This is a genomic window from Dyadobacter bucti, assembly GCF_005869225.1.
In the GTDB taxonomy this organism is placed as follows: domain Bacteria; phylum Bacteroidota; class Bacteroidia; order Cytophagales; family Spirosomataceae; genus Dyadobacter; species Dyadobacter bucti.
On record NZ_SWFP01000013.1, the window covers coordinates 115344 to 156731 of the forward strand.

Below are 41388 nucleotides of genomic sequence, written 5' to 3' on the forward strand. Positions count from 1 at the left end.
ACCAGTTTGTCACCGATCATCGCCACGGGATTGGCGCCCATTTCCATCGTCCGTAAATAGGCGTAGTCACCCACGGCATCATTACCGAGGCGCCCCGACGAAGCGCGGATTTTAAGGTCATTGACGAAGTTTACGTTTTGCTTGAAGAAGTCTTCATCCGAAATCCGCCAGCCCAGTGCTACCGCAGGGAAAAGCCCCCATCTGTTTTTGGAGGGCAGGCGGGTAGATCCGTCGTATCTTCCCGTAAATTCCATCAGGTATTTTCCTTTGTAATCATACGTCAGCCTGGAAACGTAACCCGCGCGGTGAAACATGGAATGTCCGCCTTTCACGAGATCGTTGATTACTTCTTCTCCATAATTCAGGTCCATGATATCGGTGATCGGGAAACCGCGGCGGCCGCCGGAAAGGGAGCTGCCCGTGTTGCGGATGTACTCATAGAGGAACATGCCGCCTACCTTATGCGGACCAAATGTGCGGCTGTAGTTAATTGACGGCTGAATGGTCGTCTGCCAGGAATCTGCAAACCACTGGTTAATGGTTGCATTGCCGGTCAGCGCATGTCTTGCGTATGTTTCGGTAAAGTTGCGAGTGGCGTTATTGTAAACGGATAGCATGTAAGGCAAAAGGCCGGATTTCCGCATGCTGTAACCTTTGTCCATGGCTCCGTTCACTTTCAGGAACAGGCCCTCCACGCCAGGCACGTCGTAGCTCAGCGATGCATTTCCCTGGAGGCTGGTGGCCTTGGTATCCTGCTTTCCTGACAGGTCCCTTGCTGCCAGCGGGTTCTGGTTTCCGTTGCTGGCATTGAAGCTCCCTATCGGCATGCCGGCTGCGTTTGTAGCGGGCAGAAACGGATAGGACATCATGGCCTGGCTGAAAATGGACGCATACGAATTGCCGAGCCCGGCCCCAAGCCCCGGCTGATTGGTGGTCTCATCGCGAACGGCTATGCCAAAAGAAGCCTTGAAACGGTCGGAAACCTGCGCGTCTATATTGGTTCGGAAATTATACCGGTTGTTGCTCGTCCGGGCAATGATACCTTGCTGATTATACGATCCCAGCGACACAAAATATTTGAATTTATCGGAGCCTCCGTTCAGGGAAAGGTTATTGGTATAAACCGGCGCAGAACTCTTGAAAAGCATATCGAACCAGTCGGTATTGCTGAAAACACCTTCCGGGTCGCCGTTGGTGATGCGGTTCATTTCTTCGGGGGTAAAACGTCTTGCAGCTTCGGCAATACCATCCATTTCCTGCGCTTTATTATACCATTTTGCGTAACCCGGGCCGTCCAGAAATTCAGGAAAACGGGTGTTTGAGCTCAATGCAAGCGAGGAGTTGAAGGTAATGGTCGGTTTCTGAACGGTACCGCGTTTGGTGGTTACCAAAATAACCCCGTTGGAAGCCCGTGCACCATATACCGCCGCAGACGCAGCGTCTTTTAACACTGTGATGGATTCAATTTCATCGGGATTGATAGAAGGAAAACCGCGTTCTATCCCGTCCACGATGATGAGAGGGGCAGTTCCGCTGAGGGTATTCATCCCCCGGACAAGCAGCGATGCACCGTCAGAGCCGGGTTGTCCGCTCGACTGCCTGGTAATTAATCCCGGTAACCGCCCTTGCAGCATCGAAGATAAATTGGCCGTCGGCGCGGTTTTCAGCTCTGCGGCGCTAACCTGTACAACGGACGAAACAAGGGTTTGCTTCGTTGTAGCCCCGTACCCGAGCACGATCACATCACTCAGGGACTTGTTTTCCAGCTGGAGTATTATGTTGATCTGGTTGCTTTTCCTGACGGTCACTTCCTGGGTGATGTACCCGATGTAGGATATCACCAGTACATTTCCTTCGTCAGCCTGCAGGGAAAAGCTACCTTTTGCATCGCTCGTGGTACCGAGGCCCTGGCTGTTTTTGATCAATATGGACGCGCCGACCAGCGGGTTGCCTTCCGCGTCTGAAATTTTGCCCGAAATCGGCAATACCATGCTTGCAGCATTGGCTTCCGGTTTCAGCGCAGGCTTTACCTCCGGTTTTTTGCGGATCAGGATGGTCGATTTATCCACGGTATAATAAAGCGGCTGACCTTCCAGGCACGCATCCAGTATGCTGGTCAAAGGTGCGTTCACTGCGTTGATCGTCACATTTTTTGCATTCTTAAGATCATCGGAGACATAAAGGATATCCACACCTACCTGCTTTTTCAGGAGCCTGAATACCTCTTTAACCGAAGCATTTTTGACCTTAATGCTGGCATTTTGTCCGTAGACCGCTGCCGCTGTCACTTCCAGGACCCCGCAAAGGATCATGACGACGCATAGTTTCATAATGAAAATTAATTTCACCCAGGCCGAAAGCGTTTTTCGGCGTCCGGGTAATAGCCTTTCTTTGTACATTTGTTACAATAGGTTATCCTTGACTTGAAATTGTTCACTGCATTTTCGAATGGTGGCCTAGCACAGCTTTCCCAAGCTGTCTCACCGGAAGTGTTCCTAGCACTTTCGGTTTTTTTTCGGCCCTGTGGGAGGGAGCGTTATTTCATGATGGTTATTTTTTTGCCTTGTTGTTTAAAGTGAATATTACTTAACTGTTCCAAATAGCTCAGTAATCCATCCAGTCCCTTGGACTTGGAAAATGTGCCTCCAAACCGCTGTTGAGGCATTGTTCCCTGATATTCCACTTCCACATCGTACCAGCGCGCCACCATTTTCATAACCGACTGGAGATCCTGGTCCTCAAACACAAAATAACCGTCTTTCCACGCCAGAGCACTCTCAACGTCCACTGCATATACGTCGATTGTTTCCGCCGCGCCGCTGACAGCCTGCTGACCGGGTTTCAGGGTTTTCGATTGATCATTGCGCGACACGATCACCGATCCCTCGGCCAGGGTGGTGGTCACCTGACGGTCGTCGCTGTATGCCGTCACGTTGAAATGCGTCCCGGTAACTTTTACTTCTGTTCCGTTCGAGCGCACTTTGAAAGGTCTTTGCTTGTCGGGACTTACCTCGAAATAAGCCTCGCCGCTTAGCTCGATGAGTCTTTCTGCACCGGAATTTCCGGCAGGGTAGGTCATGGTCGTAGCGGAGTTCAGCCAGGCTCTGGTACCATCGGGCAGTGTGACCTGGAAAGTGCCCCCGCGGGGTACGGAAAGTGTGTTTCTTGCAGCAGGATTTCCAGTTATGTCGTCTGTTTTACCAGTATTTTCATACTGAAGAGCTCCATCCTGCCTTTTCACAACACGTACCGGACCGTCGCTGGCCAGCAGTCCGTCGGTGGCACCGTCGACAAGTACTTCCGAGCCGTCGCTGAGCGTAAGCATCGCCTGATTGCTTCCCGGTGCGACCGCAACCTGCTGATATTCTTTGGGTGTATGTTGATTTTTATCTGAAAAATAGAAGTACCAGCCTGCAAACAGCATGATCATGACCGAAGCTGCCACACCGATATAAGGCCATAACCGGACAGGCCGGTGTTCCGGGGTCCTCATTCCGGCGTGTATGTTTTGCAGCATATTGGCCCGGAGATTTTCCTTCTGTGCGCCGCTTTCCCAATTCCAATCCGTGCCGGCGGAGGTGATATCAAACCATAGTTCAACCGATTCTTTCTCCTCTTCGGTACAGTTACCTTCACGGTAGCGCTTCAAAAGGTCTTTTAATGCTGCTTCATCCATTTGTTTTTTCACTTTTTCCGCTTTCCGGGACGCGTGTTTGATGTCTCTTTGAGGTAAGAGTCAAAAACAATGGGCAGGTAGTATCCCACCTGAAAAAAAATTCAGTTTTTTCTGAGAATTACATTTTGGAAACCGTAAAAAGCAGGATAGTAGCCCACATGTGCTGCTCGTCAAGTTTTGATCGCAGGAATTTCAGGGAGTTATGAATTTGTTTTTTGACCGTTTTGTCGGAGATATTCAGTCTTGCTGCAATTTCGGCGTAGGAAAGGTGTTCCTTGCGGCTCAGGAGAAATACCTCGCGCATGCGTTCGGGCAGGCGCTGGATGTGGGCTTCGAGGAATGCCTCCATTTCGGAAGCGATCAGATCCACTTCCGGGGATTGATCATAATCCCGGAAGAATTCGAGAAAGGAGCTTTTATGTCTTTCCAGCGACATACTGAGGCTGATGCACCGGAGGGATTTATAGCGGGCTATGGAAAAGATGTAAGCCTTCAATGACTGAATGTTCAACAATTCTCCCCGTTTTTGCCATAAAGCGATGAATGTTTCCTGTACAACGTCGCTCGCCTCGTCCTGATCTTTTAATACTTTTACTACATATAAAAAGAGTGATTCCCAATATCTGTCGTACAGCTCCGTCAGGGCCAGCTCGTTTCCTTCATTGATCATGCTGAGCAGGAGGGAATCAGGGGTGCCAGTAAGCTGCTTTTTGTTATTCAGGGAATTTATCACGACAAAACAAATAGTGGAGCGGTTCACGCAGACTTTATCCGTCTCCCAAAAAACAGAATAAACGATTGCCCTGCAAGTTATTGCAAAAATTTTCAATAAGAAGATTAACGTATTGTTAATCTTTTTCCATTTTCACCTACTACCAGCTCATTCTTTTCTGCACTTGTAAAGGTAGGGTACGGTGTGCGGATGCAGACCAGCCCTCTATTTTGGTGTGAGTTCAATATTTCAATTTCTAAACCTTTTTGTATTTCAAATGACCGTTCTTCCCGGAAGCCGACGCTACTTGTACGTACCGGCAATGATCCTGATGCTTACTGTAAGCAATCTTTTCCCCAACAAATCCCTGGCGCAGAAAAGCGAAAAACTTTCCGAAAACGAGCGGGGGCTCAGTATTTCAAAACAAGCACTGTTAGACAAAATCAAAGGCGGATGGGCAGGGCAGACCATAGGGGTTACATTCGGCTGGCCGACGGAATTTGTGTATATGGGTACTTTTATCCAGGATTACCAGAAGATCAAATGGCATGACGACTATGTCAGCGAGGCCATGCGGGTTTTTCCCGGCCTGTTCGATGATATTTACATGGACCTTACCTTTGTCAATACCTTCGAACGTCTCGGGCTGAATGCCCCAGCGGATTCCTTTGCCAATGATTATGCGCATCGGGGGTACGAATTATGGCATGCCAATCAGGCTGGTCGCTATAACGTACTTCAGGGCATGCGTGCGCCGGAGTCGGGGCACTGGCTCAATAATCCGCATGCAGATGATATCGATTTTCAGATCGAGGCCGATTTTGCAGGGTTAATGAGCCCGGCCATGCCGAATGCAGCGTCTGACATTTGCGACCGCATCGGGCATATTATGAATTATGGCGATGGCTGGTACGGAGGTGTTTTTGTGGCCAATATGTATGCGCAGGCCTTTAAAAACGATGATGTGAAAGTGGTGGTAACGGAAGCATTGAAGGCAATCCCGCCTCAGAGCAAATTTTACCAGTGTATTGCTGATGTCGTAAAATGGCATCGGAAGTACCCGGACGACTGGAAAAAGACCTGGTTTGAAATCCAGGTAAAATGGGCAGAAGAAGTGGGCTGTCCCGACGGGGTATTTCATCCGCTGGACATTGATGCCAAATTGAATGCGGCGTATGTAGTGCTCGGGCTGTTGTACGGCAATGGCGATTTTACCAAAACAATGGAGCTCAGCACCCGGGCCGGGCAGGATTCGGATTGCAACCCTTCTACCGCCGGCGGGGTACTTGGCACCATGATCGGTTACAGCAAAATTCCTGACTACTGGCTTAATCCGATCAAAAAGGCGGAAAATAATCATTTCAGCTTCACGGATCTTTCACTGAACAAGGTATATGAACTGAGCTTTAAGCATGCTTTGCAGAATATAAAGGCCAACGGCGGCCTGGTGGACGGCGAGCAGGTAAGCATTCCGAAGCAGGCAGTGCAGGCTGTTCGTTTTGAAGAAAGCTTTGCCGGGCATTATCCCAAATCGAAAGTGCCTGTCAATCAGGTCAGCGGGGAGAAAATTGTGCTGCATGTCGACGGGATCGGGTTCGTAATCCGCGGGCACGTCAGGAGAAAGGGGCCGCGTATACCTGATACCGTGATACGTGCAGCACTCTATGTGGACGATGTGAAGGTGGAAGAAGCAAATTTCCCCACACTCGCCACGCAGCGGCGTACAGAATTATTCTGGAGGTATAACCTCACAAAAGGCCGACATAAGGTGGAAGTAAGGGTGATTGATCCGCATCCTGACTATGAAATAGTGGTAACGGAAAGTCTGGAATATGGCGTGAAGCCGCAGTAGAACATGGTATAAAACAAAACGCATATTGATAGAAAACATGGAAAGAAGGGATTTTGTAAAAACATCGGCGTTGATCGCTACGGGTATGTTGGCCTCGGGCTGGGCGGTGGCAAGAGATCATCAGGCGGAAGAAGGAAAGCGGGTAGGTATTATCGGTTTGGATACCAGTCACAGTGAAGTTTTCACGCGGCTGATCAATGGAAACCGTGCCGCCAGCAAGGGTTTCAAAGTGGTGGCTGCTTATACAGAAGGCAGCAGGGATATTCCTTCCGCTCTGGAAATGAAGCCCGGCATCATCAAAGCTGTAAAAGAAATGGACGTGGAGATCGTCGGATCCATAACCGAATTACTGCAGAAGGTTGACGTAGTGCTGCTGGAAAGCAACGACGGGCGGATTCACCTGGAACAGGCCGTTCCGGTGCTCAAAGCCGGGAAGAGGATTTTTATAGATAAACCGCTGGCAGCAAATCTGGGAGAGGCCCGGGAAATTTTTAAAATGGCTGCGGAGTTCAATACTCCTGTATTCTCGTCATCGGCCCTGCGGTTTGAAAAAAACGTTCAGCGGGTTGTTCAGGGAGCAATAGGGGAGGTAACCGGCGCAGATGTGTATGCTCCTGCGGAAATTGAACCGCACCATCTGGACCTGGCCTGGTATGCGATACATGGGGTTGAAATGCTTTTCACTGTGATGGGGCCGGGATGTAAATCGGTTTCGAGAGTGCACTGCGATGGCACGGACCTGGTCACAGGGGTTTGGGAAAATGGTTCTATCGGCACGGTGAGGGCGATCAGAAAGGGGACCGCCGGTATCGCAGGTACTGCATTTGGCACCAGGGGTATTGCCCAGCTTGGGCCGTTTGAGACGTATGAGCCGCTGGTTGAACAGATCGTTTCCTTTTTTGAAAGCGGAAAGCCTCCTGTAACCGCAGACGAAACGCTGGAAATATTCAGGTTCATGGATGCTGCCGACCGGAGCAGAAAGAAGAATGGCAAGGCAATACATCTCAGCTGACCGGCAGCTGCCGTGATGCATTTTCGGTTTCCGGGCTTTACTGGCACGGAATTGATGGGTTGTCAGGTAAAAAAACTTGGAAAATGCTTACTGAAAAATTCAAATTATCGGGTAAAACCGCTCTGGTAACCGGTTCAAGCCAGGGAATCGGAAAAGGGATCGCATTGGCGCTTGCAGCCAGCGGCGCCGATGTGATCCTGCACTGCCGGAAAAACAGCGACGAGGCCGAGCAGGTGGCAGAAGAAATACGAAGTCTCGGTGTGGATTCTTTTGTCATCGAATCGGACTTGTCTTCAGTGGATTCCGCCGCCGGGATCTACCGACAAGTCCATGAAAAAGGAAAGCGGCTGGACATACTGGTGATCAATGCATCCGTGCAGATTCCGAGATTATGGAGAGAAGTTACCAGCCAGGACTTTGATATTCAGGTGAATACCAATTTCAGATCCACGTTGCAGCTGATGCAGGTTTTTGCTCCTGACATGATCGCCGGCGGGTGGGGGAGGATCATTACGATAGGCAGCGTGCAGCAAACCAAACCGCATCCTGCCATGATCATTTATGCCGCCACGAAATCGGCTGTGCTGAACATGGTCCGTAATGTAGCGATGCAGCTCGCAGACAAAGGGATTACTGTTAATAATATCGCCCCGGGCGTGATCGGAACGGCACGTATTGAGCAGGATTTGCCGGAATCGGATGAACGCATTACAAAACGGCTGGAAACACCCTCCGGCAATATCGGATCTCCCGACGACTGCGCCGCCATGGCCGTGCTCCTCTGCTCAGACGCAGGGCGGTTCATCACCGGACAGAATATCAACATTGACGGGGGAATGAGTTTGTGATGCGCTCCTGATACACGCGCCTCAATTAGCGTGCATCCGCAGTATGTGCTGATCGGTGCGGATAAAAAAATCCTGAGGAAAATAAAAAAACGAGCAATGAAATTCTGAGGATTATAATTTGACGATATTGTTAAAAAATAGCATTATGGCATGATATTGTTATTGTTTTCTTGATCGAAGCGATAGAATTACATAGCGGTTCTCATATCATAGCGGTTAACTTTTATTCAATATCTTATGGCGACAAGAGTACAATGTCCGAAATGCAGATCAGTTGAAATTGAGGCAAGAGGGAGGGGATTTAACCCTGGCAAGGCAGCCGAGGGGGCCATTGTTAAGGATGAAATTGGTCTGCCGCCGCTATTTTATGGTACAAGGGATATTGATGTATATTGCCTGAATTGTGGCCACAAATGGAATCCGATCGTTCTGGAAGAGGAAAGGGGCAGGGCTAAGGCTAACACTTTGAGCACAAGCAGCCACAAATGGAAGTCTGAGTTTTATAAGGCTTACAATTCAGGGAATATGGAGTCTGCGCTGGCTCTCCTGGAAATTTACCGGAGTTCGATGCTCAAACAGAAAGGCCTTGACGGCACCTATTTTCATCTGAAATCAGAAGACGGGTGGAGAAAAATAATAATCGTCAGTATCAGCATTCTGGCAGTGATTATTTTCTTTGTCGTAGGCTCACTGCTGCTTTAAAACTTCCCTGGAAGTGGTTTCTGGCAAACGTTTTACAGTATAATCTGAAAGCCAACTGAATATGTTACTGCTTTAATCAGGCGTTGTGCCAGCATTATAGACTTTTTGTCTACAATACTTGACAAAAAGAAATGTTTACATATCTTTGTATTGATAAAACAATGAGAGATATGGAACAATCTAAAAAAACCGCGAACCTGCAATCTGTTGTCTTTGCTCTGATCTACGGAGCTACCTATCTGCCTGCGACATTGTTGTTGAAACATCGCACATTCAGCCTGCCTGTTTCTGTAATAATCGCCATGGTACCGATTATTACCTTCGCCATCTTCATTTTTAAATTAATCAAAGCCTTTTCGGTGATGGACGAAGTGCAGCAACGGGTGCAACTGGAAGCCGTTGTGATCGGCTTTTCATTGACAGCGATGTTGATCATGTTTTTGTTTTTGCTGAGCCTGTGTAATATATCGAACCCTGCCTGGTTTGGCTATGCGCATCTGGTAGGGTATTGCTGGCTCTTTTATTTTATTGGTTGGTTTGTTTCGAGAAAAAAATATGGGGCATGAAAAACACTATAAAGGTTGAACGCGCAAAAAAAAACTGGACGCAGGCAGACCTTGCAAAAAACATTGGGATATCAAGACAGGGGTTAAATTCTATTGAAACGGGGAAATTTATCCCATCCACATTACTTGCTTTACGGATGGCGAAAGTTTTCAATACAACAGTCGAGGTTTTATTTCAACTGGATGATGAAGAGGAGTTATCAAATGATTAGCAGGAGGTTTAATGTTCTTTATGCAACTCCTTGAAAACAAGCCCTTTCGAATAAGCTCGTTGCATGCGCTACTATTTTTTCATAACAAGATGAGGCTGTAAAAGCGGCGGAGGAAGGCAGGAACCAGAGCAACGATCCTCAGCGGAAAACCGGATTTGAATCTCTGACCTCGGACCTGAAAGCCGGTAAAAAGGTTTTTTGATTAAAAATGGGTCATTATTCCGAACGAAGTGCCTTCACAGGATTTGCCAGGGCGGCTTTCACCGCCTGGTAGCTTACAGTCAGAAAAGTGAGCGTGAGGGCTGCCAATCCTGATGCGCCGAATATCCACCAGGGGATTGTGGTATGATATGGATATTTGGCGAGCATTTGACTTAGAAAATAGTAGCTTACCGGGATTGCAATGAAAATAGCGAGCAATGTCAGGTATACAAACTCCTTTGCGATGAGTTGCCAGACGCTCGCTATGGAGGCACCTAATACTTTGCGTATACCAATTTCACCCCGTCTTTGTTCGGCAGTAAAAGCGGCAAGGCCGAATAGTCCGAGGCATGATATAAATATAGCGACTGCGGCGAAAAGAAAGGTCAGGCTGCCGATTCTGTTTTCAGTGTTAAATTTTGCTCCATACTGTTCTTCGGCAAATATAAAATCAAACAAAGTCCCCGGTAAATGTTTGTCAAACAAGGTACTAACCGTTGTCAGTGCATCACGCATCTTAGCATTTTTATCTAGCTTGATATACAGATAATTAGGAGCATAGGTCATAAAATAAATGCTCTGTTTCACCGGTTCGTAAGGCGACTGCATGATCATATCCTGTACTACGCCTACGATGTGGTATTCCGAGTCATTAAAAGTGCCGTCCTTCCACCTGACTTTTTTACCGACCGGATTAACAAGGCCCATATACTTTGCAGCTGATTGGTTGATGATGATCGCGGAAGAATCAGCAATGGATTCTTCTGAAAAATCCCTTCCCTGGGTGATCTTCCAGCCAATGGTTTTTCCATAGCTGTGTGATGCAGCAATCACGGCAAACTCGTCCTGATCGTCCGCAGATTTACCTTCCCAGTCGAAACCCCTAGCATTGGAGAGCAGGTCGGTTACTGGACCGGAGGACTGCGCAACGGATGTCACTACGCCGGACTGAAGCAATTCATTCTTCAAAGCGTCCAGACCTTTACTCCCCGGCGGGATTTTTACATTCAGCAGGTCGGTCTTATTGTAGCCGGCGTTTCTGTTTTTCCCAAACTGAATTTGCCGGAATACGCCCACAGTGCCAATGATGAGAGAAACTGAGATCGCGAATTGTAAAACGACCAGTGTTTTTCGGGGAGCGGATGAAAGCCTGCCGGCATGCCCGGACCCTGATTTTAAAATATGGACCGGCTTAAAAGAGGATAAATATAATGCGGGATAGCCGCCTGCGATGATGCTGACCAGTACACAGAATAAGATCCCAACCGGTATAAAATAAGGATTGGATGCAAAACCATTCATAAGGAAGAGCTCAATTTTCTTCTCAGTGATGGCGTTGAACAGAGGCAATGCGAGGTCAACAAGCAACAATGCGGCCAAAAATGAAAATGCTACAACAAGAAAGGATTCGGAAATGAATTGAAATACAAGCTGGGCACGCATCGATCCGACCGCCTTTCGAACGCCAACCTCCCGCGCACGCTGCCCGGAGCGGGCTGTGGTCAGATTTACGAAATTGATGCAGGCCAGCATCAGAATGAAGATTGCGATCGCTGTGAATAATTTCAGATAGTAAATTTGCCCTCCCGTATTAATCCCGTTTTCCCAGGATGCATACAAATGCCACTTGCTCATAGGATGCAGATAAATTACCGGTGATAGACCTGCGGGCTTGCTGCCAGCTTTCAAATGCTTGCTCAAAACATCCTTTATTTTTCGCGAAGCCGCTTCAACAGACCTGTTTTTCCTGGTTTGGACAAGTATTTCAAAGGTCGTTACATTCCAGTTGTCTCTCATTTCATTGACCCACTGTCTTCTTTTAGCAGAGGTAAAAAGTTTCCAGGGTGCTACAAACGAAAGATCATGATAGTCAGAGTTTCCCGGGAAATCCCTGTACACGCCGGCCACGAGTCCATCCAGTTCATTATCGATCTTCAGAATACGTCCAATCGGTTTGTTATTGCCAAAAATAGAGACCGCAGCAGATTCGGATAAGAGTATGTGTGATGGGTCTGTTAATGCGGTGATGCTCCCGCTGACCATCTGAAGTGCCAGGATTTTGGCGCCGTCGGGTTCCATGAAGCGGCCCTTTTTCCTGAATTTGTTTTCTCCTGAAACCAGGTTGTAATCCTCTGTATCCCAGGATATCGCTACATTCTCAAAATCGGCCGGGAAGTTTTCCCGCAGCTCAGCGGCCAAAGGGAAAGGCATATTCGGAGAAGTTACTGTATTTCCATTTTGAACGGTATGGGACATAACACGTCCCACATGCTGGTAATTTTCGCTGCTTTTATTGTAGTTCCATTCGTCCGAGACCCACATAAAGATCAGCATTGCCATCGCCATTCCCAGGGCCAGCCCGGATACGTTGATCAGCGAGTAACCCTTATTTTTCTGAAAACCTCTGAAAGCGATTTTAAAATAGTTTCTGATCATACCAGGTCCGGGAGGAATTGTTTAGATACGTTACTGCGAATGGATATCACGGTTATTTGCCAGAAAAATATGGTGCCATGCAGAGAATGGACAGAAAGGCTGATTTTTCCTGCAACTGATGTTCACTTTCGAACGCGCAGTTCATATTTTCGGACAAGCGATTTTCCATATTCAGATAACGCGAGAAAACTAATTGATTAGTTTTCGCTTGCTTTTTTGCTTTCATAATAAAAAGAAATGTTATGAGAGCGTTTTATGGTTGTGTAATCTTTCTTATCGCTTGTACAGGTTGTGCCAGGCAGCCTTCTTTACCGGAGAAAAGTACTTTTAACGTGACAAGTGTGCTGAACGACTCTGTCTGGTATGGTACCGGCAAGGTGTTACGTATCAAAGAACCGGATCAGAAAATTGAAGATGTGCGTGCGTTCAATCTTCTCGTCTTTACGGATATCGATTATCCCGCTATGGGGAGCGGTCCCAATCCGAACACCAGTAATGGCTGCCTGGATCCTGAATGCACCAGGACACAAAGCTTGGTGATTTACAACATTCCATTGAAGAAGGGCCGTACTGCTATTTCCAAACTTGACAAACGCAGAAAATTAAAACATGAGTACGCCTGCCTGTCCTACATTGGCAATTCAGGCGGACTTTACAACCGTTACGTTTATCGTGGATTAAAACCGGGCTGGGTCAGGATCACGAAATTTGACAAAGCCTCAGGTATCGTGGAAGGTCGTTTCGCCATTACTTTCAGTCAGGATACGGAGCATTCGCTGCTGCCGCTGAGAAACAGCATGCCGACTGCGGCGAGATTTACCAACGGGCTTTTCCGGGTCAAAATCACGGATGTTATTTTAAAATAGCATCTGGATATCATTAATCCGGTTTCACTTCTCAAAAAGCAAAAAGGAACCCGATACTCATGGCCTGGGCAAACTGGATGCTGTTGCTCTGGTCTTTGTCGTAAACCACAATGGCACCCAGATTCACATTGACGTATTTGTTGAATTTCGCAGTCAGTTGCGCGTCCAGACGGTTATCTATCTCCATAGGATGCTCAAAACTGGAGAACATCAGATATCTGAATTTAAGGTTGAACCCCTTTGCCACATCCTTATCAAAGTTGGCGACGAGCTGGATCAACGCGGCTTCTGTCCGTACCCGTTTTCCAATGGGAACACCGTAGTTCTTCTGATCGGGCGTATTCACATACAGGTCCCTGTCTAAGACAATAGTCTGGCGGAGCGCTCCCGGGGCAACGTCGACGAAGAAATACGGGGCCGGCCGGTATTCGATACCAATCGCCTCGGTCACGTAGGCAGGGGAGAAGAGCCCTGAAACTTTCTTTTTGACTTCAATTGTATCCGAGCTCGAAGAGTACTCGTAACCTGCGCCGAACTGCGAAAGGAAGTTGAGATTGGCAAAAAAGCTCCATTTCGGAGAAAGCTCACGGTTATACTTGGTATCGAAGAAAATGCGGTCGGCGTTCTTGCGGCTCTGCTGGCCTTTGTTGCGAACGATACCATATTGTGACTGAAAATCGTTGCGCCAGGAATCCTTGCCTTTCTTATTTTCGCTTAAGGCGTTAAAGAATACACCCAGCGCCACGGAATTGACCCCGCCGCCGGTCCAGTTCGAGCTGAAAGAGCCCTGGTTAAGATTCGCCCCGAATTCGATTTTACGCCATGATGTATCCTTCGATGTTTTCAGGCGCGCCGCATAGAGAGGGTTGGTGAGATCAACTTTGTTTTGGGCTGAGGCTGTTGAGATTAGGTATAAAATAAAAAAAATTCCAAACGGAATTCTCTTCCAGGTACGCATGCTATTCGGAAATGATTGTTAAAAACTGGACGAATATATTCCCGCCACGACGTCTAATCCAACTTTTCGCGCACTTTTCTAACCAAAGTTTTTCCTGAGACATTAAATGGAATTGCCCGGCTGCGTCAAATCTCATAATCGTTCAGTTTTGGGGGGAATTGTTCGGTAGTGAACAGGTCAGATCCGCAGAGCCGGGTTTTAAACTCCGTAATTAAGATTATAATCAACTGTAAATCAAATAATTGAACATACTCGCACATAAAGTCCTCTCCGTGTCCGGGTGAATCTGGCATATCCTTTTCTATTTATTGATCAGTAATGCATTTGCCTAACTCAACTTTTAAATACTATTAGCCATGAAAATTTCAAGTATCCCAGCATTTCTCTGCGCATTGGCGCTTGCCTTGTCCCTTACCTCATTTACATCGGATAAAAGAACCAAAAGCAAAGCAGATAAAGTGAAGTCGGCCACGGATAACGACCGGGGTAAGTCCAGATCCGGACAAACAAAAGATGTCATGAAACTGGATGGAAGTACGATTTCAGCCGCTGAAATTGACAGAACCGTAGCAATGGTGATGGACAAAGCCGGTGTGCAGGGTTTGGACCTGGCCATATTGAACAATAACAAAACCGTATTCATTAAATCTTACGGCTTTAAAAACAAACCGCAAAACACAATGCTGGACACCGCTACCATAGTATACGGAGCATCGTTCAGTAAAGCTGTGTTTGGATATCTGGTGATGAAGCTGGTGGAGGAAAAAGTGATCGACCTGGATACGCCTTTGCATAAGTACCTGAAAAAGCCGATCTCCGAATACAAATATTTTTCTGACCTGAAAAACGACGAAAGATGGAAAATGATCACCGGTCGCATGTGTTTAAGTCACACCACGGGGCTGCCCAATGTAAGATGGTTCGACCCCACCGGACAGTCCCCGGCATTTGATTCCCTGGGCGTTATTAAAACTTACTTTACGCCGGGAACAAAATATGCCTACTCGGGTGAAGGGTTCAAGCTTTTACAGCTGGCGATTGAAGAAATTACCCAAAAAAATACCGATCAACTCGCTCAGGAAATCATATTCCGTCCACTGAATATGACAAGGACCGGCTATATATGGCATGAGTCGTTCGGAGATGATAACGTAGCCGTAGGGCACATGAATGACGGCGGCATAGACTTCAAAAGGAAACGGACCGTGCCTGTTTCAGGTGGTTCTTTGGTGACCACCATTGCCGACTATGCAAAGTTTATAGAAAATGTAATGCAGCAAAAAGGGATCAGCGGAAAAAGCTACGAGGAAATGTTATCGCCCCAGATCGCCATACATTCGAAAACGCAATTTCCGCCAATCACCGAAGAAACCACAACTGAAAACGATGCGATACATTTATCTTACGGGCTGGGCTGGGGGCTTCTGGAATGCCAGTATGGTAAAGCTTTCTTCAAAGAGGGGAATGGTGGCCCGTGGAGAAATTACAATATCAATTTCATAGAAAAAGGCATTTCGATCATCATTATGGCCAACAGTGAAAACGGGGAGCAAATTTTTCAAGGGCTTCTGGAGACCATTGCCGGAGATACATGTGTGCCCTGGAAATGGCAGGGCTATGTTCCCTATGACGTGAAAACGAAATAATGATACTGGGCTTTTGTATTAAATGAACACCCTGCATTGTCCTGTTTGGCGCAGGAACCCGTTCGCAAATGTACACCGATGTCCGTTTGCGAACGTTTTTCTCAGATAGTTGTGATATATCTTACTGATATTTAAAATCTTACTTGTGAGCATGCATTTGGTAATGAGACGAAAAACAAAATGGAAACGACTATGTTGCGCAACTACCTGCTGATTGCCTTTCGTAACTTTCAGAAATACAAAGTTTTCAGTTTTATCAATATCACAGGCGTTGCCGTCGGGATGGCTTGTTTCCTGCTGCTGGCGCTATATGTAAATGATGAACTCAGCTTCGACCGCTATAACACTAAGGCTGACCGGATCTACCGGGTGACGCGGACCTTCCTTTCTTCCGAAGGCGTGGCTACGTTGAAACTGGCCCAGCTGGCCGCACCTTTCGGCCCCTCGATCAAACAGGACTTCCCGGAAACGGAAGAGGTGGTACGCACGGCCGGAAATGATGCTTTGTTCCGGTATGGCGACAAAGTTCTCCATGATGAAAACATGTACTTTGCTGAACCCAATCTGTTCAAGGTTTTTGACATTGATGTCTTAAACGGTAACCCGGATCAGGCATTGGTCAATCCTTTCTCAGTGATGTTTTCGCGTCCGATGGCTGAGAAATATTTCGGAAAGGAGAATCCGGTTGGCAAGATGGTCCGTATGGAAGATCAATTTGATATGGTCGTTACAGGCGTTTTTGAACCACTGCCCATTCAGGCACATTTCCACCCCAGCTTCCTGGTTTCGTTCAGTACATTGTCCGATGAGCGGGCCTATGGCGCCGAGCAGCTGAACAACAACTGGGTTTCAAACAACTTCAATACTTATCTTCTTCTCAAACCAGGTGCGGACCCGAAACGCATGGAAGCTGCTTTTCCGGCCTTTCAGGACAAAAATATACCCACCGAAAAACCCTCAGCCTGGTCGGTGCTGAACCTTCAGAAACTAACTGACATCCATCTGCATTCGCACACTGATTCCGAGGTCGAACCCACCAGCGACATTCGCTATATTATCCTTTTCTCGGCAATCGGCCTGTTCATTCTATTCATAGCATGTATCAATTACATGAACCTGGCGACGGCTCGGTTTGCAGGCCGTGCCAAAGAAGTTGGCATGCGTAAAGCTGTGGGGGCCGAACGTACGCAGCTTATCAGTCAATTTTTGAGCGAATCGTTTTTGCTTGTGGTTTTCGCATTGGGGATTGCGCTATTTCTGGTTGTTTTTTCCCTGCCCGCACTGAACGACTTTACGCAAAAGCAACTGTCGACGCAAAACTTGTTCGAACCTTTTTTTCTGATCATACTGCTTGTGGTGACCATTCTGACTGGTCTTGTTTCAGGTAGTTATCCTGCTTTTTTTCTGACTTCCTTCCGGCCTATGAATATGCTGAAGGGCGAGATCGCTTCTACAATCAAGAGCGGTAAACTACGGAAGATTCTGGTGATCACGCAGTTCACCATTGCTATTGTGCTTATCATCAGTACAGCCATCGCATACAGTCAAATGAGATATATTCAGAATTACAGACTGGGCTATTCCAAAGAGCAGGTGCTGATTGCCAGCGATGCCGGGGATCAGAAAACGAACTATGAAACACTGAAACATCAACTTATTCAGACTGGCGCGGTAAATAACTTAGGCCGCTCCTCCCGGATCCCCTCCGGAAGGCTGCTTGATTCTCAGGAAGCCGTAGCGATGAAAGGCGATAAGATGGCCCCGGTCAATATTAATCTGAGGTCGTTACAGATCGACTACGATTTCATTCCTGCCTACCAGATTAAGATGGCTGCCGGGCGCAATTTTTCGCGTAATTATTCGACAGACACAAATATGGTCGTGCTGAATGAAAGGGCTGTCAGGTTACTGGGTTGGACACCCGAGCTGGCGATAGGAAAAACATTTCATTATGGGCAGTCCAAAGGGCAGATCATAGGGGTTACGCAGGATTTTCATTTCGAATCGCTGCACCAGCAGATGTCGGCCATTGCAATGGTGCTTAATACCCACAACCTCAATTGGCTTTCCATACAACTGAAAGGAGATATACCAGATGCTGTAAGCAAGGTTGAGACGGTATTGAAGCGCTTTTTCCCCGGCCGGCCATTCGAATATCAGTTCCTGGACGAACGTTTCGATAAGCTATATGCCCGCGAGCAAACGCAGCAGGCCCTATTCAGTATTTTTGCAAGTATTGCGATTCTGATTTCATGTCTGGGTTTATTCGGTCTGTCGATGTTCATGGCAGAGCAACGCACCAAAGAGATTGGTATCAGGAAAGTGTTGGGGGCGTCTGTTGTAAGTTTAGTTACTCTTTTCTCGAAAGATTTCCTAAAGCTGGTACTGGTAGCCGTAGTAATTGCATCCCCCATTGCGTGGTATGCCATGCAGAACTGGCTCGATGAATTTGCCTACCGTACAACTATTCAGTGGTGGGTATTTGTACTAGCCGGTGGCATCACTGCGCTGATCGCCTTATTCACGATCGGATTACAGAGCCTCAAGGTTGCAATGCTGAACCCTGTTAAATCACTCAGAACGGAATAGAATATTTAACATGCAGGTGGGAAGTTTTTGACGATCACTCAGATAATCAGCGTATCCTTTGGAGCAGGCTTGAAGTATTTCGTTTGTATATCCTTGAAAATGAAAAGGATAAGAAAGAGCATGCGGTATTTGCTTATCTTCTCGGTGTCTTCCCCATACTCATTGAGTTTATTCGTTAGTTCCCTGATATTCAAATCCCTGAGTTCCGGAAACTGCGACGCTATTTTCAGCAGTTTATCGCGATGCTGCCGTAGCGTTTCAATTTGTTGCTCAGTGTCCGGGAAGGTCTGTTCCCCGCTTCTGAATCTTTTAACAGGGGGACAGAAAAAAGCTGAGCATGTGTGGGGACGTGCGACTGAGTATACAGTGCAGCACGATGAAAAGAGATGGCAGGGCTGTCGAAAGGATAATTTACCGTTACTCTCAAAAGTTTCCATTCCCAGGTCATCGGCAATTTTTCGGTCAGCTTCGTCCCGGACAAATGCCTTGTCAAACAATGTACCATCACAGCACATTCCGCAACTGATGCATAAATCCGAAATCTCGTTTTTACTGTCTGACATTTGAAAATCAATGGAGATATCTGCAATAATAACCCATTACATTCTGAATGCAATCGGCCGGGTTTGATTTTTTCGGGAAAGAATAGATTTTATCCTGCTTCAAATCCGTCAGGGTTGTACTGCATCAATAACTAAACGCCCTCCGGACTTTCCCCGATTTCGAGCGGATGATCTGAGTTGAATTAATCTGTAATCTATCGATTAAGTATATTTTATCATTACTTTTGAATATTAGTGAAATTACAGAACAAGCAGTAAGGGAGCAATTCGCGACAACCTTTGGCAACAACGGTCAGGCTATTTGCTGATTACAGAAATTAGTGTTTTGAAAATGGATACATTTGATATCATGGGCACAAAATCGCAGTATATCCGGAGTCTTGCTGGTGTAGCAGTAGTCGCACTCGCACTGTCATTCACAAAAAGATCAGGTTCAGCACCTGCGGAACAACTTCCGGGCGCTGATTCCAGGCCTAACATTGTCATCGTCATGGCCGACGACCTGGACAGCAGGGAACTGAGCTGCTATGGCGGCAAAAACCTGAAGACGAAAAATATAGATGCGCTGGCATCGGAAGGAATGAAGTTTGAGCAGATGATATGCTCCGAGGCGATCTGCGTTCCTACCCGGGCATCGCTGTTTACCGGGCTTTATCCGATGCGGCATGGATCTTTTCAGAATCATAAAGCCGTTTACGATTCCGGCTTGAAAAGCGTTTGCCAGTATCTCAGGGCACAAAACTATTCTGTTGCTTTGACCGGGAAAAATCACAGCACCAAGCCAGAATCAGTGTTTCCGTTTGAGTTTATCAAAGGCTTTCAGCCCGATTGTGTTTCGCCAAATGATGACTATGAGCTCAATGATATCAGGACCTACATCACCCGAAAGGACGCAGGTCCGTTTTGTCTTTTTATTATGAGTATCAATCCGCATGTCCCCTGGGTATCCGGCGATCCGGCAGAATTTGATCCTCAAAAGGTAATCTTGCCCCCGCACATGGTGGATACCGAAGACGTAAGGATACAATATTGCAGGTACCTGGCCGAGATCAGGCGATTGGATAATCAGGTTGGGGACATCAAGGCATTATTAAAGGAAACGGGGCAGGATAAAAATACCATCTTCATATTTCTCGGGGAGCAGGGCCCCCAGTTTCCGGGAGGAAAATGGACCCTGTACGACAACGGATTGAAAAGCTCGATGATCGTGAAGTGGCCGGGTCAGGTGAAGGCCGGTTCAACAACAGATGCCATTGTGCAGTACGAAGATATCACCCCGACATTGGTTGATATAGCCGGTGGCAAGCCGGTAGACGGGCTGGACGGACGGAGCTTTTTAAACGTACTGAAAGGAACCGGCAAAACGCACAGAAGCGAGGCTTTCGGGATTTACAATAATATTCCGGAGGGAACGCCATATCCGATGAGGTCTGTCCGTGATTTGCGTTACAAGCTGGTACTGAACCTTTTGCCGGATCAGCCGTACTACATCAAATATATGATGAATCCCGAAAAAAAAGACAGCTATTGGAATACATGGGTGACCAGGGCAGAAACCTCGCCCGAAGCGAAGAAGCTCGTCGACCGGATCACAACCAGGCCTGCCGTGGAATTTTACGACATACAAAACGACCCTTACGAACTCAGAAACATCGCTGAGGACAAAAGATACCAAAAAGTGGTTCAGGCTTACGAGTCGAAACTCCGGAACTGGATGAAGCAGCAAGGCGACGCGGGGGCTTCGGTGGATCGCGAATATCCAAAGAAAAATGCGGCCCGCGAATAAGCTTGGCAATCGCTACCGGCGCGATTTTATTCTAGGCTAACGGCTATTCCGATCCTGATATGTTCAGGATTATCGTAGCCCAAAATTGCACCTTGTCCCCGACCCTGTTCAGGATTTTAAAACATTAGTTCAAAATAGCCGGGATCCGGTAATTATCAATGAATAACAGGATTGCTCTCATTACAGGCCCGACGTCCGGGATTGGCTATGTTACGGCCATTGAATTATCGAAAAAACGGTTCGACCTTATATTGGTTGCACGGAACGAAACTAAGGTGCGGGAACTGCAAAAAGTCATCGGCGACCGCGCCAAAACCGATTTTGTTCTATGCGATCTCTCTAGCATTTCATCCGTAAAACACGCTGTGGAGGTCATAAAGGCCCGGTATGCTAAAATTGATGTGCTGATCAGCAATGCGGGGGTTATTGTTCAAAACAAACAGTTTTCTGAGGACAGTATCGAACTGACATTTGCTACCAATCACATCGGCCCGTTTGTACTTATAACCGGCCTGATAGACCTGCTCAAAGCCGGAGACAAAGCCCGGATCATCCATGTTTCCTCGGCCGCGCATTTCTTTGCTTTTTTTGATATCAATAAATTGGTAAACCCCTCCTGGTATCATGATCTGGTCGTTTACGGCAGGTCCAAGCTTGCCAATATTCTGTTCTCTAACGAATTGGCCGACCGTTTGCAGCCATTTGGAATTACTTCGAACTGTGCTCATCCGGGCACGGTTGCCAGTAACTTTGCCGGCGACGGAACGGGTGCCTCAGCGTTTTTTATGAAATTCTTCCGCCCGCTTTTCAGGACGGCCGCTCAGGGAGCTGCTACCAGTGTTTATCTGGCTGCGTCTCCTGAGGTTGAAGGAGTATCCGGGAAATATTTCGTGAACTCAAAGCCGCGCAGGACTTCTGCGGCGGCTGGGGATAAGGGACTGGGTAAGAAGCTTTGGGAATTGAGTGAGCGGCTGGTTCAAAGCTGAGGCGGGTTACCTTTCAAGCGGCATCGTTCATACAGTTTGTATTGCGGTACATAGGCAGCAAGATATTCGACAAAGGCGGTCCTGATAAGAGGGGATCAATAGCCGCATTATTCCTGGAATTTGATAATTTTGGGTATATCAGATCAGCGAACAGGACATTGAAAAAACAGGATATGAATCTTGAAAAACTAAAAAAGCAAATTGAATTTATAAAGGAAATTGACAAGCTGAAATACATCTTGCGTAAAACCAAGCTCATCAATAGCGACCGGAATGAGAATGACGCGGAGCATAGCTGGCACCTGTCGGTGATGGCCATTGTGCTGGCCGAACACGCCAACGCGCCCATCGACATGCTTAGGGTAGTGAAAATGCTCCTGATTCACGACATCGTCGAAATTGACGCGGGTGATACTTTCATCTACGATGCCCAAAAAAGCCACGATAATACTGAGGAAGAAAGGGAAGCCGCGAAACGGATATTTGGCATACTGCCAGGCGACCAGGCTGAGGAGCTGCTGACACTTTGGGAGGAGTTTGAGGAGCAGCAAACCAGCGATGCGAAGTTCGCCAGGGCTATGGATCGCCTCGAACCATTGCTCCAGAATACGTCAAACAACGGTGGTACCTGGAATGAGTTTGGGGTGAATTATGATAAAGTGTATGCAAAAAAATACGCGATCGCGCACGGTTCGGCCACGATCTGGGAATACGCGGAACAGCTGTTGAATGAGAGTGTTGAAAAAGGGATTCTGAAAAGATAGTCCGCGCTTTTACATGCAGTATCCTCTCTCTCCAATGAATTCCATCCCGGCGCACATTTAACAAAAAATCGTGAAACAATAGCTGGTGGCCGTTTTAAGCCCGGTTCTTAAAACTTTCAGCGCCTGGACCAGGTGGTTTTTTGCGGTATTGGGTGAAATATTCAATACTTCCGCAATTTCCTCGAGGGACATCCCTTTTTCCCGGCTGAGGTCGTATATCTCTTTCTGGCGCGGAGGGAGTTTTTTGAGCAATACGGCTATTTTATCTTCCAGTTCCTGTTTGTAAATATCCTGGATCAGGTTGTCGGAGTGACGTTCCATTTCCTCCCACACCATATCCTGGTACTTTTTCTCGGTGGCAAGTTTCCGGTAATGATCCATAAGGTGATTTTTGGCCAGGGTATACAGCCAGGCATCCATATTTTCCACCAAATCGGTCTGATCTTTTTTTTGCCAGAATTTGATAAAAACATCCTGGGCAAAATCTTCTGCCAAAGCAGGAATTTTTACATGCGTTATGAAAAAGCGATAGAGGAATTCTCTGTATTCAATATAAAAAGTTTCCATCACACAGATATTTAGAATTTATTCTGTGCAGACCCAAACATTTACCAAATAAAAAAGTGCGAACCCAAGATATGAAAAAATATAAACCATTGCAATAAGAAAAAATATCCGATTGTACTAGTCCTCAAATCGTGCTTGTGCGTCTAGTGTTTAAAACCAGCAGGTGTGGAAGTAACATGGACCAATGTAAAGTGCAAAAACAAAAGTCAAACACCTAAAGCGAAAAATTGTGAGTAACATAGAACAGCGACTAGGTCAATTGCTGGAGCAATACCGCAACGATGATCTGTCATCCGAAGAATATGAGGAGTTCCTGCGGTTAATAGGCGAACCGGGCCATGAAAATGTGCTCAACCAGGCAGCGGAAAAGGATTGGCAGGAGTCGGGGGAAATCCTGCGGATGATTAAAGCACAACATCAGCCCCTGCGAAATTCTGCCAGACTGATCCGGCTTTCATGGATGATCGCCGCCTCCGTCGCGCTGGTCACATCGGCCTATTTCTTTTGGCCCAGGATCAAACCGGCACCTGAAACGATCGCTTACCAGACCCTGTACGGAGAGACCAAAAAACTGGTGCTGCCGGACAGCAGCACCGTCCTGCTCAACGCCAACAGCAGGCTCGAATGGGACAGCGATTGGGAAAAGCACGGAAAAAGGACGGCAAAACTGGAAGGAGAAGCATTTTTTGAAGTAAAGAAAACACGGGGAATGGGATTTGTCGTCAGGTCGGGCAATGTCAATGTTGAAGTGCTCGGCACTGTTTTCAACGTCCGCAACCGGAGGGGATTAACGGATGTCTACCTGGAATCGGGCAAGGTGAACCTGGAAATCGATGAAACCGGAAACCGTTCGGTTACGATGAAACCAGGCAATTCGGTCCACTATAACACCACCAGGAAGGTGCTTGTCGTCGAGCAAACTTCTACAATGTCTCAAAGTGCATCCTGGGTGGAGGGAATGCTGGAATTTCAGAATAAGCCGCTGGGAGATATTCTGAACCACTTTGAGGAACTCTATGGGAAAAAATTCAAGATCGAGAACAAAAGCCTGCTGACCAGGCGCATGGATCTGTCACTTCCTTACTCCAATTGGGACCTGATCCGGAAAGCCCTGGAAATATCGCTTCATGTTGAATTTACCGAGACGAAGGACAGCATCGTGGTAAAGTGAGGTCGTTTTTTGGAAAAACCCGCCGCCTTTGGATTAGTTAAAAGAATTTAAAACCATACAGCTTCTTATCCTAAACCCTTTTATTAATTATGAATAAATATCTAAAATTCCTGCTGTGGGGAGTACTGCTGCTTTATGCAGCAGCGCCCGCCCGCGCCGATGCAGCCTTACAGGAAGAAAGCCTTTTGAAAATTATCCGGGACATGAACCAGCGATACCACGTCCATTTTACCTACGACCGCGAAATGGTCGAGAACATCCGGATCAAAAAAGGCTATGACCCTGAGCGCTATAACAATTTAAATGACGCCCTGAACAGTGTTCTGAAAAACACCAGCCTCAGATACAAAATCCTGGATATGAAGTATGTGATCATTTATCAGGATGATGAAAAGGGGATGAAGTCACTGGAAAAGATGATCCAGGTTTTGCAGGAGATCATTGACCAGAACAAGGTTAACAAACCGGCACCGCCAGTCGGCCATGCAGGGATGGCGCTGGTACCGGAAAATACCGCTCCGGCCGCTCAGCGTTTATTGGTAATCGTTAGGGGTAAGGTCACGGATGAAAACGGCGAGCCGCTTGCTGGTGTCAGCATCATCATCAAGGGTTTACAGCAAGGTACGATTACAGATGCCGAGGGAATATATAATCTGGATGTGCCCGAAGACAAAACAGTACTGGTATTTTCCTTCGTCGGCTATGTGAGCCAGGAAATTGAAACCGGCGGGCGCAAAGTAATCGATCTGTCGCTGGCTGCCGACACGAGGTCACTGGATGAGCTGGTGGTTGTGGGTTATGGCGCACAAAAAAAGGCGACCGTCACCGGCGCGATCAGCTCTATGAACGGCAAACCACTGACCGCGGCACCATCTCTCAACCTGTCGGGTTCCCTCGGAGGAAGGATGCCGGGACTAACCGTTGTGTCTTCCTCGGGTGAGCCAGGCAGGGATAATGCCATGCTAAGGATCAGGGGATCAAATACCCTGGGCGACAACTCTCCGCTCATTGTAGTGGACGGAATTCAAAACCGGGACATCAACCGGCTTAACCCCGCAGACATTGAAAACATCACCATCCTGAAAGACGCGTCTGCTGCAATTTATGGGGCGCAAGCCGCCAACGGCGTAATCCTGATCACCACCAAGCGCGGCACCACCGGTGTTCCCGAACTTACCGTCAACTTCAATCAGGGCTGGAGCAAGCCAACGCGGATACCCGAAATGGCAGATGCCGCTACCTATGCCACAATGATCAATGAAATCGACGCTTACAGACATAATGATCCGACCTTTTCCGCGGACGCTATTCAGAAGTACCGGGATGGCTCCGATCCATGGCTTTATCCCAACACGGACTGGTTCGGCGAGGTATTTAAACCAACATCCCTCCAGAACCAGTCGAACATTGCTTTGAAAGGCGGTACCAAAGTGATGAAGTATTTTATTTCTGCCGGTTATAATTTCCAGGACGGGATTTACAAAAACAGCGCGACCAAATATTCGCAGGCTGATATCCGAAGTAATATTGATGCAAAGATCTCCAAGCATATTCAGCTTAGCCTGGACCTTGTGGGCCGGCAGGAGAACCGGGACTTTCCGGTTTACACCACCAATCAGATCTTTTCGAGCCTTATTACTGGCGGGGCCGGGAGCGGGGGCAGGCCTACCGAGCTGGCCTGGTTTTCCGGGCAGCTACCCAACTCGGGATTTATAAACGGGTTGAATCCGGTAGTGATGGGGACCAATCTGCCAGGCTATGACAAAGGCAAAAATTACAGTTTTTTAAGTAATGTTAAGTTAATCGTGGACATACCCGGAGTAAAGGGCCTCTCGCTGGTTGCCAATGCTTCGGTCGATAAGGGTATCAACTATCAGAAACGCTGGATCAAACCATTCGATCTGTATAGCTGGGATAAAAAGACTCTGAATGCTGCCAATGAGCCTGTGGTAACAGGTGCGAAGTTTGGACCTTCCACTGATCCGCAGCTGACGCAGTCGACGGTTGAGACCCAGCGGGTACTTTTAAATGCGCTGCTTAACTATCAGTTCAGCCTGAAGGAGCAGCATACTTTCAAGATCATGGCCGGCTCGGAACGGATCACAGGCGATGCGATGAATTTTTCGGCTTTTCGAAGAGGGTTTATTTCCACGGCAGTAGACCAGCTGTTTGCGGGGTCTGAGCAGCAAAGGAACAACGGTGGCTCAGCTTCCCATTCAGCCCGGCTTAACTATTTCGGGCGTGTCAATTATGATTTCAGGGAAAAATATCTGGTCGAATTTGTCTGGCGGAATGACGGTTCCTACATATTTCCTGAAAAAGGCAGATTTGGCTTTTTCCCCGGCGTCTCTGCCGGGTGGAAAATCTCCGAAGAAGGGTTCTGGAAGGACAACATCAATGCCATAAGTAGTTTAAAAATACGCGGTTCATGGGGTAAAACCGGTAATGACCGTATTGCACCGTTCCAGTACCTCTCCAGTTATGGGTTCAGTTCCACGCCTTATGTACTGGACGAGGAAGTAGAAGTAAAGGCCCTTAACGAACTCCGGATCGCTAATCCTAATGTTACCTGGGAGGTGGCGGAACAATCCAATGTGGGGATTGACGTTCAGGCATTTAAAAACAAACTGACTTTTTCCGCCGACTATTTTCACAACCTCCGCACGAATATACTCTGGTTCCGGAATGCATCGGTGCCAATATCTTCCGGTCTCACCCTGCCCGCTGAAAACATTGGAAAAGTAAGCAATCAGGGTTTTGAGTTTCAGGCTGAATACCACGACAATGTGGGAAATCTCAACTATTCGATCGGGTTAAATGGTGCGTCTGCGAAGAACAAGATCAAGTTCTGGGACGAGACACCGGGCGTGCCTGAGTACCAGCGGTCTACCGGTCAGCCGATGAACGCCGGACTGTACTATAACGCCATAGGTATTTTCAGGGACCAGGGAGCCGTGGATGCCTATCCGCACTGGGACGGTGCGGGGGCAGGGGACATCCGATTTGAGGATGTCAATAAGGATGGTGCCATCGACGGTCAGGACCGTGTGCGATCCAAAAAGACAGATATTCCCACATTGACCGGCGGGTTGTCGGTAGACCTGGAATACAAGAATTTTTATGCCTCTGTTTTTATACATGGCTCTGCCGGAGCTGTGCGGAATGCAGTGATCGAGTCGGGTAAAGTCGGGAATTTTCTGGCAGAGTACGCCGACGGCAGATGGACCCCGGAAAATCCCGATGCAAAGAAACCCAGGACCTGGAACGGGAACGGAGAATACTGGAGTTCAGGTATCAACAATACCTACTGGCTGATCAACAACAATTTCATGCGCCTTAAAAACTTCCAGCTCGGTTACAATTTTCCCGCCCTTGTCACCGACAAACTGGGCATGAGCCAGCTGACGATTTATGTAACGGGACTGAATCTGATCACCCTTTCAAAATCGAAAAGTTTTGATCCGGAAACCATAGGGAACAGCTACCCATTGAACAAAGTATACAATTGCGGCCTGAGACTATCCTTCAAATAACGATATCATGAAGAAGCTAAACAAAATCCTGACCATAACCTGTCTGGCCATGCTGGTACTGAGCTCCTGCAATACGGATTTTCTCGAAACCAAGCCGCTGGATGAAATATCTTCCTCCGATGTATTCACCGATCCTGATCTCGCGCAGGCTTATATCAATGGTATTTATCTGAATTTTCACAAAAACCTGCAGAAGCGCATGAAAGCCGTGTATAGCGACGAAGGCCACCGGAGGGATGATTCGGGCGCACTGGCGTTTAACCGCAGTCAGCTGACGGCCGACGTGATCCCAAGCTGGGCGCACGAAGAATGGGGAAGTCTTTACCAGAATATCAGAAGGTGTAACCTGTTTCTTGACGAGATACAGAAGGCGGATTTCGAAAAGGATTCGTATATAGGTGAAGTCCGTTTTTTAAGGGCCTGGTTATACCACCGGCTGGCGAGTTTGTATGGAGGCGTGCCCATTATTTCAAAATCCTACCAGCTCACCGACGACCTGAAAGCACCGAGAAACAGTTATGAAGAAGTGGTGAAATTTATAGTGGACGATTGTGACGCCGCCGCATCCGCGCTGCCCGATGTGCAGACCGGTCTGAACAATGGCCGTGCTACCAAAGGCGCGGCCCTTGCCCTGAAAGCCCGGACGCTGTTGTACGCAGCCAGCGATTTGCACAATACTACCGTTTTCGGCGGCTACGCTCACCCGGAATTACTTGGCTACACCCAGGGTGCCCGGACAGACCGCTGGACAGCCGCCAAAAATGCAGCGAAGGCGGTTATTGACATGAACCTGTACAATCTGTATAAGGCAACACCGGGCCCCGCGGATAACATTGTTCAGAATTATGTTGATGTTTTTATCAAAAAACAAACCGAAGAGGATATCTGGGTCCGCTTTGAAACACCCAATACAACCGGAGGCGATCAGAACCTGGCTATGATGAACGGCCCTAACGGTTACGACTCTGAGGGGAATAATGCACCCTCCGCCAATCTGGTTGATGCTTTTGAAATGAAAGACGGGACAAAGTTCAGCTGGACCAATCCGCAGCACGCATCCGCACCCTACCAGAACCGGGAGCCGCGCCTGTATGCCAATATCCTTTATGAGGGCGCCAGATGGCAGAAACGTCCAGCATTTTCAATTGGTCTCGATCCGGTTGGATTGGTGAATGTCGGTTATTCGGAAAAATGGAATGCCGCGACTGGTACCGTCGAAATCGTTCCGGGACTCGACAGCCGCAACAGTCCTTTCAATCCCTGGAACAGCGGGCAAACCCTGTACTTGTGCCGGAAGATGGTTGATGAGTCCGTTTTGCCAACTTATGATCAGGGACAATGGCAGGCGGTTTCGTGGAGGTATTTCAGGTATGCCGAAATCCTGCTGAACTACGCGGAGGCATGCATTGAACTGGGTGAGGACGCAGAGGCCCGCAGGTATATCAATATGGTCAGGACGCGTGCAGGGTTGCCTGGTGTAACTGAAATCGGGGCCGCACTGCGCGCACGCTACCGCAATGAACGGAGGATTGAGCTGATGTATGAAGACCACCGCTTTTTCGATGTGCGCAGGTGGGTGATCGGGCCGGAAGGCTATGGTAAATTTTACAAAGCCAATGTGACCTACAAACTAAAACCGGACAAGACAACGTCGGCTGTCCCCACTATTTTCCATGAAGTACTCGAAGAACGGGCCTGGCTCAACAAAGCCTATTTCTTTCCGATCATGAGAGATGAATTGAATAAAAATGAAAAATTGATTCAGAATCCTGATTATTGATTCCAAATATTACATTTTTGTTATCTCCTGATTTTCAACCTGAACCTGCCGATTTTCCTGCATGAAAAACCATTTTGTTTCCCAATATCAAAAACTCAAAATCCTGATATGTTTCTCGGTCCTTCCTGTAATCTGCTGTTTGGCCACGCACCGGGTAACAGCACAGATAAAGGCAGGCGTAGCCAAAATTGACATCACCGACAGAAGCGCCGGACTGGTAAATGACCCGCTGTTTGTGAAAGCCCTGGTGCTGGATGACGGCACCACACGCATGGCCATTATTACACTGGACGTCGTTGCCATCGCAGAAATCGGCTCAGTCAAAAACGAATACCTTGCGGAGGTACGGACTGCCATACAAACCCAAATGAACATCCAGCCTGCCAATGTGCTCATCAATTCAAGTCATTGTCATGGAAAGGTACGCGCCGATGTGGCCCAGCTGACGATCGATGCCGTGAAAGAAGCAGCCAGGTTACTGGTGCCCGTTACCGTTGGAATGGCGGTGGGGCATGAAGACCGGATCATGGAAAACCGGAGGTTCAAACTGAAAAACGGCATGCAGGCGGATATGCGCCGGGCTTATGCCATGCCGCCGGACGAGCAGGTGGCTGAGATAGGGCCTGTGGATCCGCAGATCGGGATATTACGTCTGAACCGGAAAAACGGAAAAACACTGGCTGTGATCTATAACTTTGCTGTACATCCCATTCAGGGCGTGCCCAATGGAGGCAATACCGCTGATATCATCGGGTTCGCTTCCAAAGTGATAGAGGAAAACCTGAACGAGGGTGCACTCGCTCTTTTCCTTCAGGGATGCGGAGGTGACATCAATCCGGTGGCATACAAAAACCCGGAAACGCCTCCGGACGCTGAAAAGCTGGGCAATATGCTGGGATTGAGTACCATGCGTGCGCTCAAAAATATTAAAGAACAGCCTTCGGGTAAAATCAAAATTATCAATGAAAAGGTGGATTTCCCGAGGGTGAACTTCGAAGAACGGATCAAACGGCTTAAAGATTATCAACTCAAACTGGTGGGTGACCTCAGAGGGACCAATATGAATTTCAAAAGCTTTCTGCCTGCCCTGATCAAACATAATTACTCACCTGCCCACCCATCTTATCACATGCAGGCCTATCTGCGTGATGAAAGTCTGGGCAAAAATGACTGGGTCCGGCTGGATTCTGTCAACCGGCAGGAAGTGGATGCCTACCGCAAAAACATTTACATCATGGAAGAATTGACCCGGATCAATGAAAACCTTTCACTGATGACCAAACACCAGGCTGCCTCAGCAGGACGTACCACGGTAAATGCTGAAATCGTCGGCCTGAAAATCGGCGACTTTGCACTGGTAACTTATCCGGGCGAGCTGACGGTTCAGATCGGCCTGAACATCAAACAAATATCGCCCCATCCAAACACCTTTGTAGCGGGCTATACGAACGGATATTTATATTATGCACCCACAGCCGGCCAGCTGAACAACAGCGGGGTAGGGCAGGAGGACTGTGAGACGATACTGGCCCCCGAGTGGCAGAAACAGTACGAAGGAAAAGTTCTGGAGATACTGAAAATGTTATAGAGGATTAAATTTCAAACCAACCAGCCTTATATCGTATAAAGATCTCTATTACAGTGAAAAAAGTATATCAATACCTGTCTGTGGCGCTTGTTCTTTGTGCCGCTCTGTATGGTTGCCTGAAACCGGAAGGCCAGAAAAACAGTAAAACACCTCTGGAAGACCTCGCGGTCAACGAAGAGGTAGCCGGTTATCTTAAGGCTTTCCAGGGAAGAGGGGCACTTACAGACGGCACTTCCCCAACGCCAGCTGAAAAGTCGGTCGGGCATTTCCGTTATCCCGACGACCTTCGGCTTGAACTTGTACTGTCCGAGCCGCAGATCACGCAGCCTGTGGATATCAGTTTTGATCACCGGGGACGTTTGTGGGTGGTCCAGTACAATCAATACCCGTTTCCCAAAGGCCTGAAAATTACCGGAGTTGACAATCATATCCGGCTCAATTTTGATAAGGTGCCGCTTCCTCCGCCTGTTGGCGTGAAGGGGGCTGACAAAATCACGATGTTTGAAGATACCGATGGTGACGGGCGTTATGATAAATCTACCGACGTTATTTCCGGACTGAACATTGCCACCAGTGTCGCGTTGGGCCGTGGTAAAATATGGGTGCTGAGCCCGCCATATCTGCTGGCTTATCCCGATCCGGACGGCGACGGAAAACCTGATGGCAAACCCAGCGTACATCTGGAAGGATTTGGTCTGCAGGATACGCACGCGGTGGCCAATAGCCTGTGCTGGGGGCCGGATGGCTGGCTTTACGGCGGCCAGGGAAGTACAACCACGGCCAACATCAGTTCCGCTGTTTCCAAAAATGTCGCTTTTCAGGGGCAGGCGATCTGGAGATACCATCCCGAAAGCCAGGTTTTTGAGATATATGCAGAAGGCGGTGGAAATACGTTCAATGTCGAAATGGACAGCAAAGGGCGAGTTTATTCAGGAAATAACAACGACGACCGCGGCCCGAATTTCAAGCAGGGTGCCTACTATCCCAAAGCCCTGGGCAAACATGGCCCGCATACCAATCCCTATGTATTCGGCAACCTGGAAAATATGGTATTGACCGGTGAGCATAAGCGGTTTACGCATGCATTGATCAAATATGAGGGCGCGGCATTGCCGTCCAGGTACAACGAAAAAATGATTGCCCTGAACCCACTGCAACGCTATGTTCAGATGTCTGATTTTGTATCGGATGGCTCTACTTTTTCCAATCTGGATCGGGAGAAAATACTAGAAACAGATGATAACTGGTTTCGTCCGGTGGCGATCAAAGCGGGCCCGGACGGTGCTGTGTATATTTCGGACTGGTACGACAGCCGTTTATCACATGTAGACCCGAGGGATACCTGGGACAAAGCTTCCGGCCGTATTTATAAAATCCAGGGCAAGAATGCTCCGGTTTCTGTTCCGAAATTTGATCTTTCGAAATACTCAAACAACCAGCTGGCTGCTCTTTTATCCAATCCAAACAAGTGGTACCGTCAGCAGGCACTGAGACAATTCGGGGACCGCAAAGACCGCTCGGCTGTTTCAATATTATTACCCTTACTGCAATCCGGCGATGCCCAGACGGCCCTGGAAGCGCTTTGGGCCATACATTTAAGCGGCGGCCTTACCGACGATCTGTTACTTACGAGCCTGAAACATCAGGATCCCTATGTGCGTCTCTGGGCGGTCAAGCTTTCCGGCGACGGGAAAAAAGTTTCTCCCGCTGTTTCAAATGGTTTGGCGCAACTGGCATCTATAGAACCACACGCGGAGGTACGCAGCCAGCTGGTGTGCACCGCCAAACGACTTCCGGCAGCTGACGCAATGCCCGTGATCCGAAACCTGATCATCCATCACGACGACTCGGCAGACCCGGATATGCCGTTGCTCACATGGTGGGCTATTGAGGCAAAAGCAGGCTCCGACCGCAAGGCTGTTGTGGATTTATTCCGAGACAAAAAGGTATGGGAACAAAAAATCGTCAAAGAAGCTTTGCTCAAACGCACCATGCAGCGATATGTAATGGCTGGCGATCCTGCCGATTTTGAGGCCTGCACAGAATTGCTGAAAATAGCGCCATCCAAAGAAGCAGGCGGCTTGCTGATGGCGGGCCTGGAAGAAGGACTGAGAGGCAGGAAAATTACCGATCTGCCAGCCAGTCTGCTGGCGGCTGCAAAGCCCTATCAGACCGAAGCGGCTGGGCGAGCACTGGCGCTCGACCTGCGGCAGGGCAAACAGGAGGCACTGGATAAAGCTTTCAAGGTCATTGCAGATCCTAATGAAAATATCTCGCTGCGCATTGGCTACATCCGCATATTGGGTGAGCTCAACCAGTCGGCTTCGGTTCCGGTACTACTTGCGACCGTGTTGAACGGCAAATCCTCCGGTGCAATTCGCCAGGCAGGCCTGCAGGCGCTGCAACGCTACGACCAGCCGGAAATAGGGGAGAAAATCCTGGGAGCTTATCCCGATGGCCTTCGCGCAGATCCCGACGTACGGGTGGCGGCATTGTCTTTGTTCACCAGCCGGGCTTCCTGGACACGCCAGTTGCTCGGAGACATAGTGCAAACCAAGAAAATCCACAAAGAAGATGTGCCCGACCAGCTGGTACGGCGTATGATGCTGCTCGACGACAAGAATATCCAGGCAGATGTGGAAAGGCTTTGGCCAAAGGTGAAATTTTCGTCTTCTTCCGAAATCAATAATCAGATCGCACGGGCTGAAAAGGCTTTGTCTGCCGGAAAAGGGACGAGTGCGCAGGGGAAAATCGTTTTTACAAATCTTTGCGGAAGCTGCCACAAGCTGTTTGACGAGGGAGGAACCATAGGCCCTGACCTCACCGGCTACGAACGCGGTAACCATAAAGAACTGTTGCTCAACATTGCGGACCCCAATGCTTATATCAGAGAAGGTTATGTCAATTTTCATATCATCACGAATGACGGCCGGACCATTGACGGTAACGTCACTGACCAGAACAACAGGTCTGTCACCATCAAGCCGTTTGGAGAAGAATCCATTTCCCTCAGTGTGGAGCAAATCAAAGAAATGACGCCGCAGAAAACCTCAATTATGCCCGAAAGGCTACTGGAAGGGCTTGACGATCAGAAAATAAGGGACTTGTTTGCGTATATGATGAAGCGGGAGAAGGAGTGATTGGAATCATCCCTTCCCGCTGTTTGATTTAATTGAAATTGTTGGTGTTACGCAGGCATTTAAAATGCAATAGCGATATTTCGCGTTACTTCTGTTCCGTCGTCGAGGGTAACTTTGACGATGTACACACCCGGCTTAAACGGTCTCGCGCTGATATGCTGGACAGGCTTGTTTCCCGAGTGGTAAATTACTGATCCCAGGGTATTGATAATTTGCACGCGCGTAACCTTCGACCAGTCAGTGGCCCTCAAATGAATCGTTTCGACGACAGGATTTGGGTAAATTGTGATTGCTAAGTCGAGCTTGAACTTGACACGCTCTATTTTGGAAAAAGTAAACGAGCCGTCTGTGTCGGTCATTTTCAGCCGGAAATAGTTGTCGCCATTGGCCGGACTGGCGTGAACATACCTGTAGTTCTGAATGTCGCTGCTTTCTCCTTTTGCCTGGACGGTCCCCAGTACATTCCAGGTTTTTCCGTTACGGCTGTGCTGGATTTCGAAATAGTCGCTGCGTGTTTCGGAGGTGGTTTGCCAGGTTAAGAGCGCCGTCGAATTTTCTTTTTGGGCAGTGAAGGTAGTAAGGGTGACGGGGAGTGAGGGTTCATTGATGTCGGGCAGGATAATGAGTTGTGGCGGGTTGGTGCCATGTTCTCTGCTGTTAAAGACGAGTTTCGTATCTCGATATCTCGAATCGTTTAAAACAAAACTGACCAGTGTTTCACCTTCCTGCTGCTGTGCCTTCACATAACTGGTTACATCCAATTCATAGTATTTCACGACATTATTCACAGCCACGGAACTCAATATCGGAGTGGATATGCGAGGGGTCATGGCGCTCACAATTCTGTTCTCGATCCAGTTATCATCATTTATGCCATAAACATCGAGCAAGATATTATCTGTATTTTCAATGTTGCTCCCATAAATCCGCAGTTTAGCGCTTCCGGCTGCGGGGGCCGATCCAATTGAAAATTTGAGATAAGAATATCGTCGGCCCGGCCAGGAATTGGTTATGTTTTTTACCTGTAGCTCGGGGTCCGAGCCATAATTTTGGAAACTGCCGCCAAGGCCATCGATGTCGCCATCGGCCGCATACGCGTCGGCGATGGGGCCGATGGCAACGCTGCTCGTTATCACCTCGATTGCCGATACAGCCGGGATACCTGCTGCGCCCGGATGGAAGTCGATATGTAGTACGCCGTCTGTGATCGTAACCGGAATCGATCTTTGTATTGCCCGCATTGCACCTCCGGCCGCGGTGAAAATATCAAAGTCCGTTAACTGCCGACTGCCCTCAATGTTTACATGGAATTGCCTTGATCCCGCTCCGCCGATGCCTTTTCCCGGCACGCCGTACCATGTCTCCGCAAAGTGCAGCGTAACCATGGCCTGTCCGTTTGGCATAGGGATTTCGTAGCTGAATGAAGGGGAGGTACGATTCGAGCGGTAGATTTCATCAGCGGCGGTATTCAGGACGTCGCCTTCCGGAACTGAAAAGGTACTGTCAATTCCGGTAAAGTACTGGTCTGCCCGAAACTGTCTGCCCTCAGGAGTTGAAAAGGCGCCGCCGCCGGCATTGATCCGAACCACCGTATTGTTTGCTTCCTCGCTGATTACAAAGAGTTTTACCGGTACCACCACCCTGGCGTAGTCCGGTGCATAGAAGGACAGATAGGCCATGTGTGTACCGGCCGCGACACCGCTGGCATTGACACTGAACGAAACGCTGCCGTCCGCTCCCTGTTCCACGGTCAGCCAGCTGCTGCGTTCCGACTTCACAAAATTCAGAGCAGGGATGGCGCCGGCGCTGCCGGTTATGGTGATAGTTTGTGGCGGTGTCACCAGCCCGGGGGCGTAATTGAACAACAGGGACGGCACGGACGAAGCCAGTGTTTTTGCAGGTGCTTCTGCCGATAATTTGATCAGCCAGAAATCATAGTCACCTCTGGGATTTTCTGACTTCGTCGCGCCAGCCGGGGCATTGGACGAACCGAAGAAGACATATCCTTCATGCAGTGGCGGTTTGATAAAATATCCACTCAACGTTTTGTCCCATACTTTCACACCATCTTTTGTCAGTTTTACCAGCCAGCCACCGCTTTCGTCAATTGTTTTATCTTCATTGGCTTGTCCGCTGGAATAGCCTTTCAGGATGTAACTGCCATCATCATTCTGATGAAGCAGTTGCAGATTGCTGGCGCCTTGATTATACCCGTATTGCACATATAATTTCCCGCCCAGGGTTTTATCCCATTGCCTGGTACCATCGGCGGAAATTTTTACCATCCATGCATCCAGAACCCCTCTTTTCGCTTCCGATTTGTCACCACTTATATCTGAATTCGAGGTACCTGTCAGGAGGAAACCACTGTCCGAAGTCTGGTCAATATATGTTAATTGATCGTTGGCGCTTCCGCCGAATGTCTTGTCCCATATTTTGTTCCCGTTTGCGTCTACTTTAAGGATCCAGTAATCATTGGAGCCCCAGGCGGCCTCAGTCTTGTCGCCGCCGATGCCATAGTCGGTATTTCCGCCTATCACGTACCCATCCGGCAGGATCCTGATTGCGGTGGTCAGGGCATGTGAACCCGGGCCATTGCCACGGTAAACTTTTTCCCATTGCTCGGAGCCGTCCGCATTCAGTTTGGTGACGTAATAGCTTCCCACGGTAACATTGCCGAGGATATACCCGCCGTCGGGAGAGTCAGGCTTCCCGTCCTGATCGAGCCCCAAAAAACTGACGTAATTTCTATCCCATTCAACAGTACCACCTGCTGAGAGCTTAGCCAGATAACCGCTGCCAAGTACGAGGTAACCGCCGTCAGCTGTTTGCCTGAGTTCCGTGATTATTTCTTCGCCACGTCTTACGAGCGTATTTTCCCACTGGATAGCGCCATTTGCCGTAAGTTTCACAATCCACATGTCCGGTTGCCGGTCTTCCGGATTATCGGTGTCTCCCACGTTCTCGCTCTTGTCCGCTCCGGCATCAGAATAGGAATATCCGCCGACTATATAGCCGCCGTCCATTGTTTGCCGGATCAAACTGACATAGTCCGAGTATGTTCCGCCAATGGTTTTGTCCCATTCTTTATCGCCTTTTGCATCCAGTTTTACAACCCAGTAATCGGTTCCTCCTCTTCCGTCCTCGGATTTGTCGAAGGTTGCATTGGATTGTGAATAGCCAGCCAAAATGTATCCTCCGTCTGCTGTAGGTTGTGCGGCAGTCTGAAGGTCGGACTGCGCTCCGCCAAAGATCTTGTCCCACTGGACGGCCGGCTGTGCAAACAGGCTTGCCGGGGAGCCAAGGCATAAGAACAGCCAATAAAATTGTAGCAAACATTTTTTCATGAGTCGGTAAACGTTAAGTAGTAAGTCAAGAGAGAGAATGTAAAATATCAATGAACGACAGCCAGTTTCTGGGTAGTGACGCTTCCGTCGTTCAAACTAACTTTAACGAAATACAAACCTCGGGGAAGTTCTTTCGCATTGATCGTTTGTACGGGAATTGATCCGGAATGATAAACGGCCTTGCCTATACTGTTAAGCACCTCCACACTTTTCACCTTTGACCAATCCCCGGCTTGAACCGTCATCGTTTCAACTGCCGGATTTGGATAAACGTGAATAGAAAAGTCCCCGGCAAACTTCAGTCTGTTGATCTTGCTTAAGGCAAAACTTCCGTCCGTGTCGACCATTTTCAGGCGGTACAAATTTTCACCTGTTGCAGGATGGGAGTGAATGTATTGGTAGTTCCATATCTCGCTGCTTTCTCCTTTTGCATTGATCGCTCCCAATGCAGTCCACGTTTTTCCGTTGGTGCTATGCTGGATTTCGAAGTGGCTGCTGCGTGTTTCGGAGGTTGTTTGCCAGCTGAGCACAGCGGAGGTGCTTTCCTTTTTTGCAGAAAAAGTTTTAAGCGTGACAGGCAGCGAGGGTTCATCGGGAGCGAGCTTGACGATCCAGAAATCCGTACCGCCTTTTCCATTTTCGGTTTTTGCAAATCCGGCATTGGAGGTCGACGAGCCCATCAGAACCATTCCGCCGTCCGAGGTATTGCCGATCGAATAGGCTCTTTCGTCTTCTGCACCCCCTATTGTTTTGTCCCAAACCACCGTACCGGATGCATTGAGCCTGACGAGCCAGAAATCACTGCTCCATAAGAGAACGCCGTTGCCGTGACTGTCCTCTGTTTTGTCACCGCCGGCAAACGAGCCTGAATAACCGAGTAATGTATATCCCCCGCCCGCTTTTTGGACGAGCTTCGCAAAATAGTTACCACCTTTCCCATCGGCATCCCATGCAGTAGCAATTACATTGTCCCATTCCACCGACAGATCGGCGTCGAGCTTCACGATCCAGTAGTCAATAAGGGAACTTTCAGTCTGATGCCCGCCTGCTCCCTGATTAGAGGTCCCGCCCAGGATAAACCCGCCATCCGGTGTTTGTTGCACGTCGTTAATATCCGCGTAACCATAAATGTATCCGTAGCTGTCGATCACTCCTCCAATAATCTTTTCCCATTGTTTGGTACCAGCCGCCGATACCTTCATGAGATAGTATCCGCTCGATTGTTCCTGGTAGCCCTGATTGCCGCCAAAAACATAACCTCCATCAGAAGTCAGCGTCATACATTGCAGGCCGTCGGGTCCCGAGGTTCCGAGCGTCCGTTCCCATTCCAGCGTACCGGTAGCGGATAGTTTTACAATCCAGAAATCAGAAAAAAATTGTCCGAGTTCCGCCTCGGTTTTTTCACCGCCAATGCCTGAAGAGGAAGATCCGGCGAGAATATAGCCACCGTCATCGGTTTGCCTCACATCATTCAGGATGTCTCCGCCAGGGCCTCCGATCGTTTTATCCCAAACTTTATCGCCATTCTTATCCAGCTTGACAATCCAGTAGTCAGAATTCCCCCGGCTCCTTTCGGATTTTTCGCTGCCGATTGGTGAGCTCGACGACCCTCCCACGATATAGCCGCCGTCGGCGGTCTGATGAATTGTCGAAAATGAGTCGTTTGCCGGACCACCGATGGTTTTTTCCCATTCCAGGGAACCTTCGGATGATAGCTTGATGATCCAGTAATCTAAACTGCCTTTACTGTATTCGGATTTGTCGCCGCCGATGCCGGAGTTGGTTGTGCCGCCCATGATATATCCACCGTCCGAGGTTTGTTCCAGGTGTCTCGGTGCGTCATCGAGGGGACTGCCGATTGTTTTGTCCCATTGGATTGCCGGCTGGGCGGAGAGCAGCGTCGAGGCGAAGAAAACGAGTGCAAGAGTGCACCGTATAGATCTTGACATATATGTTGTGATATCGTTGAGTAGTTCGTATAAAAGGTCAGTGCCAATCTAAGTTACTGTCGGTATTTCAATGAGCGCTTTGTAACCCCGCGTTTATAGGCAAGAAACTTATTAAACGGTATAAAACATGAAGGCTATGTATGAGGATATATCGAATTCACCGATCAAAACATACCACAAAAAAAGGGGGAACCAGCCCTAGCGAGTTCCCCCTTATAACCTTTCCTCCATCCTCCCTACTCCCCAACCTTCAGATTCCCCACATCCTGGAAGAAAAACACCAGATCGCGGAAGGACATAAAGCGGTTGTGACCTTTCGGATCATGCCCGCTCTCCTGCGCGAACAAGGTGTAGCCAGTGTACAGCTCCCAGAGATCTTCGATCCAGGTAGCGGCGTCGCTGCTTGAAAGCAGCTCCTGAACTTTGCGCCCATAAGCGCGGTGGAGGGAGTCCGCAGACGTGGAGTCGTCGGACTCGAATTCTTTGTTGGTGTGCATAAAAAGTACATTTAGGATGTTAAAAAATATGCCCCATCTTAGGTGTCCTGACGTGTACTACGCCCGGGGGGCTTTCACCACACCCACACCATAACAGGGCAATGCTCGCTGGATTTCTCATTCAATTAGTACATTTAGGAATGCGAATATTTGCAGGATTTTGGTGAGAAGCAAATTTTTGGGTGGGGGAGATCTTCGTTAACTCGGAGAGAGACGAAAGCTTCGGAGAAGCTGCCTGTTTATAGACAATGCGTCATCATTAATTTTTTTGGCTCCGGAGGAGCCTCCTTGCCAGTGTCATTTCGGGAGGCTCCTCCGGAGCCAATTAACGCAAACGTTGTTTGTTTTCTAGAAACAGGGGGCCGCTCTGCGGCCTGGGGCGATTAAATTGTATAAATTTGGCAGCTAACATTTTGATTAAACACTGCCTTTTAATTCATACACGCATACAAATGGCCGAGATGCAAAGTGATTTCCAAAAAATTCGCGAATTTTTAGAAGAGCTAGACAAAATAGATCTTCCTTTTAAAGATCTATTGATACGAGATCGTCAGGTTAAATATCTACTTTTTGAAGAAGTTAGACAAGTGCCCAAGAAGCCTGATCTTAGCAAATATATTTCACAGTTCTTTACGCTTGCTCAGCTAAAAGAAGGATTTGAGAAAGCTGATCGCAATATTTCCGTGTCTTCAAGCAACGTTCCAGTGATGGCAAATTTTGTGAGGTTAAGTGATATAGAAAAGCGGATCTACGAAATCAGAGAAGAGTTTTATGACAAGCTGGTAAATAAAGGTTTGGACGAAAGGTTTTATGTTTACGATTTACAAAATACACCGAATTACCGCATTCTCCAGTGTATTCAACAAGAGTGTGACAGCCTAAGAAAACTAGTAATAGAGAACATAGACGTAAGCACTTACGGCAAGGAGGCCGAAATTCTGGCTTTGAGCATTTTTGAACAAGCAAAAAAGCTGGTTGGTACATTTGGTAGGGCTATATTAATGGGGATAATCGATGATGCCGAAAATATTTATATTGACATTCAAGGAATGCATGATGGAAATACTAGAAATTTGAATGATAGATATGTAAAACTTAAACGATACTTTAACTACTATCTTAAAAGAGAAATCTCAGAATTTTCGACAACTACACTTAAAGAGGCAAATCCCCGTAAAAATGCGTCAAAATATTCTTCATATTTGGCTTCAATTTCCAGCAATGAATCACTTGATTTTTTTTATCATTTGTTAAGAGATCATGATGGAGACTTCGTGAACAAGACTATCGAGTATTTTAATTTCGGAAGTCGATCTGACGTGGTTCCCTTTTGGTTTACACTTTTGCGGGTTAGTAAATATTTAAAAACTTCAATTCTTATCCAGTTTGTCGGTAATATTCGGCTTCAAAAGCTGCTGGATTTAAATAGTTCAAAGAGGAA

General features: G+C 48.1%; 28 protein-coding genes (1 of these 28 cut by a window edge). 18 read left to right on the top strand and 10 right to left on the bottom strand.

Annotated features, from left to right (window positions below):
• From FBF61_RS30695 to FBF61_RS30705, 3 genes are all read right to left on the bottom strand, one after another.
• Positions 1 to 2330, bottom strand: the 5' portion of a protein-coding gene (locus tag FBF61_RS30695) for a TonB-dependent receptor (RefSeq protein WP_166444656.1). 1057 nt of this gene lie to the left of the window's left edge; the window shows 2330 of its 3387 coding nt (coding positions 1-2330); it begins with the start codon at positions 2328 to 2330; the stop codon falls past the left edge of the window.
• Between the two features lie 206 nt (positions 2331 to 2536).
• On the bottom strand, positions 2537 to 3676 hold the full coding sequence (locus FBF61_RS30700) for a FecR family protein (RefSeq protein WP_138484786.1): 1140 nt from the start codon (positions 3674 to 3676) through the stop codon (positions 2537 to 2539).
• Positions 3677 to 3794: 118 nt separating this feature from the next.
• Positions 3795 to 4409, bottom strand: coding sequence for an RNA polymerase sigma factor (locus FBF61_RS30705; RefSeq protein ID WP_138484788.1), 615 nt, complete (start codon positions 4407 to 4409; stop codon positions 3795 to 3797).
• 256 nt (positions 4410 to 4665) lie between these two features.
• On the opposite strand from FBF61_RS30705, the gene FBF61_RS30710 reads away from it, so the two are divergent.
• The 6 genes from FBF61_RS30710 to FBF61_RS30735 all read left to right on the top strand — a co-directional run bounded on the left by FBF61_RS30710 (position 4666) and on the right by FBF61_RS30735 (position 9580).
• Entirely contained in the window at positions 4666 to 6240 is a 1575-nt protein-coding gene (locus FBF61_RS30710; protein WP_229215305.1) for an ADP-ribosylglycohydrolase family protein, read from the top strand.
• Positions 6241 to 6277: 37 nt separating this feature from the next.
• On the top strand, positions 6278 to 7252 hold the full coding sequence (locus tag FBF61_RS30715) for a Gfo/Idh/MocA family protein (RefSeq protein WP_138484791.1): 975 nt from the start codon (positions 6278 to 6280) through the stop codon (positions 7250 to 7252).
• 83 nt (positions 7253 to 7335) lie between these two features.
• Positions 7336 to 8100 carry an SDR family NAD(P)-dependent oxidoreductase gene (locus FBF61_RS30720; protein WP_138484793.1) on the top strand — a complete coding sequence of 255 codons (765 nt, stop codon included), beginning with the start codon at positions 7336 to 7338 and terminating at the stop codon, positions 8098 to 8100.
• 237 nt (positions 8101 to 8337) lie between these two features.
• Positions 8338 to 8802, top strand: coding sequence for a hypothetical protein (locus FBF61_RS30725; protein WP_138484795.1), 465 nt, complete (start codon positions 8338 to 8340; stop codon positions 8800 to 8802).
• 170 nt (positions 8803 to 8972) lie between these two features.
• Positions 8973 to 9368, top strand: a complete 396-nt coding sequence (locus FBF61_RS30730) for a hypothetical protein (RefSeq protein WP_138484797.1) — start codon at positions 8973 to 8975, stop codon at positions 9366 to 9368.
• Complete coding sequence (locus tag FBF61_RS30735) at positions 9365 to 9580, top strand: helix-turn-helix transcriptional regulator (protein WP_138484799.1); 216 nt, start codon at positions 9365 to 9367, stop codon at positions 9578 to 9580. The genes FBF61_RS30730 and FBF61_RS30735 overlap by 4 nt, the downstream gene beginning before the upstream one ends.
• A gap of 216 nt (positions 9581 to 9796) precedes the next feature.
• Here the strand turns inward: FBF61_RS30735 and FBF61_RS30740 are convergent, their stop codons facing one another.
• Positions 9797 to 12217 carry an ABC transporter permease gene (locus tag FBF61_RS30740; RefSeq protein WP_138484801.1) on the bottom strand — a complete coding sequence of 807 codons (2421 nt, stop codon included), beginning with the start codon at positions 12215 to 12217 and terminating at the stop codon, positions 9797 to 9799.
• 242 nt (positions 12218 to 12459) lie between these two features.
• On the opposite strand from FBF61_RS30740, the gene FBF61_RS30745 reads away from it, so the two are divergent.
• Entirely contained in the window at positions 12460 to 13083 is a 624-nt protein-coding gene (locus FBF61_RS30745; RefSeq protein ID WP_138484803.1) for a hypothetical protein, read from the top strand.
• A 31-nt stretch (positions 13084 to 13114) separates the two neighbouring features.
• Here FBF61_RS30745 and FBF61_RS30750 read toward each other — a convergent pair whose 3' ends face one another.
• Complete coding sequence (locus tag FBF61_RS30750) at positions 13115 to 14041, bottom strand: DUF3078 domain-containing protein (protein WP_138484805.1); 927 nt, start codon at positions 14039 to 14041, stop codon at positions 13115 to 13117.
• Positions 14042 to 14397: 356 nt separating this feature from the next.
• Between FBF61_RS30750 and FBF61_RS30755 the strand changes: the two genes are divergently transcribed.
• Entirely contained in the window at positions 14398 to 15687 is a 1290-nt protein-coding gene (locus tag FBF61_RS30755) for a serine hydrolase domain-containing protein (RefSeq protein ID WP_205748334.1), read from the top strand.
• Between the two features lie 192 nt (positions 15688 to 15879).
• On the top strand, positions 15880 to 18276 hold the full coding sequence (locus FBF61_RS30760; protein WP_138484843.1) for an ABC transporter permease: 2397 nt from the start codon (positions 15880 to 15882) through the stop codon (positions 18274 to 18276).
• A gap of 38 nt (positions 18277 to 18314) precedes the next feature.
• On the opposite strand, the gene FBF61_RS30765 is transcribed toward FBF61_RS30760, so the two are convergent.
• Positions 18315 to 18839 carry a hypothetical protein gene (locus FBF61_RS30765; RefSeq protein WP_138484807.1) on the bottom strand — a complete coding sequence of 175 codons (525 nt, stop codon included), beginning with the start codon at positions 18837 to 18839 and terminating at the stop codon, positions 18315 to 18317.
• 331 nt (positions 18840 to 19170) lie between these two features.
• Here FBF61_RS30765 and FBF61_RS30770 point away from each other — a divergent pair, with 331 nt between their 5' ends.
• From FBF61_RS30770 to FBF61_RS30780, 3 genes are all read left to right on the top strand, one after another.
• The gene (locus FBF61_RS30770; protein ID WP_229215306.1) at positions 19171 to 20625 is read left to right on the top strand and encodes a sulfatase family protein; all 1455 of its coding nucleotides are present in this window, start codon (positions 19171 to 19173) and stop codon (positions 20623 to 20625) included.
• A gap of 158 nt (positions 20626 to 20783) precedes the next feature.
• Complete coding sequence (locus FBF61_RS30775) at positions 20784 to 21611, top strand: SDR family oxidoreductase (protein WP_138484809.1); 828 nt, start codon at positions 20784 to 20786, stop codon at positions 21609 to 21611.
• A 173-nt stretch (positions 21612 to 21784) separates the two neighbouring features.
• The gene (locus tag FBF61_RS30780) at positions 21785 to 22375 is read left to right on the top strand and encodes an HD domain-containing protein (RefSeq protein WP_138484812.1); all 591 of its coding nucleotides are present in this window, start codon (positions 21785 to 21787) and stop codon (positions 22373 to 22375) included.
• A gap of 57 nt (positions 22376 to 22432) precedes the next feature.
• Here FBF61_RS30780 and FBF61_RS30785 read toward each other — a convergent pair whose 3' ends face one another.
• Positions 22433 to 22942 (bottom strand): RNA polymerase sigma factor, encoded by a 510-nt coding sequence (locus FBF61_RS30785; RefSeq protein WP_138484814.1) that lies wholly within the window; start codon positions 22940 to 22942, stop codon positions 22433 to 22435.
• 229 nt (positions 22943 to 23171) lie between these two features.
• On the opposite strand from FBF61_RS30785, the gene FBF61_RS30790 reads away from it, so the two are divergent.
• From FBF61_RS30790 to FBF61_RS30810, 5 genes are all read left to right on the top strand, one after another.
• On the top strand, positions 23172 to 24113 hold the full coding sequence (locus FBF61_RS30790) for a FecR family protein (RefSeq protein ID WP_138484816.1): 942 nt from the start codon (positions 23172 to 23174) through the stop codon (positions 24111 to 24113).
• An 89-nt stretch (positions 24114 to 24202) separates the two neighbouring features.
• Positions 24203 to 27646 carry a SusC/RagA family TonB-linked outer membrane protein gene (locus FBF61_RS30795; RefSeq protein WP_205748335.1) on the top strand — a complete coding sequence of 1148 codons (3444 nt, stop codon included), beginning with the start codon at positions 24203 to 24205 and terminating at the stop codon, positions 27644 to 27646.
• Positions 27647 to 27653: 7 nt separating this feature from the next.
• On the top strand, positions 27654 to 29426 hold the full coding sequence (locus FBF61_RS30800; protein WP_205748336.1) for a RagB/SusD family nutrient uptake outer membrane protein: 1773 nt from the start codon (positions 27654 to 27656) through the stop codon (positions 29424 to 29426).
• A gap of 61 nt (positions 29427 to 29487) precedes the next feature.
• The gene (locus tag FBF61_RS30805) at positions 29488 to 31014 is read left to right on the top strand and encodes a hypothetical protein (RefSeq protein ID WP_205748337.1); all 1527 of its coding nucleotides are present in this window, start codon (positions 29488 to 29490) and stop codon (positions 31012 to 31014) included.
• Between the two features lie 53 nt (positions 31015 to 31067).
• The gene (locus FBF61_RS30810; protein ID WP_138484819.1) at positions 31068 to 34154 is read left to right on the top strand and encodes a PVC-type heme-binding CxxCH protein; all 3087 of its coding nucleotides are present in this window, start codon (positions 31068 to 31070) and stop codon (positions 34152 to 34154) included.
• A 59-nt stretch (positions 34155 to 34213) separates the two neighbouring features.
• On the opposite strand, the gene FBF61_RS30815 is transcribed toward FBF61_RS30810, so the two are convergent.
• The 3 genes from FBF61_RS30815 to FBF61_RS30825 form a co-directional block, all read right to left on the bottom strand.
• Entirely contained in the window at positions 34214 to 37501 is a 3288-nt protein-coding gene (locus tag FBF61_RS30815; protein WP_138484821.1) for a CBM96 family carbohydrate-binding protein, read from the bottom strand.
• A gap of 47 nt (positions 37502 to 37548) precedes the next feature.
• Positions 37549 to 39450, bottom strand: a complete 1902-nt coding sequence (locus tag FBF61_RS30820; RefSeq protein WP_138484824.1) for a T9SS type A sorting domain-containing protein — start codon at positions 39448 to 39450, stop codon at positions 37549 to 37551.
• A 236-nt stretch (positions 39451 to 39686) separates the two neighbouring features.
• Positions 39687 to 39947 (bottom strand): hypothetical protein, encoded by a 261-nt coding sequence (locus FBF61_RS30825; protein ID WP_138484826.1) that lies wholly within the window; start codon positions 39945 to 39947, stop codon positions 39687 to 39689.
• Positions 39948 to 40345: 398 nt separating this feature from the next.
• Between FBF61_RS30825 and FBF61_RS30830 the strand changes: the two genes are divergently transcribed.
• Positions 40346 to 41388 (top strand): hypothetical protein (locus tag FBF61_RS30830; RefSeq protein WP_138484828.1); only part of this gene is annotated, 1043 nt, incomplete at its 3' end.

Bases quoted from the DNA above. Each gene is read 5' to 3' on its own strand.
- FBF61_RS30700 (WP_138484786.1), bottom strand. From the start codon at position 3,676: ATGGATGAAGCAGCATTAAAAGACCTTTTGAAGCGCTACCGTGAAGGT.
- FBF61_RS30710 (WP_229215305.1), top strand. From the start codon at position 4,666: ATGACCGTTCTTCCCGGAAGCCGACGCTACTTGTACGTACCGGCAATG.
- FBF61_RS30715 (WP_138484791.1), top strand. From the start codon at position 6,278: ATGGAAAGAAGGGATTTTGTAAAAACATCGGCGTTGATCGCTACGGGT.
- FBF61_RS30720 (WP_138484793.1), top strand. From the start codon at position 7,336: ATGCTTACTGAAAAATTCAAATTATCGGGTAAAACCGCTCTGGTAACC.
- FBF61_RS30725 (WP_138484795.1), top strand. From the start codon at position 8,338: ATGGCGACAAGAGTACAATGTCCGAAATGCAGATCAGTTGAAATTGAG.
- FBF61_RS30730 (WP_138484797.1), top strand. From the start codon at position 8,973: ATGGAACAATCTAAAAAAACCGCGAACCTGCAATCTGTTGTCTTTGCT.
- FBF61_RS30735 (WP_138484799.1), top strand. From the start codon at position 9,365: ATGAAAAACACTATAAAGGTTGAACGCGCAAAAAAAAACTGGACGCAG.
- FBF61_RS30740 (WP_138484801.1), bottom strand. From the start codon at position 12,217: ATGATCAGAAACTATTTTAAAATCGCTTTCAGAGGTTTTCAGAAAAAT.
- FBF61_RS30745 (WP_138484803.1), top strand. From the start codon at position 12,460: ATGAGAGCGTTTTATGGTTGTGTAATCTTTCTTATCGCTTGTACAGGT.
- FBF61_RS30750 (WP_138484805.1), bottom strand. From the start codon at position 14,041: ATGCGTACCTGGAAGAGAATTCCGTTTGGAATTTTTTTTATTTTATAC.
- FBF61_RS30755 (WP_205748334.1), top strand. From the start codon at position 14,398: ATGAAAATTTCAAGTATCCCAGCATTTCTCTGCGCATTGGCGCTTGCC.
- FBF61_RS30760 (WP_138484843.1), top strand. From the start codon at position 15,880: ATGTTGCGCAACTACCTGCTGATTGCCTTTCGTAACTTTCAGAAATAC.
- FBF61_RS30765 (WP_138484807.1), bottom strand. From the start codon at position 18,839: ATGTCAGACAGTAAAAACGAGATTTCGGATTTATGCATCAGTTGCGGA.
- FBF61_RS30770 (WP_229215306.1), top strand. From the start codon at position 19,171: ATGGATACATTTGATATCATGGGCACAAAATCGCAGTATATCCGGAGT.
- FBF61_RS30775 (WP_138484809.1), top strand. From the start codon at position 20,784: ATGAATAACAGGATTGCTCTCATTACAGGCCCGACGTCCGGGATTGGC.
- FBF61_RS30780 (WP_138484812.1), top strand. From the start codon at position 21,785: ATGAATCTTGAAAAACTAAAAAAGCAAATTGAATTTATAAAGGAAATT.
- FBF61_RS30785 (WP_138484814.1), bottom strand. From the start codon at position 22,942: ATGGAAACTTTTTATATTGAATACAGAGAATTCCTCTATCGCTTTTTC.
- FBF61_RS30795 (WP_205748335.1), top strand. From the start codon at position 24,203: ATGAATAAATATCTAAAATTCCTGCTGTGGGGAGTACTGCTGCTTTAT.
- FBF61_RS30800 (WP_205748336.1), top strand. From the start codon at position 27,654: ATGAAGAAGCTAAACAAAATCCTGACCATAACCTGTCTGGCCATGCTG.
- FBF61_RS30805 (WP_205748337.1), top strand. From the start codon at position 29,488: ATGAAAAACCATTTTGTTTCCCAATATCAAAAACTCAAAATCCTGATA.
- FBF61_RS30815 (WP_138484821.1), bottom strand. From the start codon at position 37,501: ATGAAAAAATGTTTGCTACAATTTTATTGGCTGTTCTTATGCCTTGGC.
- FBF61_RS30820 (WP_138484824.1), bottom strand. From the start codon at position 39,450: ATGTCAAGATCTATACGGTGCACTCTTGCACTCGTTTTCTTCGCCTCG.
- FBF61_RS30825 (WP_138484826.1), bottom strand. From the start codon at position 39,947: ATGCACACCAACAAAGAATTCGAGTCCGACGACTCCACGTCTGCGGAC.